Consider the following 56753-nt stretch of genomic DNA (forward strand, 5'->3'; position numbering starts at 1 on the left):
AAGAGGTTTCGGCCAAGCTGATCGAATGGCGGCGACGCCGGTTCGGATGAGGTCGAAGGTGTATCGCGGCGACATCCGCTGCGATCGATGCGCGTCACTGCGAGGCAGCCGGAAGGGCGGAGCCCCGCATCCAACCCCGGGGGTACATCGGGGACAATCTGAGAGAGCAGGCCAGCAACAGAAGCCTGTGCTGAGGAATTCCGAGTTCGCGCGGCGCGCTTGGAATGACACGAGGTGAGGGACCGAAAGCGACAATGCCGTCCAGCAACAGACTGAGCCCGATTCCGCAGCCGCCGGCCAGGCCCGTGGTCGGCAACATGCTTTCGCTCGATGCGAACGCTCCGGTGCAGCATCTGACCCGGCTCGCGAAGGAGTACGGGCCGATCTTCTGGCTCGACATGATGGGTTCGCCGATCGTGATCGCCTCCGGCTATGATCTCGTCGACGAACTCTCCGACGAGAAGCGTTTCGACAAGGTGGTCCGCGGCGCGCTGCGACGGGTGCGCGCCATCGGCGGCGACGGCCTGTTCACGGCCGACACCAGGGAGCCGAACTGGACCAAGGCGCACAACATCCTTCTGCAGCCGTTCGGCAACCGCGCGATGCAGTCCTATCACGCGAGCATGGTCGACATCGCCGAGCAGCTCGTCAAGAAATGGGAGCGCCTCAACGCCGACGAGGAGATCGACGTCGTCCACGACATGACGGCCCTGACGCTCGACACCATCGGCCTGTGCGGCTTCGACTACCGCTTCAACTCGTTCTACCGGCGCGACTACCATCCGTTTGTGGAAGGTTTGGTCCGCTCGCTCGAGACCATCATGATGACGCGCGGCCTGCCGCTGGAGCATCTCTGGATGGGCCGGCGGCGAACCGTCCTCGCCGAGGACGTCGCGTTCATGAACAAGATGGTCGACGAGATCGTCGCCGAGCGCCGCAAGAGCGCGGAATCCGGCGCGGCGTCCGCGGACGACAAGAAGGACATGCTCAACGCGATGATGAGCGGCGTCGACCGCGCGACCGGCGAGCAGCTCGATGACGTCAACATCCGGTACCAGATCAACACGTTCCTGATCGCGGGCCACGAGACCACCAGCGGCCTGTTGTCCTACACGATCTATGCCCTGCTGAAACATCCCGAGATCCTGAAGAAGGCCTATGACGAGGTCGATCGCGTCTTCGGCCCCGATGTCGATGCCAAGCCGACCTACCAGCAGGTCACGCAGCTCACCTACATCACCCAGATCCTGAAGGAGTCGCTGCGGCTGTGGCCGCCTGCCCCGGCCTACGGCATCGCGCCGCTGCAGGACGAGACCATCGGCGGCAAGTACAAGCTGAAGAAGAACACGTTCGTCACCATCCTCGTCACCGCGCTGCATCGCGATCCCAAGGTCTGGGGACCCAACCCCGATGCCTTCGATCCCGAGAATTTCAGCCCGGAGGCGGAGGCCAAGCGTCCGGTCAATGCGTGGAAGCCGTTCGGCAACGGCCAGCGCGCCTGCATCGGCCGCGGCTTCGCCATGCACGAGGCGGCGCTGGCGCTCGGCATGATCCTGCAGCGCTTCAAGCTGATCGACCATCAGCGCTACCAGCTGCATCTCAAGGAGACGCTGACGATGAAGCCGGAGGGCTTCAAGATCAAGGTGCGACCGCGCAACGACCGTGATCGCAGCGCCCCTCCTTCAAGCCGCCCGGGGACCGCCGCGCAAGGCCCGTCGGTGCAGAGCGCGCGTACGCGGCCGGGGCACAACACGCCGCTCCTGGTGCTCTATGGCTCCAACCTCGGCACCGCCGAGGACATGGCGACACGCGTGGCCGACCTCGCCGAGGTCAACGGCTTCTCGACGCGGCTTGCCCCGCTCGACGACTTCGCCGGGCAGCTGCCGAAAGATGGCGGCGTGCTGATCTTCTGCGCCTCCTACAACGGCGCGCCGCCCGACAATGCCGGAAAGTTCGTGAGCTGGCTGCACGGCGAGCTGGCGCCGGATGCGTTCAAGGGGCTGCGCTACGCCGTGTTCGGCTGCGGCAACCGCGACTGGGCCGCGACCTATCAGTCGGTGCCGCGCTTCATCGACGACGCGCTGGCGGCGCACGGGGCCAAGCGCGTCCATGAACGCGGCGAAGGCGACGCGCGCAGCGACCTCGACGGCCAGTTCGAGACCTGGTTCGCGGCGCTGGGCGCCGCGGCCGTCAAGGAGTTCGGCCTCGACAGCGGCTTCAGCCGCAGCGCGGAGGATGCGCCGCTCTATTCCGTGGAGCCGCTGGCGCCGACGGCGGCAGGCGCGGTGGCGGCGCTCGGCGGCGCCGCGCCGATGACGATCCTGGTCAACCGCGAACTCCAGAACAAGTCGGGCGCCCATCCGTCGGAGCGTTCGACGCGGCACATCGAGGTGCAGTTGCCGGCGGGTGCCAGCTATCGCGTCGGCGACCATCTCAGCGTGGTGCCGCGCAACGATCCCGAACTGGTCGACCGGGTGGCGCGCCGCTTCGGCTTTTCGCCGGCCGACCAGATCCGCCTGCGGGTCGCCGAGGGCCGTCGCGCGCAGCTGCCGGTCGGAGAAGCGGTCTCGGTCGGTCGGCTGCTGACCGATTTCGTCGAGTTGCAGCAGGTCGCGACACGCAAGCAGATCCAGATCATGTCGGAGCATACGCGTTGCCCGGTGACCCGGCCGAAGCTCGCCGCCTATCTCGGCGACGATGCCGACTCCGGCGAACGCTATCGCGCCGAGATCCTCGCCAAACGCAAATCGGTGTACGATCTGCTGGAGGATTTCCCCGCCTGCGAGCTGCCGTTCCATTCCTATCTCGAAATGCTCACCTTGCTGGCGCCGCGCTACTACTCGATCTCGTCCTCGCCGTCCGGCGATCCGGCGCGCTGCAGCGTCACGGTCGGCGTGGTCGCGGGACCGGCGTTGTCGGGCCGCGGCCTCTACAAGGGCGTCTGCTCCAACTATCTCGCCTCGCGCCGCGAGGGCGAGAGCGTGTTTGCCACGGTGCGCGAAACCAAGGCCGGCTTCCATCTGCCGGAGGATTCGCGGCGGCCGATCATCATGATCGGACCGGGCACCGGGCTCGCGCCCTTCCGCGGCTTTCTGCAGGAGCGCGCCGCGCAAAAGGCGGCCGGGAGGTCGCTGGGTCCCGCGATGCTGTTCTTCGGCTGCCGCCATCCCGAGCAGGACTATCTCTACGCCGACGAGCTCAAGGCCTTCGCCGACAGCGGCATCTGCGAGCTGTTCACCGCCTTCTCGCGTGGCGATGGACCGAAGACCTATGTGCAGCACCTGCTCGCCGCCCAGAGGGCACGAGTTTGGGAGTTGCTCGAGCAAAGCGCGGTCATCTTCGTCTGCGGCGACGGCTCGAAGATGGAACCGGACGTCAAGGCGACGCTGATGCAGATCCATCGCGACTGCACCGGATCCGATGCAGAGGCGGCAGCGAACTGGATCGCCGACCTCGGCGCGACGAACCGCTACGTACTCGACGTCTGGGCCGGGGGCTGACGCGGCCACCGGGCCTGTCGGTGCGGCAGGCCGCGAGCAGGCAGAGGCTATTTTGCGGAGGAAGTGATGGCCGACAAAGGCAACGATCCCTGGGCCATGTGGCAGACGATGCTCGGCGAGATGGAGAAGAGCTTCAACACCTTCGCGGGCAAGACCATGTCCTCGCCCGAATTCAGCAAGGCCATGAACCAGGCCGGCGGGGCTTCGGCGGGCGCCCAGAAGCAGATGTCGGAGATGATGGAAAAATATCTCGGCGGACTGAACATGCCGAGCCGGGCTCAGATGGTCGACATGGCGGCGCGCCTGCAGTCGATCGAGGCGCAGCTCGCCGAGATCAAGTCGCTGCTGATGATGCAGTCGGGCGCGGCGGCCGGCGCCCCAGGCGCGGCCCAGCCGCCGTCGCCACGTCCGCCACGCACGAAGCAGCCGCCCAGAGAGCAGCAGAAATGAACGCCTCCGCCCCCTTCGACCAGCTGGCCTCGATTCCGGAGCGCATCCAGGCCGAGGTGCAGCGCGCGATCCAGCGCAGCATCAAGGGCGTGGAGTATCTCACGACCTCGGGCCCATCGCTGGGCTCGACGCCCAAGGATGTCCTGAGCGTGCGCGGGACGATGAGTCTCTATCACTATCGCCCGCTGGCCGACGAGATCTACCGGGTGCCGATCCTGATCGTGATGGCGACCACCAATCGCGGCTACATCCTCGACATGGTGCCGGGCCAGAGCTTCATCGAGTTTCTGCTCAAGCGCGGCTATGACGTCTACATGCTGGACTGGACCGCGCCGAAGCCCGAGGAGAAGGGCTTGCGGATGGAGGACTATGTCCTCGACTTCATTCCCTATTGCGTCCGCCGCGTGCAGGAGGATTCCGGCGAGCCTGATGTGACGGTCATCGGCTATTGCTTCGGCGGCGTGCTGTCGCTGCTCTATGCCTCGATCTTCCACGACGGGCCGATGAAGAATCTGATCTGCTTCACCACGCCGATCGACTTCCGCGAGATGACGCTGTTCCAGAATTTCTCGGATCGCCGTTACTTCGACGTCGATCATCTGGTCGATTCCATCGGCAACGTGCCTCCGGAGATGATCTTCTCCTCGTTCGAGATGCTGCGGCCGGCCTCCCGCGCGATCAGCCAGGTGCAATTGTGGGAGAACATCTGGAACGACGACTACGTCAAGTCCTACCGCATGTTCGACCGCTGGGCGACCGACACCCTGCCCCTTGCCGGCGAGTATTTCCGCGCGATCACCAAGGACCTGATGTGGGACAACAAGCTCTACAACGGCACGATGTCGGTCGGCGGGCATCGCTGCGATCTCGCCGAGATCAAGGTGCCGGTCCTGCACGCGGTGGCCGAGCACGACCATATCGTGCCGTATGATGCGGCACGGCATCTCATTCCCAAGGTCGGGTCGACCGACAAGGAAGAGGTGATCCTGAAGGGCGGCCACGTCTCCCTCGTCGCCGGCGCCAATGCGATCCGGCGGCTGTGGCCCAAACTGGACTCCTGGCTGGGTGGACGATCCACATGAGCGAAGCGCGATCCTATCCCCGTATCGTCGCGACGGATGTCGGCGACATCGAATTTCGCCTGATGTCGCGCGCCGACGAGGCCGCGGTGCTCGCTTTCGCCCGGGCGCTGCCGAGCCATGACCTTTTGTTCCTGCCGCGCAACATCAGCGAGCCCAAGGTGCTGTCGGCCTGGATCGCAGAGATCGAGCGCGGGCAGATCACGAGCCTGCTCGCGATCAAGGGGGGCGAGGTGGTCGGCTGCAGCGCCGTGGTTCGCGATCCGCATTCCTGGTCGCCCCATGTCGGCGAGATCCGGATGGTGGTGTCGCCCGGTGTCCGAGGACAGGGAGTTGGACGTGCCCTGTCGCAGGAGACCTTCGCTCTTGCCCTCGCGGCCGGCCTGGAGAAGCTCACGGTTCAGATGACGGTGGACCAGCGCGGCGCGATCGCGCTGTTCGAGAGCCTCGGCTTTCGTGCCGAGGGGCTCTTGCGCGACCAGGTTCGCGATGTCGACGGCAAGACGCACGACATCGTCGTCTTCGGGCATGACGTCGCCCGGGTTCGGGCCCAGTTGGAAGCCTATGGCGTTCCAGGAGCGGTGGGGGACTGACCCTGCGGCGACGGCAGCTTTGCCTTTTCGTTGCCCACCCCCAATGACCGCCGTCGCCCGAACTCACGAATTCGTGATATCGCACTGCAGCATCGATATTGCACTGCACCATATGCTGTGGCATGAAGACTGTGCCCCGGGCCAATACGGACGGGGTGAGCCCCATAGCTCTGAAGAGGATGGAGAGACGCCATGACCACCGAGACCAGCAATCTGCGTGACAGTGTCAAGGAAGCCTTCGCTCCCGTGACCGACGCATTCAAGAGCCTCCAGAACCTGGAGGTCCCCCAGGCCGCCCGCGAGTTCGTCAAGAAGTCCGCCAGCACCGCCAAGGAACGCGCCGCCGAGGCCTATGCCGGCTCCGAGAAGGTGACGGCTGCGATCGAGACGGCGGTGTCCGACTCCGTCAGCGAGATGGCCAAGGTCAGCCGCAACATCCAGCAGGCGCTGTACCAGGACGCCGAGGCCCTGTTCGCCGGCATCGACAAGCTGGCGTCCGCCAAATCGTTCGGCGAAGCGGTGCAGATCCAGTCCGATCTGGCGCGCGCGCACGGCGAAGTGCTCGTCAATCGCGCGAAGTCGACCACCGAGTACCTCGGCAAGCTGGTCGCCAATGGTGCGAAGGCCGCGCAGGACAACGTCTCGAAGGTCTATCGCAAGACCGCCTGATCGGTCCTGACCATCACGCGTCCAAGGCTCGCATTCTGCGGGCCTTCTTTTTTACGGCACGGCCGCATAGTTCTGGGTTGATGAAGACCGGCTCTCTCTCACTCGACACCCCCGGCGACGCCGCCCGCGCCGCCGAGCTTCGGCGTGTCAAGATGCAAGCGACGCTGGTGCTGGTCGGCGCGCTGGCGCTGTTTGCGGTGTCGAAGTCTCTGGTCGGTACGCATCCGGCGTTCGGCTTCGTCGCCGCCTTTGCCGAGGCCGCAACGATCGGCGGCCTCGCCGACTGGTACGCGGTGGTGGCGCTGTTTCGCCATCCCCTGGGATTGCCGATCCCGCACACCGCGATCATCCAGAGCAATCAGCACCGCATCGCCGACAAGCTCGGCGAGTTCATCGAAGTGCATTTCCTCGAGCAGGCCCCCGTCGAGGCGAAGTTGCGCGAGATCGATTTCGGCTCCTTCATCGCCGACTGGCTGCGCGATCGCAAACGCAGCGACGATCTGGCGCGCTTCACCCTGCGCCTGCTGCCCGAGGCGGTCCAGGCGACGGAAACATCGGGGCTGAAGACCTTCATCATCCGTCGCCTGAACAGCCAGTTGCAGGCGATCGATCTGGCGCCGCTCGCCGCCGGCACCTTGCGCGCCTTCGTCGAGGCGCGACGGCATCAAGTGCTGTTCGACGACGTCCTGCGCATCATCGGCGAGACGCTGGCCCAGCCCGAGACCGTGGCGATGATCCGCGCCAAGATCCGGGCCGAACTACCAACTCTGCTGCGGCTCTATCGCGCCGACAAGTTCCTGATGGACAAGATCATGGCGTCCGCCAGCGCCTTCTTCGACGAGGTTCGCGGCGACCCCAATCATCCGTTCCGCGGCGAGTTCGATCGCATGGTGCTGTCCTTCGTGGAGCGGCTCGGCACCGACCCCGCCTATGCCGGGCGCATCGACGCGCTGAAGCGCGACCTCCTGGCGCGGCCTGAGCTCAGCGAACTCGCCGAGAGCGTCTGGTCCAACACCCGCTCCTTCATCGAGCGCAGCGCGAACGGCGAGACTCCCGTGCTGCGGCATCATCTCGCCGGGATGTTCGTGAGCGCGGGCGAGGCGCTGGCCGGCGATGCCGAGCTGCGCGGTGAGATCAATCGCGGACTGGTCACCGTGCTCAAGAGCTTCATCTCCGATCAGAAGCGCGGCGTATCGACCTTCATCTCCGACCAGGTGAAGTCGTGGAATATGGACCAGCTGATTTCGGTGATCGAGCTGAACGTCGGCAAGGACCTGCAATACATCCGCTTCAACGGTTCAATGATCGGCGGCCTGGCCGGACTTGCGCTTTATACCGCCGAATTCGTGCTGCGCTTGTTGTGACTCTTTCACTACAGAGGCCTGCGATCCCGATCCGCCCTATTGTGTGGCCGGGCAATCGGAGCTTGAATAAGCGAGTCGGCCTTCCTAGCTGATTATTAGATTTTGCTGCATTGCGGAACAATCGTGCCGGCTGGCGCATTTTTCGGGCACTGCATGAGAGAGGGAAAAGGCATGTCCGCATCCGCCCACGCGTCCGGTCCTCCGTCGAAGCTCCTGATGCTGTTGGAAGGACGTGCCCTGCATGAGTTGGGCGCATTCGCTGCGGCCCTGCCGATGCTCAGCATGACGCCGCGCGGCGACGGTCATCCCGTGCTGGTACTGCCGGGCCTCGTTGCCTCGGACGTTTCCACCCGGCCGCTGCGGAGCTTCCTCAAGAGCAAGGGCTACGCCGTGAGCGGCTGGCGGCAGGGCCGAAATCTCGGCCTGCGCCCGGGCGTCCAGCAATCGATGGTCGACCTCGTGGAGGAGATGAACGACAGCCACGGCCGCAAGATCTCGCTCGTCGGCTGGAGCCTCGGCGGACTCTATGCCCGTCAGCTCGCCAAGATGATGCCGGACCGCGTGCGCAGCGTGATCACGCTCGGCAGTCCGTTTGCGGGTTCGCCGAAATCCACCAACGCCTGGCGCGTCTACGAGATGGCCAGCGGACGTCGCGCCGACGAGGAGGAGCAGAACTTCGGCGGAGCCTTGTCGGAGCCGCCGCCGGTGCCGACGACGGCGATCTTCAGCCGGACGGATGGCATCTGTGCCTGGCAGGGCTGCAAGGAGAAAACCTCGAGCTTCTCGGAAAGCATCGAGGTCGAAAGCAGCCATTGCGGAATGGGCCATCATCCGGCGGCGGTCTACGCGGTCGCAGACCGTTTGGCTCAGCCGGAAGGGCAATGGCAGCCATTCGACCGCTCCGGCTGGCGCAGCTTCGTCTTCCCCGATCCGCACCGGTAGCACGCGGCCCGCATTGTCCGCTGGATCTGGACCGGGCCGCGGCCGAGGGTTCGTCGCCTCCAGGGTGAGATCCCTGGAAGCTACGATCTGATTTGCCTCGGCGCGACCTGCCAGATCGTTATCGACGTTCAACCGCTTCGACGTTCAGCCACGATCGCGCTGCCCCGCCCGCTTCAGGCAAACGCGCGCGACGGTCGACGCTACGGCTTCAGCAATACTTTGCCGGCCTTGCCCGGTGTCAGCGAAGCCTTCACGGCATCGGCGACACGCTCGAGTCCGAAGATCCCTTCGGTCGGCAGCTTCAGTTCGCCACTCGCGACGAGCTTCAGCAACTCGCCGAGCAGACGGCTCTTGGTGGTCGCCGGCATTGCAGCGCTGACCTTCGCGCCCCAGAATCCCTTTACGACGGCCTGCTTGAAGATCAGCTCGCCCGACGAAAGCTCCATGGGCTCGCCTGCGGCGGTGCCGAACGAGACCAGCAGCCCGTCCTCGCCGAGCAGGCCCAAGAGCTCGCCGCTCGCCTTGCCGCCGATCGAATCCACCGCCGCGCGGATGGGCGCGCCGCCGGTGATGGCACGGACCTGTTTCTGCCAGCCCGAAGTCGCGGTCGAGACGCTGTTGCCGATCCCGAGCGCACTCAGCTCGCCGACCCCCGCGTCGCGACGGACGAGATTGACGACATGCACGCCGCGGGCGGCCGCCAGCATGGCGAGCGTCTTGCCCACCGCGCCATTGGCGGTGTTCTGGATCACCCAGTCACCGCTCTTCACCTCCAGGAATTCCAGCAGCGAGATGGCGCTGAACGGCATGGCAATCAGTTGCGCCGCCGCCTCGTCGGAAATCACGTCGGGCACCGGGACGAGTCCGGCCGCGGGGGCGACGAAGTACTCGGCCCAGGTGCCTTGGACCGAAGCGACCGCGACGCGCTGCCCGATCGTCACGCCGGTGACGCCGTCGCCGACGGCGTCGATCGTGCCGACCGCTTCCGAGCCGCCGATAGCGGGCAGCTTCGGCTTGTAGCCATAGCTGCCGCGCACCGTCCACAGATCATGATTGTGAATGGGCGACAGGATCGTCTTGATGCGGACCTCGTTGGAGCGCGGTTGTGGAACGGGGCTGTCCCCGGCGACGAGGACGTCCGCGGGTTCGCCGAACGATTCGTGGATGGCACTGCGCATGAAAAGATCCCTGAGGTTACGTTCGATCTAACAACGACTCGTCGAGCTCTGGCCGAAGCGAGCAAGAGCCATCGCCCGTGCAGCCGCAGCCCAGGTCGGCTCAGGCCGGGTTGGCTCAGGCCGGGTTGGCGCGCTTGCGCTGCTCCTCGTCATACAGCTCCTTTTTCGACAGCTTGCCGACGGCGGTCTTTGGCAACTCGGGACGGATTTCGAGCGCCTGCACCATCTCGTGCTTGCCGAGCTTGTCTTTGAGGAAGCTCTGCAGCTCGCCGAGTGACGGTGCTGCCGCTCCAGCCTTCAGCTTGATGAAGGCCTTGGGGGATTGGCCGCGATACGCGTCGTGAACGCCGATCACCGCGACCTCCTCGACGGAGGGATGCTTGTAGATCGCCTCCTCCAGCACCCGGGGATAGACGTTATAGCCGCTGCACAGCAGCATGTCCTTGGTCCGATCGACGATGAAGATGAAGCCATCGTCGTCCATGTAGCCGACGTCGCAGGTGCGCATGAAGCCATCGGCGGTGAACACGTCGGCGGTCGCCTGGGGGTTGTTCCAGTAGCCCTTCATGACGTTGGCGCCTTTGATGCAGATCTCGCCGCGCTGGCCGAGCGGGACGTACTGCGTGGGGTCGTCGACACTGAGGAACCTGATCGTGATGCCTGGCGAGGGCATGCCGCAGGAGCCCGCCTTGCGCATCGCACCCGGCTGAGCCGGCGTGAAGGTGCCGCTCGGGGAGGTCTCGGTCATGCCCCAGCCCTCGGTCAGCTGACATCCCGTGATCGCCGCAAATTGCTGCGCGACCTCGAGCGGCAGCGGCGCTCCTCCCGAGCCGCAATATTTGAGCGAACGCAGGCTGTGATTTGGCGTCTCCGGATGGTTGATCAATGCGGTGAACATCGTCGGCACGCCGCAGAACACGCTCACCTGCTTCTGCGCGATTTCGGCCAGCGCCGCCTGCGGATCGAACCGGACATGCTGGACGATTTCCGCGCCGTACAGGATGGCGAACAGCACGTTCACGGTTAGCGCATAGATGTGGAAGGGCGGCAGCACCGCCAGCAACCGCTCCTGCCCTTCGACGAGCACGGGCGGATGTCCGTGCGTGGTCTCTCGGTATTGCTGGCATGCGGCCGACAGATTGCCATGTGTCAGCATCGCGCCCTTGGGCAGGCCGGTCGTGCCGCCCGTATACTGCAGCACGGCGATCGTCTCGCGCGGATCGGCGATCGGATGGCTTTCGAATGAGCCGTCATTGTCGAGGAGATCGGCGAAGCTGAGATGGTTCTCATCCCAGCTGACGTCGCTCACCTGCTTGCTAGCCTTCATCTGGGCGGCGATCGCATCCGGCGCCGTGGTCATCTCGGCAAGGCTCCCGACGACGAGCTTCCGGAGCCTCGTCTTGCCGAGCATCCCGGCCATTTGCGGATAGAGCGTGACGTGGTCGAGCGTGATCAGGACGTCGGTCCTGCTGTCCTCGATCTTGTGCTCCAGCACCTTCGCCGCATCGAGCGGCGAGTAGTTGACGACCGTGCCGCCGGCCTTGAGCACCCCGAAGAACGAGATGATGTAGTGCGGCGTATTGTGCAGAAACAGGCCGACATGCACGCCGGGCTTCACCCCAAGCTGTTGCAGCCCGCGCGCCGCCCGGTTCACATGATCGCCGAGCTCGCGATAGCTCAAGCGCTTGCCCATGAAATCGACCGCGGGACGATCCGGCCATCTCGCGATGGTGTCGTCGAGAATCTGCTGCACCGTCATGGGAACGATCGCGGTGTCCCAGTGGACGCCTGCGGGATAGGACTTGATCCAGGGCATATCGTTCATGGCCATCGTCTCCTGAGATTGAGAGGCCACCGCTGCGAGGACGCGGGGGTCATCTCTCTCGACTGCTGCGCTGCGGATCTGGATAGAGCAGCCCACGCTGGGCCGCTGCGATCGAACGGCCGCCATGCGCCTTCAGGCCATGCAAGCCGGTCAGCCACAGCGTCGCGCACGAGCGGCTCGTGCCCAGGCCCGCAGTGACTGCTTTCGATCTCAATCGTCTCAGGGGTCGCGACGGCGAAGAAGGGCTGCAACTCGCGGATGCCGCGCATGTGCGCCGGCAACAGCCGCGATGGCGGCATTACAGGCTCGCTCGCCCGTCCCATCCCAACGTCCTTCCCCATCGGGCGCGCTTGGCGCCGTTCGCATCAAGTCTTTCGCTTGATCCAAATCGGAGCGCTGCGGGTCGATCCCCCCATGCACCCTGATCTGGGCATCGAGGCTATCGGGAAGCCGATGCCTCGGAAAGGTGCAAATGAACCGGGCGGCCGGTGAATTTTGGACATGCTCCTGACGCGTGAGGGCGACGAAGCGCGCAGCACCGCCCGATACCGCCGCGCAGGTCGCCAATGCTGGCGCGGCTCAGGGGGTAGAGTGCGCGCGGCGCGCTGGGTGGTCCGGGACTGGATGCACCGCGGCCACGACGTCCCCCTTCGTCCGATGCCCGGGACCCTTCATTAACCTCTGCTCATTGCGAATCGGCGAGAACGGAACAACCATTCCGGGCAATGGACCGCTCTTGTGGAGGACGGCACGTGCAAAGCAGCGTCGGCTCGCGGGCCTTTCAGAACGCACGGCAGCAGAAGCGGGCCAAGAAGCAGGCAGACGTGCTGCTGCCGGCCGCGGTGAAAGCCTATCGCGAGGGCCGGCATCAAGAGGCCCAGGCCTTGTGCCAGCAGATCCTGCAGGACCTGCCGCAGCATTTCGCGGCCCTGCATCTGCTCGGGGTCTCCGAACGCGATTGCGGCCGTTGCGACCAGGCCATGCTGCTGCTCACGCGGGCCGTCGAGGTCGAGCCGCGCTCGGCCGAGGCCCAGTGCAATCTCGGCCTGGCACTGTCGCGGCTCGGCCGCCATGAGGAGGCTCGCGCCCGCTTCGAACGGGCCATCGCGCTGCAGCCGAACTTCCCGACCGCGCTCACTCATCTCGGCAACGCCTTGATGAGCCTCTTCCGTTTCGATGAGGCGATCTCGGCGCATGACCGCGCCATTGCTCTGAAGCCCGACTATGCCGAGGCCTACGCCAATCGCGGCATGGCCCTGATGTTCACAAGCCGCAACGACGAGGCCGGCCAGAACTTCGACCGCGCGCTGTCCTTGCAGCCGCGGCTGCTGACGGCCCTGTTCGGCAAGGGCGTGGCCAGCATGAATCTGAGGGATTTCGACACTGCGCTTGCGGCGCTGAATACGGCGCTGGCGATCAATCCGCAGGCGGCCGCAGTGCTCGCCCAACGCGGGCGGTTGTATCAGGAGCTAGGCAAGTTCGACGAGGCGGAGGTCGATTTTGACGCGGCGCTCGCCCTCGAACCGCTGATGGAAGCGGCCCTTTGCGGCAAGGCCGCGGTGACGCTCGCCAAAGGAAACATCGCGCTCGCGATCTCCGTCATCAACAAGGTGCTGGCACAGAACCCGAAGTCGGAAATCGCCTGGACCCTGCTCGGCGTCTGCGCTGCCGCCCAGGGCGATACCGCAACGGCGATCGAACATTATGATCGGGCGCTGGCGATCAGACCGAACCATGAGGACGCGATCACCAAGAAGATCTTCGCGCTGGATTTCCTGCCTGACACCGGAGTGGAGCGTCTCCAGGCCGTTCGGAGGGACTGGTGGGAGGCGATCGGATCCCGATTGGAACGTCGCTCGCTCGGTGTGCGGAATATCGACCCCGACCGGCGGCTGGTCGTGGGCTACGTCTCGTCCGATTTCCGCGACCATTCGGCGGCGTTTGCGTTCCTCCCCATTCTGCGCCACCACGACCGCGCCAGGTTCGACATTCTTGCGTATTCCTGCTCGCCGACGAAGGACGCCAAGACCGACCTCTGCCGTTCGCTGGTGGATCGCTTTGTCGACGCCTCGCTGTGGAGCGACGACAAGCTTGCCGATCAGATCCAGGCCGACAAGGTGGACATCCTCGTCGACCTTTCAGGACATTCCGCTGGCCACCGGCTTACGATGTTTGCGCGTAAGCCAGCCCCGGTCCAAGTCTCGGCCGTCGGCAGCGTCACCGGAACGGGGCTGGCCGTCATGGACTATCTGCTGGCCGATCCGGTGACGATTCCCCCCGCGGTCCGGCATCTGTTCGCCGAAAAGATCTACGACCTGCCGTCGCTCATCACGATCGAGCCGCCGCCCCCGATCGCGCCATCGTCGCTACCGATGCTTCGCAACGGCCACGTCACGTTCGGCGCGTTCAACCGCATCGACAAATTGTCCGAGCCTTGCGTCGCGCTCTGGTCGCGGCTGATGGCGGCGACGCCCGGCTCGATCATCGTCGTCAAGAACCACTCGATGGGCGATTCCCTGCTGCGCGACAGGTTGATTGCCCGCTTCGTCGCTCACGGCATTGCCGCGGACCGCGTGATCTGTGCGGGAAAGACGTCGCGCGAGCAGCACCTGGCGATGTTCGCCGAGATCGACATCTCGCTCGATCCGTTTCCGCAAAACGGCGGCATCTCGACCTGGGAGTCGCTGCAGATGGGGGTGCCCGTCGTGACCAAGCTCGGCAGCGGCCCGGCCGCCCGCGCCGGCGGCGCGATCGTCAAGGCGGTCGGCCTCGACGCGTGGGTCGCCGAAGACGACGAAGGCTATCTCGCGAACGCGCTGAACTTCTGTTCACGCCCCGCGGAGCTCGCCGCGCTCCGCGCCCAGCTGCCGGCCATGGTCGCGCATTCAGCCGCTGGAAACAACGCGCTCTACACGCAGCATGTCGAGACGGCGTACCGGACCTTCTGGCAGGACTATTGTCGGCACGCGCCGATCCGCTAGCGGTCGGCGTTGCCGTTCGCAGGAAGCCCGGATGAGAGGCGCGGGCAGCCCGCGTCGGACACCGCGACCACCGGCTTTCGCGAGCGCGTGCCCTGGTCTATGCCGCGACAGGCCGCGGATGTCAGGTTGGGTAGAGCCTACGTGTTGTCTGCTACACTCCAGCGGACACGTAGTCCAACATGCTGTAACCGACAGCAACTCATCTAACGACAAATTCGCCACATCAACCCGTTTCCTTGCGGGACCTGCCGCGAGTCGCTGGCGGCCGCCGGCCGAGGTGCAACTCCGAAGGCGTTGGAATTTAGCGAGGATTGTCGGTGCTGCGTCGGCTGGCTTGGCTCGGGATGTATGGCCTGCTTGTCTTGGGGGTGGTCGGCCTCATCGGGCTGGCGGCGAGCCGAGAGGACGAGCAGCCGCCGTGCGGCCGAGGATCGATCGCTGCCGCGATGACGGGATGCCGACCGGCCGCACGCGCCTTGTCCGCAGAGGACGTGATGACGTTCCAGCGACCCGGCTCACCGCCGCCGCCCGCGATCGCCTCCAATCAGGACGCTCTGCCACTCCCTGCTTCGAAATAGCGCCTGTGGCGCCGCCAGATCAGCGGCCGCACAGCTTCGCGCCCGTCCGCCGTTCGACCCACGTCAGGTAGCCGTCTGAGCGGGCCATGACCTGCGCAGCCGATAGTCCGAACTGCTCGAGCGTATAGACGTGCTTGAACCGGCTTCTGGAGCTCTCCGCCTCCAGCCGCCGCAGCAGCCGGCTCTCGAACTCCGGTGCGAGATCGTCGCCGAACGTCGCATAGATCCGGCGGATGGTCGCCAGCGGATCATGAATGAGATCGTCGAAGACGACGTCGACGAACCGCATCGGGCTCACCGCATCGTCGGCCCGCATCATTCTCTCCGTGGACTGCTCGAACAGCTCCAGCGTCCGTCGGCCGAGATCATGGGCACCGATGCATGGCGTGAAGAAGATCTGCAGTTGCGCGATCAGGCTCGCGAGCGCCGGAATGACCTGGCAGGGGTCGCGGTGCAGCCGGACGATCCGTGCATTGGGGAAGCTGTTGGCCAGCACCGGGAGAAAGTGGGCGTGAGCCAGCGACTTGCTGAGCCAATGGCCGCCGCGATGAAACAGCTGCAGGTGCTGAACCTGACGCTTGTAGCCGGCACAGAGCACGTCGAGCTGCGACGGACCGAGATTGCGGAACCACTGCCAATAATCCGGCGACCGGAGGCCGAGGATCATGTGCTGCGGACCGTGCCACATCATCAGCTGGCACTCCTCCGGAGCCTCGACGTCGTACTCGTGGATCTTGTGAAGATCCGGCAGGACTGCGGAACGAAACTCGGATTGCGCGCGCAGCCGGCCGATGCGCGGATCGCTCTCATACGTCTCCGATCGCGGCGGTGGCGACGGCTCCTGCAACTCCCAGAGCCGCGGCGCGCGGGCCTGGGAATCCAGCGCCAGCAGATGATGCAGGAACGTGCTGCCGGTGCGGCCGAAGCCGATGAGGAACAGTGGCCTTGCGACCGGAACGTCGACGATCGCCGGCTGCTCGGCCAGATCCTGCGCGAGCTGAATGTACCGCTCGATCCAGCCATAGATGTAGTAGCCGGCCAAGTAACGGCCGAGATCGTCATAGCCGGGGTCGCGCGCGATCGACCCGGCGAGGCAGCGGATGCCCTCGACGTGCAGCGCGTCGTCGGCGCCGAACGACGCCGCACCGAGGCGGCCCTGCGCGAGGCCGAGCAGTTGATCGACGTCCAGCACCCTTCTCGCGCAGAATTCGCGATCCTGCGACAGCATCCTGGTCAGCAGTTGCGCCGCCTTGGGCGAGCGCTGCCGGGGCGCAACGACGATGGAGTCGTCCGCATCGGCTGGCTCGCGACGCATGGAGAGGCTTCCTCGGTTTCGGCTGATGCGCGGATGCTAGCGAACGCGGCGGTCGGCGACAACGTCGCGCCCCGTCCGTTCCCCAGCTTGCTCCGCCCGCCTCCGGGCGTGAGCAACATCACGACATTAATCCGCCATTCACCACGATCGCCGCCCGGCCGGAACGATGCAATTTGCTTCAACTTGTCCGGATGAGGGAGACGGGACATGACCACGCTGACGGATCTCGAAGACCAGATTGAACGCGCCGAACGGCTCGAGCGGAGCATCACGGACTCCGTGACGATCGAGCGCCTGCGACAGTTCGCGGCGGAGTGCCGGCGCCAGCGCGAGCAGCTGTCGCAGCAGCGGCGCCGCGCGGCCTGAAAGGCGACGCAGGGAACCACGCGCAGCCTGGCGAGCAGCCGAGCAATCTTGCGCATGATCCATGCGAGCCGTCCTGACCGGGCCCGAATGGGTCGACGCCGCCGCGCCGAAGTTCGACCGCACTTGACGCGCTGCTCCGAATGGAGAGTGATGACCGGATGCGCGCCCGTCCATCCTCCCGCCTGCTGGTCGTCGATCCCGCCGACAGGCTCCTGCTGTTCAAGTTCGTTCACATCGCCGGAGAGCTGCAGGGTCAGCAGTTCTGGGCGACGCCCGGCGGCGGGCTCGATCCGGGCGAGAGCTACGAGGCGGCCGCGTGCCGGGAGATGTTCGAAGAGACGGGCATCCGCATCGCGCATCCCGGGCCGCAGGTCGCGCAGAGATCAGTGACCTTCACGATGGTCGATGGCGAACAGGTCAGCTCGGACGAGCGCTTTTTTCTCGTCAGGGTCGACAGCGCCGCAATTTCCTGCAGCCATTGGACCGATCTTGAGCGGACCTGCATCGCCGCGCAACGCTGGTGGCCGCAGGCCGAGCTCGCCGCCACCACAGACCAGGTCTATCCCGAGGACATCACCGCCTTGCTGCAGCGTGTGGGCGTCTGGTGAGACGCTGCGCTCCGCTACAGCCGCCCGCCCGCCAGCGCAGCGGCGCGCGGCCGGCCGATGTCGTCGAGCGCGACCGGCATCGGCGTCACCGGGAATACCGCGTTGATCTGGCCCGTGCCGGAGGATGGGAAGAACGGCGTGACCACTTCGACGCCGCCGTCGTAATGGTTCCAACCGAGCGCGCCGAGCAGCATCGCGGTGTCGTGCATGAAGCCCTCGCCATGACCCTTGCTGGCGTATTCCGGCAGCATGTCGCAGAAGTCGGGCCACTCGCCCTGCTCCCACATCTGGATCACCTCGTGGTCGAGCCGCTCTAGGAACGGGCTGAACATCTTGTCGCGATATTCGTCGGCGGTGCCGTTCTGCGCAAAGCGGTGGCTCAGCGAGCCCGAGGCGAAGAATGCAACCGTGCCGTCGTAATGGTCCTCGACGGCGCGGCGGAACGCCCAGCCGAGCTTGGCGCTGTCGGCCAGATAATGCGAGGTGCACAGCGCCGAGACCGACACCACCTTGAAGTGGCGGTCGGCGTTCATGTAGCGCATCGGCACCAGCGTGCCGTACTCCAGCGCCAGCGAGGTGGCGTCATGGGCCATCGTGGCAATCCCATGGGTATTGGCGCCCTTGGCCAGGATGTGGCCGAGCTCCGGATTGCCGTCGTATTCGTAGGTCATGTTGGCGATGAAATGCGGCAGCTCATTCGAGGTGTAGAGCCCCTGGAAGTGCGGCGCGCAGTTGATGTGGTAGCCGGCATTGACCAGCCAATGGGTGTCGAACACGACGATGGTGTCGACCCCGGCCTCGCGGCAGCGCCGGCCGATCTCGATGTGGCCGTCGATCGCCGACTGCCGCTTGCCCTTGGCCGGACCGTCGAGCTCGCTGAGATACATCGACGGCACATGCGTGATCTTGGCCGCCAGTGCGAGCTTGCCCATCGCCTCGTCTCCCTTCCCGTCGGACCGCGTCACGGACCGGTTTGCTTGTGATGCAGATTAGCCGGCCACGCCGGCGAAAAAAAGGGCCGCGACAGCGGCCCTTTGCGGCATCGAAGGCGGCCCTGTCCCATGATCATGGGACAGGAATCGCGATGCAACGGTCGAACGATCACGCCGCCTTGATGTCGATGGTCTTGGCGGCCTTCTGCACCTCGGCCTTCTTCGGCAGGGTCACCTTCAGCACGCCCTGCTTGAACACCGCCTCGATCTTGTCGGTGTCGACGCCGTCCGGGATCTGGAAGGAGCGCTCGAACGCGCCGAAGCTGCGCTCGCGGACGTAATAGTCCTTCTTCTTCTCCTCCTTGTCTTCCTGCTTCTCGCCCTTGATCGACAGCACTCCGCTCGCGACCTTCACCTCGACGTTCTTCTCGTCGAGGCCGGGCAGTTCCGCGGTGAGCTCATAGGCCTTGTCATGCTCGGCGACGTCGACCGCCGGCGCCACCGCGAACGATCTCGCGCGTGCAAGACCCGGCAGCTGGTCGAACAGCGACGGCGTCCGCCAGAGTCCGCCGTGGAAGTCCTCGAACACGCGATCGATCTCACGGCGCAAATTGTCGAATGGCCGCCATCCCTGCATGGATGGCGCATTGGCCTTCTCGGTGTTGACGGGCAGCTTGGTGGGTTCAGCCATGACTTCATCCTCCTTGCTTCACGCGAGGATCGGCTCTTCGACAGAGCCGTCGCGCTCGGCGGAATCGGCCGACGTCCGCTCCCTCGCGCTTACGGCACAAATGTAGCGACCCGGCGCACGTTCCAGATTGATCGCGATCAAATCCCCGCGCGGTCGCCCGGCGCGAGAGAATCGGCGGCCCGAAGACCCTCCGTTCGGCGCGTCGGCCGCGCCGGCGCGGCCGGCCGAACAAGCCCATCGAATGGTAAACCGAACGTAAACCCTCGCGGTTGCTGCAACGGTTTAGCACAGGGTACAGAAAGCCTTATCACGCAATGCGTTAGGTGGTTTTGAGAAAGCCCGTCCGCAACCTCGCGGGTCGGGCTCTGAGCGCACCGGCGGGCGGCCTGGCGGCCACAAATGTCACCCGCTTAACAAATTCTCCAGTCCCTCGGGCGAAGGTGTCGGCTCAACAATTCACCACAGGTTTCATGACCGTGACATCCTTCGGACGTGTGATCTCGGTTCGAGGCTCTCAGGCCCGCGTCGGCATTCTACTGCAGGCGAAGCAGATGAGCGTGTCCGAGCTCCGCGCGACAGTGGGCCGCTTCATCAGCATCCGCTGCCCCGGCGCCACGATCATTGCGATCATCACCGAGGTCACCAGCGAAGACCTGTCGCATGCGGACGAATTTGTCGCGACGGCGTCGGTCGACCTGCTCGGCGAGATCCTGGGCCCGGCCGAGAAGCCCAAGTTCCAGCGCGGCGTCACCCACTACCCGACCATCGGCGACGCCGTCGACATGATCACCAGCCAGGAGCTGCGCACGATCTACACGCCGACCGCCGGCGACCACATCGACATCGGCGCGCTGCAGCAGGATCCCTCGGTGCGCGCCTGCGTCAATGTCGAGGAGATGCTGTCGAAGCATTTCGCGGTGCTCGGCTCGACCGGCGTCGGTAAGTCCACCGGCGTGTCGCTGCTGCTCAACGAGATCCTCAAGGCGCGCCCGAACCTGCGCATCTTCCTGCTCGACGTGCACAACGAATATGGCCGCTGCTTCGGCGAGAAGGCGCTGGTGCTGAACCCGCGCAATCTGAAGCTGCCGTTCTGGCTGTTCAATTTCGAGGAGATCGTCGACGTCCTGTTCGGCGGCCGTCCGGGCGTGCCGGAGGAGCTCGACATCCTCGCCGAGGTGATCCCGCTGGCGAAGGGCATCTACACCCAGTACCAGAACTCCGATCGCATCGGCCTCAAGCGCATCGACCCGAAGACGATCGGCTACACCGTCGATACGCCCGTTCCCTATCGCCTCGTCGACCTGATCAACCTGATCGACGAGCGCATGGGCAAGCTCGAGAACCGTTCCTCGCGCATCATCTATCACAAGCTGATCTCGCGCATCGAGACCGTGCGCAACGATCCGCGCTACGCCTTCATGTTCGACAACGCCAATGTCGGCGGCGACACCATGGCGGAGGTGATCAGCCATCTGTTCCGCCTGCCCGCCAACGGCCGGCCGATGACGGTGATGCAACTCGCCGGCTTCCCGGCCGAGGTGGTCGACTCCGTCGTCTCCGTGGTCTGCCGCATGGCGTTCGATTTCGGCCTGTGGAGCGACGGCGTCTCGCCGCTGCTGTTCGTCTGCGAGGAGGCGCACCGCTACGCCTCCGCCGACCGCTCGATCGGCTTCGGCCCGACCCGCAAGGCGATCTCGCGCATCGCCAAGGAAGGCCGCAAATACGGCGTCTATCTCGGCCTCGTCACGCAGCGGCCGGCCGAGCTCGACGCCACCATCATCTCCCAGTGCAACACGCTGTTCACGATGCGCCTCGCCAACGAGCGTGACCAGTCGCTGCTGCGCTCGGCGGTCTCCGATGCCGCCGCCAACCTGCTCTCCTTCGTCCCCTCGCTCGGCACCCGCGAGGTGCTGGCGTTCGGCGAAGGCGTCGCGCTGCCGACCCGGCTGCGCTTCAAAGAGGTGCCGCTGCATCAGCTGCCGCGCAGCGAGGCGACGATCGCCACCGTGCGCTCGGTCAATGCCGGCCACGACATGCATTTCGTCAGCGCCGTGCTGGAGCGCTGGCGCGGCGCGACCTCGAGCCGGGAGGCCTCGAACGGCGACGGCAGCGCCAGCCTCGGCGACCGCGGCGGCGGGCTCGCGACCGCGCTCGACGCTCCCATGCTGCAGCCGTCCCTGGGTCTCGACCCCGATCGCTTCTCCCTGCTGAAGAAGCCACTGCGTTAGGCCGAGGGGCCGCCCTCAACCGCCGGGCGGCCGGACCGGCCGACTGGCCATGGCAGGCCCCCAATCACGAAGACGTTTGCCGAGATAGATTGTATCCTATCAATTTTGATCCTATCTATCTTGCATGTTGAACTCGACCAGCAACGTCCAGTCGGAGATCGGCTTGCTGATCGCCCGCGTCGCCAGGCTATGGCGCCGCGAGGCTGATCAGGCCTTGGCCGATCACGGCCTGTCGCAGGCGACCGCTCACCCGCTGCGGGCACTGGCGCGGCACGGCAAGGCCGAGCGCGGCATTCGGCAGGGGTTGCTGGCGGAGGAAGTCGGCATCGAAGGCCCGTCGCTGGTCCGTCTGATCGACCTCCTGCAAAGCGAGAAGCTGGTGGAGCGACGGGAGGACCCCACGGATCGCCGTGCCAAGACGCTGCATCTGACCGCCAAGGGCGAGGCCAAGGCCGAGGAGATCGAGACCGTCCTGCGGCGCGTGCGCGGCTTTTTGCTCGAAGACATCTCCCCTGAGGACCTCGCCATCGCGTCCGACGTTTTGCATCGCATCGAGCAGCGCATGACGCGCGCGCATGAAGCCACCCCCTCGGACACCGCCCTCTGATGCGACATACGACCTCATTCCCGGTGCGCAGCGCGGACCTCGCATTTTCGGTCAAGACGTTCGCCGCCGCCATGCTGGCGCTGCTGATCGCGCTCTGGATCGACCTGCCGCGGCCGTATTGGGCGATGGCGACCGTCTACATCACGTCGCAGCCGCTGGCCGGCGCCACCGCCTCCAAGGCGCTGTATCGCGTGCTCGGCACGCTCGCGGGCGCGGCGGCCGCGGTTGCCATCGTGCCGACCTTCGTCAATTCGCCCGAGCTGCTCAGCCTCGTCGTCGCGCTGTGGACCGGCGCCTGCCTCTATGTCTCGCTGCTCGACCGGACTCCGCGCAGCTATCTGTTCATGCTGGCCGGCTACACGCTGGCGCTGATCGGCTTTCCCGCCGTGGCCGATCCGGCCGGCATTTTCGATGTTGCTGTCGCCCGCGCCCAGGAGATCACGCTCGGCATCGTCTGCGCCACGCTGGTCTCGACCATCGTCCTGCCGCGCAGCGTCGCGCCGGCGGTCGCGGCCAAGGTGGAGCACTGGCTCGACGACGCGCGCCGGCTGAGCCGCGACGTGCTGCTCGGCGGCGGGGGCAGCGCCGAGGACCGCGCGCACCGGCTGCGGCTGGCGGCGGAAGCGCTGGAGATCGACACGCTCGCCACGCATCTCGCCTTCGACCGCCAGGCCGACCACCATGCCGTTGAGGGCCTGCGCGCGTTGCGGCTGCACATGCTGCTGCTGTTGCCATTGCTCGGCTCGATCCACGACCGGCTGGCGGCGCTCAATGATCATATCGATCGCGAGCTGAGCCGTCTGCTGCAACGTCTCGCCGATTGGGTCGTCGCGGCCGAGGATCGCGAGCCGGCCGACCGCCTGCGCGCGGCGATCGATGCGCTCCGCCCTTCACTGGAAGGTCACTCCTCCTGGGATCAGATCATGATCGCGAGCCTGCTGATCCGGCTGCGCGAGCTGGTCGACATTGCCGAGGACTGTCGCGCGCTGAATGCGGCGATCGCGGCGGGCGAGGACACCGCCAAGGTACCTCTCGCCTTCCGCAGCGAGCAGGGCATCGCTCCGGCCCGCCATCGCGACCATGCGCTGGCGCTGTGGTCGGCCGCCGGCGTCATCATCGCCATTCTCGCCTGTTGCACATTCTGGGTCGCGACCGGTTGGTCCGACGGCGCCTCGGCCCCGATGATGGCCGCCGTCGCCTGCTCGTTCTTCGCGTCGCAGGATGACCCGGCCCCCAGCATCGTCCGCTTCGCGGCGTGGTCGCTGGTCGCCATCGTCATCGACGCGATCTATCTGTTCGCGATCATCCCGGCGATCTCCGACGTCGAACTGCTGATCGGCGCGCTCGCGCCGGCCTTCCTCCTGTTCGGCGTGCTGATCGCCCGTCCCCAGACCACACCGATCGGAATGGCGCTCGGTGCCAACGGCGCCACGCTGCTGGCGCTGCAATCGACCTACAGTGCCGACTTCCAGAGCTACGCCAACTCGGCGATCGCGTTCATGGTCGGCATGGTCGCGGCCGTGGTGCTGACGCGCCTGGTGCGCTCCGTCCGCGCCGAATGGATCGCGCAACGGCTGCTGCGCACGAGCTGGGAGACCTTGGCCCTGACCGCCGAGCGCCGCGGCCATCACGATCGCGCCGCCTTCGTCGGACTCATGCTCGATCGGCTCGGGCTCCTGGCGCAGCGCTTCGCTGCGATCCCCGAGGACGACCGCCGCGAGCTCGACAGCCTGAGCCAGCTGCGCGTCGGCCTCAACATCATCGATCTCCGCCGCGCCCGTCACGGGCTCACGGCCATGACGCTCGCGGCGATCGACACCATGCTCGACCGCCTGGCCGCCGCCTGCCGCGGCCGCGGCATCGGCGCCAGCGCCATGCCGGCCGATCTGCTCGCGACGATCGACGTCGCGCTGTTGAAGACACTCGCCGAGCCCGCGGCGCCTGCCAAGGAGGACGCGCTGATCGGCCTGGTCGGTATCCGCACCGGCCTGTTCCCGGACGCGCCCGCCTATCACGCCGAGGCAACCGATGCGCGGAGCCGCGTGGCATGAGGCACGACATCGACATCGCCGGCGTGCTGGTGCCTTCGCTGCTGCTGTGGCTGGTCGTGGCCTATGGCTGCGTCGCGCTGCTGCGCGCCCTCCTCCGCCGCCTCGGCGTTTACCGCCTGGTCTGGCACCCCGCCCTGTTCGACTTCGCAATGTACGTCTGCGTTCTCGGCGGCATCGTCTATCTCGCTTCGGAGTGGTCCTCGTGAAAAGCACCTTCGCCCTGCTCGGCCGCGTGGCGGTCACCGCGGCCGCGGTCGCCGCGGCCATTTTCGTCGGCACCTATCTGTGGGGCTACTACATGAAGGCGCCGTGGACGCGCGACGGCCGTGTGCGCGCCGACATCGTCCAGGTCGCGCCCGACGTCTCCGGCTTCGTGACCGAGGTGCTGGTGCGCGACAATCAGCCGGTGCATCAGGGCGACGTCATCTTCCGGATCGATCGCGCCCGCTTCAGGCTCGCGCTGCAGCAGGCTGACGCCGTCGTCGCCGGCCGTCTCGCCACGCTGAACCAGGCCAATGCCGATCTCGACCGCTACCGTTCGCTGACCACCGAGGCGGTGTCGCAGCAAAAGCAGGAGCAGGTGCTCGCCACCCAGCAGCAGGCGCAGGCGTCCTATGACCAGGCGCTGGCCGACCAGGCCGTGGCAAAGCTCAATCTGGAGCGCAGCGAGGTGCACGCGCCGGTCAACGGCGTGATCACCAACATGGACCTGCGCCCCGGCGCCTATGTCAGCGCGGGCAAGGGCGTGATGGCGCTGGTCGACACCGACACGCTGCATGTCGAGGGCTATTTCGAGGAAACCAAGCTGCCGCGCATCCGGGTCGGCGCTGCCGTCCGCATCCGCCTGATGGGCACCGGCGAGGTGCTGACCGGCCATGTCGAGAGCATTGCGGCGGGCATCGAGGACCGCGACCGCGCCGAGGGCGCGAGCCTGCTCGCCAACGTCACTCCCACCTTCAACTGGGTGCGGCTGGCGCAGCGTGTCCCTGTCCGCATCGCGCTCGACGATGCATCGAGGCGCAGTGAGCTGGTTTCCGGGCGCTCCGCCACGGTGGACGTGCTGGACTGAGCGCGGCCGTTGCGCCCTCTCCCCGATCGACTAAGGTTCGGTCACTGCCACGCCTTGCCGGACCCGACGCCATGACCCAGCCCGCCATCAGCCGCTTCCCCGTCCCTGCGATCGATTCGCTGCCGGAGGACATCCGCACCCGCCTGCTCGGCGTGCAGGAGAAGAGCGGCTTCGTGCCGAACGTCTTTCTGACCCTCGCACACCGGCCTGACGAGTTCCGCGCCTTCTTCGCCTATCACGACGCGCTGATGGAGAAGGACGGCGGGCTGACCAAGGCCGAGCGCGAGATGATCGTGGTCGCGACCTCGAGCGCCAACCAGTGCCAGTATTGCGTGATCGCCCATGGCGCGATCCTGCGCATCCGGGCCAAGAATCCCCTGCTCGCCGACCAGATCGCGATCAACTACCGGAAGGCCGACATCACGCCGCGGCAGCGCGCGATGCTCGACTTCGCGATGAAGGTCGCGCTGGAGGCGCAGACCGTCGGCGATGCGGACTTCAGGACGCTCGCGGAGCACGGCTTCGGCGACGACGACATCTGGGACATCGCCGCGATCGCGGCCTTCTTCGCGCTGTCGAACCGGATGGCCAATGTGACGGGCATGCGCCCGAACGACGAGTTCTACCTGATGGGGCGGCTGCCGAAGGCGAAATAGGCGGATCAGTCGTCCGAGGCCGGCCCGCACCAGCCGGGCAGGTAGACCGCGTCATGGCTCTTGGCCAGCGCCAGCGCATGCTCCATCGCGGCTGCGAAATGGCCCTCGACCGTCTTGCGCTTCACCTTGCGGCGCAGGAAATCGGCCCACAGGAACTCGCTGAACGGCGTGGTGTCCTTGGCGAAGCCGCCGGCGCGGCGCAGCTCGCCGGCGAGGCTGCGGAACGGATCGTCCTTCAGATCCGCCACCGTCTTCGGCAGGTCCTTGAAATGCCGCCGCTCGCCTTTGGCGTCATAGGGATAGACCCAGCGCTTGTTGTCCATCACGTTCCAGAAGCCGTCGGGATCGACCATCGACAGATCGCCGATGACGCTGACCAGCACGTCCTTGACGCCCTCGTCGTGCAGCGCGCGCGCGAGGTGATGGTGGTCGACCACGTAGTGCCGCTTGTCCGGTCCGAGCACGACCGGAATCATGTGCTTGCCGATCAGCTCGGCTTTCTTCTTGGCCTTGTGCTCGCGAAAGCGCTCGCGCTTCTCTTTCACCTCGCGCATGCCGACGGTCATCTGCGTCGGCCGCAGCGTCAGGATCGGGATCGGATGCAGCAGCGGCTCGCGGGTATTGGCCATGCATGAGGCTCCAAAGCATTTCATCCAGAAGTCCGGCGAGATCGGCGCGCCGGCGCGCGGTTCCACCGATACACCAAATACAACGGAAACGACACATCCGCAGGGCGACAGGCGCGTGTGATGCATCTCAACGACGACAAAGTTTCTTTGTGAGAGGCTGCACCTGCGTGCTAAGAAGGAGCATCGGAGTCGAGGCATGAAGACCCAGCGCCCCATCGCAGCGGAGGACGAGCATCGCGTGGTGCCGTTTCGGCCGCGCAGTGGTCCTCCGCGGCGGGTCACCGAGGGCGGCAGTCCGCCGATTCAGCTGCGGCGGCCTGAGCCGGTGTCCCTCGACCTCTCCCGCTACGAGCAGCCGCGCGAGGAGCCCGACGATTTCCGTCACCGCATCCTGGCCAACATCGCGGCGATCGCCTTCACCATCGCGCTGACTGCGATCGGCATCTGGCTGGCGATGAGCATCGCCGACCTGCGCAAGACCCAGGACTGCCTGCTCACCGGACGGCGCGACTGCGCCCGCATCATTACCGAGACCTACATGCCCTGACGGGCGCCTCCGGCGTCCCCGACGGAGCATCACAATCCCGCCACAACCGGCGTGGCCGGCTCCATTGAACTCACCGCGGCGCTCCGATATACGGGCACACGACTCCTGGGCGACGGGGGTAAAAGGGCTCGCATCAGACGCCCCGGGGGCGGTGTCCTCTCGTTGCCCTTCTCCGGATTAGCTCCAAAATATCAAAGGCTTAGTGATGTCCTCAACATTCGATCAGGTCGCCACGATCATCGCTGAAACCTGCGACATCCCGCGCGACACGATCACGCCGGATAGCCACGCCATCGACGATCTGGGCATCGACAGCCTCGATTTCCTCGACATCGCCTTCGCGATCGACAAGGCCTTCGGCATCAAGCTGCCGCTCGAGAAGTGGACGCAGGAAGTCAACGACGGCAAGGCCAGCACCGAGCAGTATTTCGTGCTCAAGAACCTGTGCGCCCGCATCGACGAGCTGGTCGCCGCCAAGGGCGCCTGAGCGCCCGCCATGCAGATCGAATACTTCCTGCTGATCGACCGCATTCTCGACCTCAGACTGGACGAGAAAACCATCACCGTCGAAGCCAAGGTTCCGACCGAAAGCACGATCTTCGAAGGGCACTTCCCGGGCTATCCGATCATGCCGGGCGTGCTGCTGATCGAGTCGATGGCGCAGACCTCCGGCTGGCTGCTGCTCGCGCTGATGAAGTTCGAGCGGATGCCGTTCCTTGCCGCCGTGAAGGAAGCCAAGATGCGCGGCTTCGTCCAGCCGGGCGAGGTGCTGACGGTCGAGGCCAACGTGCTGCATGAGGGCTCCGGCTACGCCATGACCGAAGCGCGCGTGAAGGTCGGCGGCAAGCTGCGCTCGAACGCGACGATCACGTTCAGCCACGTCCCCTTCCCCAATCCGGAGCTGCGCGGACACATGGACGCCGTCGCCGAGCGCGTCGGCTTTCCGCAACAGATCCTGCAGCGATGAGTGAGACGCCTTCCGTGACATCAGCCCCCGTCGAAGTCTGGATCACCGGCATCGGCCTTGCGACCTCGCTCGGCGAGGGCCTCGATGCGAACTGGGAGGCTCTCAACGCCGGCCAGATCAATGTCGATGAGAAGGGTTTTGCGCCCTACATCGTGCATCCCTGGGCCAAGGTGAATCTTGAGGCGCAGATTCCGAAGAAGGAACAGCGCCAGATGGAGGCGTGGCAGCGCATCGGCACCTATGCCGCCGGGCTCGCGCTGGATTCGGCCGGCCTGAAAGGCAACAAGGACATCCTGTCCCGGATGGACATGATCGTCGCCGCCGGCGGCGGCGAGCGCGACATCTCGGTCGACACCGCCATCCTCAATGCCGAGGCCGAGGGCAACTGCACCCCGGGCTTCCTTAACGACCGGCTGATGAGCGATCTGCGCCCGACGCTGTTCCTGGCGCAGCTGTCCAACCTGCTCGCCGGCAACATCGCGATCTCGCACGGCGTCTGCGGGACGTCGCGTACCTTCATGGGCGAAGAGGTCGCGGGTGTCGACGCGTTCAAGATCGCGCTGGCGCGCATCGCCGGCGGACAGAGCGACATCGCGCTGGTCGGCGGCTCGCACAATGGCGAGCGCAAGGACCTGCTCGTGCTCTACGAGTTCGGCGACTACAATCTGAAGAACGAGTTCAAGCCGGTGTGGGCGCGCAAGGAGCATCCGGGATTCGCGCTCGGCTCAGCCGGCGCCTTCCTGGTGCTGGAATCCAAGCCGCATGCGGAGGCCCGTGGCGCCAAGCCGCTGGCGCGGCTGAGCAAGGTCGTGGCCGACCGCGCCCGCCGCAAGGAGGCAGGTGCGGTGACCGGCACGCTGGACCGGCTGTGGTCGGCGCTCGACGTGCACGACGCACCGGGCGCGATCATCACCGGCGCCACCGGTGCCGAGCCCGTGACGTCGGAGGAGCGCGCGTTCCTCGATCATCACAAGGCCTTCGCCGTACGCTCGAGCGGCACCCGCTTCGGCCACACGATGGAGGCGCATTTCGCGCTGGATCTGGCGCTCGCCGCGCTGTCGATCTCGCGCGGCGCGCTGTTCGCGCCCGGCGATTCCTCGGGCGTCGAGAGCGAGATGAAGGAGGCCCCGACCCAGATCGTGGTGGTCGGCGCCGGCCATTACCGCGGCGAAGGCATGGCCTTGGTCGAAGCTATCAAGTGAACGCGGCGCGCGGCTGACGACGCGACGGGGGACATCATGAGTGTACGCGACAAGTTTGGACGCCCCGTCGTGGTGGTGACGGGCATGGGCATCGTCACCTCGCTCGGGGCCGGCAAGTCCGACAATTGGACCAAGCTGGTGGCTGGCGAGTCCGGCATCCGCACCATCACGCGCTTCCCGATCGACGGGTTGAAGACGACGATGGCCGGCACGGTGGATTTCGTGCCGGTGGCGCCGTTCACCTCCACCGGCCTGTCCGAGCGGCTCGGCCACATGGCCGTCGAGGAAGCGATCGCGCAGGCCGGCATCGGCTCGAAGGGCGACTTCCCCGGCCCGCTGTTTCTGGCGGTCGCGCCGGTCGAGATCGAGTGGCCGCAACGGCTCGAGCTCGCGCATGAGGTCGGCGGCACCCACTTCACCTATGACGACCTCCTGAAGGTCTGCGGCGGCGGCAAGTTCGTCAACTACCACCACCGTTTCCTGTTCGGCTCGGTGGCGGATTCGCTGTCGGATACGTTCGGCACCAAGGGCTCGCCGATCTCGCTGTCGACCGCCTGCGCCTCCGGCGCCACCGCGATCCAGCTCGGCGTCGAGGCCATCCGGCGCGGCGAGACCGACGTGGCGCTGTGCGCGGCGACCGAAGGCTCGGTCAACCCGGAAGGCCTGGTGCGCTTCTCGCTGCTGTCGGCGCTGTCGACGCAGAACGATCCGCCACAGGCGGCCTCCAAGCCGTTCTCCAAGAACCGCGACGGTTTCGTCATGGCCGAAGGCGCCGGCGCACTCGTACTGGAGAGCTACGATGCGGCCGTGGCGCGCGGCGCAAAGATCCTCGGCGTCGTCGCCGGCTGCGGCGAGCTGACCGACTCGTTCCATCGCACCCGCTCCTCGCCGGACGGCAAGCCGATCATCGGCTGCATCCGCAAGGCGCTGGCGGACGCCGGCATGGCGCCGGAGCAGATCGACCATATCAACGCCCACGGCACCGCGACGCCCGAGAACGACAAGATGGAATATGTCGGCGTCTCCGCCGTGTTCGGCGAGCACACCGGCAAGATTCCAGTCTCGTCCAACAAGTCGATGGTCGGCCACACCATCTCCGCGGCCGGCGCGGTCGAGGCGATCATCTCGCTGCTGACGCTCGAGCATCAGCTGATCCCGCCGACCATCAACTACGACATTCCGGATCCTGCGATCCTGTTCGATGTCGTCGGTAACAAGGCCCGCGAGGCCCGCGTCACCGCCGTGATGTCGAACTCGTTCGGCTTCGGCGGCCAGAACGCCTCGCTGATCCTGACCCGCGAACCGGCCTGATCGACCTGTCGCATCGATGAGTCTCATTCCGCTCCGGACCAAGCTCGTCATCCGCCAGGCCGTGAAGTCGTTCGGGTCCTCGGCGGTCGGCGCGCTGACGGTCGGCATGCTCAAGACGACGCGCTATTTCGATCCGATCAAGACCGCCGACTTGTTCGCGCGCATCACTCAGCGCATCGGACCGCGGCTGCGCGAGCACCGCATTGCGCGGGACAATCTGACAGCGGCGTTTCCCGAGAAGTCGCCCGAGGAGATCGAGACCATCCTCGCGGGGGTGTGGGACAATGTCGGCCGCCTCGGCGCCGAGTTCGCCCATCTCGACAAGATCTGGGACTACGACGAGGCGCATCCGGAACGCAGCCGCATCGAGCTGCCCGCCCGCACCTACGAGCTGTTTCACCAGCTCCGTCTCGACGGCAAGCCGGCGCTGATCTTCGCCAGCCACCTCGCCAATTGGGAGATGCCGGCGCTGGCGGCTGTCGCCCATGGGCTCGATACCGCCATCCTCTATCGCAAGCCGAACATCGCGGCCGCCGACCGCATCATCCGGGAGATGCGACAGGACAAAATGGGCACGCTTGTCCCGGCCGGGCGCGGCGCGCCGATCAAGCTCGCCGAGGCGCTGAAGAGCGGGCAGCACGTCGCGATGCTGGTCGATCAGTACCTGACCGGCGGCGTCGAGGTGACTTTCTTTGGCCGCAAGACCCGCGCCAACCCGATGCTCGCCCGCCTGCTGCGGCAGGTCGAATGTCCCGTGCATGGCGTGCGCATCGTCCGGCTCCCGGGCCATCGCTTCCGGGCCGAAGTGTCCGAGGCCGTCGAGCCTGTTCGCGATGCCGGTGGACAGATCGATGTGCAAGGGACGACGCAGGCCATTACCTCCGTCGTCGAGGGCTGGATCCGCGAACATCCCGAGCAATGGCTCTGGCTGCACCGGCGCTGGCGGTAATCGGTCCGTTCAATCTAATTCCACCACGAGGAAGGCGATCGGCAGCATTGTATTCTGTTAGACCGCCATTCGAAGAAAACCCTTACCTCTTCCGCCGACGCTCGCTACCTTGGCGGCCGATCCGACAAGCTGTTCGGAAGCTCCAGGGAGGACAGACGCGAATGTTTTCGCATGTGATGATCGGCACCAACGACCTCGACAAGGCGAAGGCCTTCTACGACAAGCTGCTGGGCACGCTCGGCGTGCGCCCGGCCAGGGTCGACGGCCACCGCATCTTCTACATCACGCCGACTGGCATCTTCTCGGTCTCGAAGCCGATCAATGGCCAGCCCGCAACGCCAGCCAATGGCGGCACCATCGGCTTCGCCTGCACCTCCCCCGAGCAGGCCGACGCCTGGCATGCGGCCGGCCTCGAAGCCGGCGGCACCACCTGCGAGGATCCGCCCGGAGTTCGCCAGGGCTCGGCCGGTAAGCTGTATCTCGCCTATTTGCGCGATCTCGACGGCAACAAGCTCTGCGCGATGCATCGATTGGCGTGATCTCTCCGCGGCGTCATTGCGAGGAGCAACGCGACGAAGCAATCCAGAGCCGCGGTCTCCGCTCTGGATTGCTTCGCTTCGCTCGCAATGACGGTGACGACGACACGCAGGATCTTACACCCCGTGGGACCGCAGCGCGGCCACGTGTCGCCCGGATGAGCGAAGCGATATCCGGGTTCTCAAGGCTTTCAATATGAACCCGGGTGTCGCTTCGCTCATCCGGGCCACAAGACCGATGCTTCGGTCGCAATGAAGGCCAACGGCGACTACCGCCCCGTCTTCACCTTGGTCCAGAGCCGGTTGATGATCCGCTGCGTCGCTGGCTCGCGGGCGGTGATGACGAACAGCTTCTTCAGGGTCGCCTCGTCCGGATAGATGTTCTTGTCGCCGAGGATCTTCAGGTCGATCAGCTTCTGGCTCGCCAGATTCCCGTTGGCGTAGGACAGGAAGTCGGAGTTCTTGGCCGCGACCTCGGGCCGATAGAGATAGTTGATCAGCGCATAGGCCTCGGCGACGTGCGGCGCGTCGGCGGGGATCGCGAGGTTGTCGAAGAACATCTGCGCGCCCTCTTTCGGGATCGCGTAGCCGATCTCGATGCCGTTCTTGGCCTCCTCGGCGCGGCTGCGCGCCTGCATAATGTCGCCGGACCAGCCGACGACCAGGCAGATCTCGCCAGTGGCGAGCGCGCTGAGATATTCGGACGAATGGAATTTGCGTACGGAGGGCGCGACCTTGCCGACCACCTCGGCCGCCTTCTCCAGGTCCGCCTGCTTGGTCGAGTTCGGATCGAGGCCGAGATAGTTCAGCGCCGCCGGGAAGATGTCGTCGGCGGAATCCAGCATGTGGACGCCGCAATCCTTGAACCTGGCGAGGTTCTCCGGCTTGAACACGATATCCCAGCTGTCGATCCGCGCGCCCGGACCTAGGATCTTCTCGATTGCCTTCACATTGTAGCCGATGCCGGTCGTGCCCCACATGTAGTTGGCAGCGAACTGGTTGCCGGGATCGTAGGTGGCGAGACGCGCGGTGACGACCGGCCAGGCATTGGCGAGGTTCGGCAGCTTCGCCTTGTCGAGCGGCTGGAAGATCTTGGCCTTGATCTGGCGCTGCAGGAAATACGCCGTGGGCACCACGACGTCGTAGCCGGACTTGCCGGCGAGCAGCCGCGTCTCCAGGGTCTCGTTGGCATCGAACGTGTCGTAGACGACCTTGATCCCCGTCTCCTTGGTGAAGTCGTCGAGGACCCCCGGCGCCATGTAGTTCGACCAGTTGTAGAAGTTCACGACGCGCTCTTCGGCTGTCACGGCCGAGGCCGAGAGCGTCAGCACTGCGGCGGCCAGCGCCAGAGCCGAACGAATGCAGCCGCGCGTCATGAAGCTGGTCTCCTAGCGTCGGTGGATGGCGTCGGACAGGCGCTCCAGCGCCGTATCGAGCGTGGCGTCCTTCTTGGCGAAGCAGAAGCGGACGACCGAGGTCACCGCATCCTTCTCGTAGAATGCCGACACCGGGATCGCCGCCACCTTGTAATCGTGGACGATGCGCCGGCAGAACTGCTCGTCGGTCTCGTTGAGGCCGAGCGGCGACAGGTCGACCGTGAGGAAGTACGTCCCCTGCGCCTTCAGCACGGGGAAGCCGAGGCGTTCGAGCCCCGCTGTGAGCCGGTCGCGGCTGCGCGCGAGCTCGGCGCGCATGTTGATGAAGTAGTCGTCGGATTTGCCGAGGCCGTAGGCCACGGCCGTCTGCAGGTTCGGCGCGGTCGTGAAGGTCAGGAACTGGTGGACCTTGGCGGCGACACGCAAGAGCTGCGGCGCGGCGCAGACGAAGCCGATCTTCCAACCGGTGAGCGAGAAGATCTTGCCGGCCGAGCCGACCTTGATGGTGCGGTCGCGCATCCCGGGAATGGTGATCAGCGGAATGTGCTCGCGGCCGTCGAACACCACGTGCTCCCAGACCTCGTCGCAGATCGCGACCGCGTCGAACTCCTGGCAGAACCGCGCCAGCAGCTCGAGATCCTCGCGAGGATAGACTACCGCGGCCGGGTTGAGCGGGTTGTTGAACAGCACCGCCTTGGTCTTCGGCGTGAATGCCGAGCGCAGCATCTCCTCCGAGAGCCGCCAATGCGGCGGCTCCAGCCGCAGCAGCTTCGGAATTCCGCCGGCCTGGCGGATGATCGGCAGGTAGGAATCGTAGACCGGCTGGAAGCAGATCACTTCGTCGCCCGGCTCGACCACGGACAGGATCGCCGAGGTCAGCGCCTCGGTGCCGCCGGAGGTGACCATCACCTCGCTCATCGGGTCGAGATCGAGCTTGTGCCAGTGCTTGTAATGGGCAGCGATGGCCTGGCGCAGCTCCGGCAGGCCCATCATCGAGGGATACTGGTTGTAGCCGTTCAGGACCGCATCGGCAGCGGCGCGGCGGATGTCCTCCGGACCGGGATCGTCGGGAAAACCCTGCCCGAGATTGATGGCATTGTTGTCGCGCGCGAGCTGCGACATCTGCTCGAAGATGGTGACGGGCAGATCGGCGAAGACCTTGTTCTGCGAGATCATGATGGCGCGTCAGCCGCCGGACTTGACCGGCAGGCCGGCCGCCTTCCAGCCGAGCATCCCGCCTTGCAGATGCTTGTCATACGGCAAGCCCGCCGCCTGCGCGGCCATCGAGGCGGTGACCGAACGCTTGCCGGAGCGGCAGGCGAACACGACGTCCTTGCCTTGCGGATCCGGAATCAGCTTCGGGTCGAAGGCCGACAGGGGAACAACGATACCGTCCGGATAGGCTTCGACGGCAACTTCGTTCGGCTCGCGCACGTCGACCAGAAGAATTTTCCCCTCGGCAATCCCCTTGGCCACGTCCTGCGGGGTCAAATCGTGCACAACAGACACGCCCATCCTCCAAGCGTTCAGCGGAGCCGGCAAGGCCCCGAACCGGCGCCAAACTCGCCCCAGACGCGCGGAAAATCAAGCGCTTCGGCGAGCTCTCGACGGCTGTCGGCGCGCTCAGATCGTGACCTGCGTTCCAACCTCGACCACGCGCCCGCTCGGGATCTGGAAATAGTCGGTGGCGTCGTTGGCCGAGCGGCTCATGGTGATGAACAGGTGATCCTGCCAGCGCGGCATGCCGGAATGCGCCGCCGGCTTGAGCGCGCGGCGCGACAGGAAGAACGAGGTCGACATGATATCGAACTGCCAGCCGAGCTTGCGCGCGATCGCCAGCGCCTTGGGCACGTTCGGCGACTCCATGAAGCCGAAGCGCAAGGTGACCTTGGAGAAGGTCGGGCTGATCTGCTCCAGGCGTACCCGCTCCGAAGGATCGATGCGCGGCGTCGGCGCGGTCTCGATCGTCAGGATCACATTCTTCTCGTGCAGCACCTTGTAGTGCTTGAGGCTGTGCATCAGCGCCGTCGGCGCGCTCAGGGGGTCCGAGGTCAGGAACACCGCCGTGCCCGCCACCCGCTGTGGCGGCCGCTTCTCCAGCATCGTGACGAGATCGGCGAGCGGGAATTCGAGCTTGCGCGACTTGTCGAACAAGAGCCGGCTGCCGCGCCGCCACGTGTACATGAGCGTCATCACGAAGCCGCCGAGTGCCAGCGGCACCCAGCCGCCTTCCAGCACCTTCAGGAGGTTCGCCGACAGGAAGGTCAGGTCCAGGAAGAGGAACGGAGCGATCAGGGCGCCGGCCGCGATCGGCGACCACCGCCAGACCTTCCAGATCACGACGAAGCCCATCATCGCCGTCACCACCATCGTGCCGGTGACCGAGATGCCATAGGCGGAGGCCAGCGCGCTGGAGGATTTGAACAGCAGCACCAGCAGCACCACCGAGACCAGCAGCAGCTTGTTGATGCGCGGGATGTAGATCTGGCCGGAATGCGCCTCGGAGGTGTGGCGGATCTCGAAGCGCGGCAGGAGGCCGAGCTGGATCGCCTGCCGGGTCAGCGAATAGGCGCCGGTGATCACGGCCTGGCTGGCGATGACGGTCGCGACCGTGGCCAGCGCCACCATCGGAATCAGCGCCCAATCCGGAAACATCAGGAAGAACGGGTTCTCGATCGCCTTGGCATCGGCGATGACCAGGGCGCCCTGCCCCAGATAGTTCAGCGCCAAGGACGGCAGCACGACGAACAGCCAGGCGGTCTGGATCGGCCGCTTGCCGAAATGGCCGAGGTCGGCATAGAGCGCCTCGGCGCCGGTCACCGCCAGGAACACGGCACCGAGCGTGACGAAGCCGATGATCCCGTGATGCAGCATGAACGAGACGGCATTGAGCGGGTTGATCGCCCACAGCACCTCGGGGTGATGCAAAATGGGCGGGAACGCCGCGATGCCGATCACCAGGAACCAGATCAGCATGATGGGGCCGAAGAAGGCCGCGACCTTGGCCGTGCCGCGCACCTGCACCGCGAACAGCATGACCAGGATGACGATGGTCAGCGGCACGACGTAGGGATCGAACGCGGCCGTCACCAGCTTGATGCCCTCGATCGCGGACAGCACGGACAAGGCCGGCGTGATCACCGCATCTCCATAGAACAGCGCGCCCGAGATGATGCCGAGCAGGACGATGATGCTGGCGCCGCGCGCCACGCCGCGCTGGGCGAGCGCCATCAGTGCCAGCGTGCCGCCCTCGCCATGGTTGTCGGCCCGCAGCAGGATCACGACGTATTTCAGCGTGACGACGACGATCAGGGCCCACAGGATCAGCGAGACCACGCCCATCACGGCATGCGGCGCGGCCTCTCCGCCACTGCTGGCGGCCATTACAGCCTCCCGGAGCGCGTAGAGCGGGCTGGTGCCGATGTCGCCGTAGACGACGCCGATGCTCCCCAATGTCAGCGCGGTGAAGCTGGCCGTTGAGTGGGCATCGCCATGCCCGTTGGTCGCCGGCGTTTCCGCGGGCGAGGCTGCGATGTCGGCTGTCATTTGGGGTAGCCCCCTCGAGGACTGGTTAATGCTTCACTGCACAAGATGGCAGAGCGCGCGGCTTATAGCTGCAGCCGTTCCGCCACGACCTGCAGATATTGCAGGTCTGCGAACCGAATTTAACATATCTCTCCGCATTCGAGGATCTCGCGACCTCAAATCGTTACCTGAGTACCAACTTCCACCACCCGTCCCGTCGGAATCTGGAAATAATCGGTCGCGTCATTGGCCGATCGGCTCAGCCCGATGAACAGATGGTCCTGCCAGGTCGGCATGCCCGATTGCGACGATGGCTTCAGCGACCGGCGCGACACGAAGAAGGACGTCGACATGATGTCGAACTGCCAGCCGAGCTTGCGGGCCACCGCCAACGCCCGCGGCACGTTCGGCGATTCCATGAAGCCGAAGCGCAGCCGGACCTTGGAGAATTTTTCGCTGATCTTCTCCATGCGAACGCGTTCGGACACGTCGACACGCGGCGTCTGCGCGGTCTCGATGGTCAGGATGACGTTGTGCTCGTGCAGCACCTTGTTGTGCTTGAGATTGTGCAGCAGCGCCGTCGGCACCGAGGTCGGGTCGCTGGTGAGGAACACCGCGGTGCCCTTGACGATATGGGGCGGCCGCTTCTCCAGGCTGGCGACGAGATCGTCGAGCGGCACCTCGATCTTCCGCGTCTTGAGCATCAGGATCGCCGAACCGCGCCGCCAGGTCCAGATCGTCACCACCATGGCGGCCCCGAACAGCAGCGGCACCCAGGCGCCTTCGAGGAGCTTGAGCAAATTGGCGCTGAAGAAGGTCAGGTCGACGATCACGAACGGGGCGATCACCGCCGCGGCCACCGCGACGCGCAGGTTCCACAGCTTCCAGATCACCACGAAGCCCATGATGCCGTCGGCGACCATGGTGGTGGACACCGCGATGCCGTAGGCGGAGGCCAGGTTGCTGGACGTGCGGAACATCAGCACCAGCAGCATGACGCCGATCAGCAGCAGGCGGTTGACGCGCGGCAGATAGATCTGGCCGGCATGGCTCTCCGAGGTGTAGCGGACCTCGAAGCGCGGCAGCAGCCCGAGCTGCACCGCCTGGCTGACCAGCGAATAGGCCCCGGTGATCACGGCCTGGCTCGCGATCACGGTCGCGGCGGTGGCCAGCACGACGAGCGGCAGCAGCAGCAGCTCGGGGACCATGCGATAGAACGAGTTCTCGATCGCAGCCGGGTCGGACAGCACCAGAGCGCCCTGCCCGAAATAATTGATCAGTAGCGCAGGCAGCACGAAGAACAGCCACGCCGACTGGATCGGCTTGCGGCCGAAATGCCCGAGATCGGCATACAGCGCCTCGCCGCCGGTGACCGCGAGGAAGACCGCGCCGAGCGTGACCAGGCCGACCGTGCCGTGCGACAGCAGGAAGTGGACGGCATAATAGGGATTGATCGCCGCCAGCACCGACGGGTCGTCGCTGATATGCACGATTCCCATCACGGCGAGGCTCGCGAACCAGGTCACCATCACCGGACCGAACGCCGTCGCCACCCGCGCCGTGCCCTTGCTCTGCACCGCGAACAGCACGACCAGGATGAACACCGTGAGCGGCACGACATAGTGCTCAAGCGCCGGCGCCGCGAGCTTCAGACCTTCGACCGCCGACAGCACCGAGATCGCCGGCGTGATCATGGAGTCGCCGATGAACATCGAGGCTCCGACCACGCCCAGCGCCATCAGGAACATGCTGCGGCGGCCGAGCGCGCGCTGACCGAGCGCCATCAGCGAAAGCGTTCCGCCCTCGCCGTTGTTATCGGCCCGCAGCAGCAGCAGGACATATTTGGCGGTCACCACGATGAAGAGCGACCACAGGATCAGGGAGAGCACGCCGAGCACGATCACGCGCGACACCGGCTGGCCGTGAGCGGCGCCGATGGCGGCCTCGCGGAACGCATAGAGCGGCGACGTGCCGATGTCGCCGAACACGACGCCGATGCTGCCCAGCGTCAGCCCCCAGAACCCCGACGTACTCGCGGTCTCCTGGCCTTCGGTCGATGTGGCGCTGGCCGTCATGTCGCTCGAAACGCATCTTCCCTGATTGGCCCGCCACGCGTGGGCGCGGCCCGGCCGCGGGTCAAGTCTCTACCGTAACAGAGCCGGGCCTGTCGCCTGCAACGAAAGACGCAGAGCCGTGCGTTGCACAGCTCTCTCATTCCGCCCGACGGCATGAGCCGTTCTCGCACCATCCGGCGCGAGAGGTCGATAGACGAGAGTCGGAGGCGGCACCCTGCCTGGCGGCAATATGGTGTGGTGAAGCGACGAAGACTAGGGCTTGAGGTCCGGCGGCAACGGCGGATCCTCACGCATCAGGGTGATCGTGACGCGGCGATTGGCCGCCAGCGAGGGATCATCCGGGAACAGCGGCTGGGTGTCGGCCTTGCCCGAGACGGCGAAGATGTGGCTCGGCGGCAGCCCTTCCCGCTCGAGGATCTGGCGCACGGCATTGGCGCGGTCCGCCGACAGGTCGAAGGCGCCATAGTCGCTGCGGGCTGGAACGAAGCCGGCCGCGGTGTGGCCGGTGATCTGCACGCGCAGCGGGGTCGCCTTGAGCGGCGCAGCGAGCTTTTCGATCAGGCGCCGGGTCCGGTCATAGGGAGTCTTCGAGCCGTCGGCGAACATCGAGCGCCCGTCCTGGTCGACGATCTCCAGGTTCAGGCCCTGCTTGGTCTCCTCGAACATGATGTGCTTGGAGATCTCGGTCATCTCCGGCATGTCCTGCAGCGCTTGGCGCAGCGACGCCGAGGCCAGCGCGAACTGCCGGTCGATCTTCAGCTTGGCGCCGTTGGTGTGCTGGCGCTCCTCCTGCTCCGGGCTCGGATCGCGCGCAGTCTCCTCGGGGGAAACATGGGCGGCGTTCTTGAGCTTCGGCCGGGTCGGCAGGCCATCGGATTCGACAATGCCCGAATAGCGCGACTCCGACTGCACGCCGAAGGCCTCGCGCATCGAGCCGGCGACGACCTTCAGCTTGTTGTTGTCCATGGTGGAGAACGCGACGAGCATGACGAAGAAGCTCATCATGAGACCCATCAGGTCGGCGAAGGTCACGAACCAGCCGTGCCCGCCGCCATGCGCGTCGCCCCGTTTCTTCTTGGCCATCCCCTAGCTCCGGTGCACGCCCCCCGACGACGGCCTAGGCCGGCACCGGCTCCCCTTCGGCATGGCGATGTTTCTCCGGCAGGTAGGCCAGCAGCATCTCCCGGACCAGCGCCGGGCTCTTGGAGTCGCGGATCATCAGGATGCCGTCGATGATCAGCGTGCGATTGGTCTCCTCGTCGAGCAGCTTGCCGTGCAGCTTGTCGGCGATCGGGAGGCAGAACAGGTTCGCGACCAGCGCGCCGTACAGCGTTGCGAGCAGCGCGGTCGCCATGAACGGGCCGAGCTTGGACGGGTCGGTCATGTTGGCGAACATCTGCACCATGCCGATCAGGGTGCCGATCATGCCGAACGCCGGCGCGCAATCGCCGATCGCGCGATAGATCTTGCTGCCCTCGTCGAGATGCATCAGGAAATTGTCGCGGTCGCGCTCGAGATTGTCGCGAATGAATTCGAGGTCGTAGCCGTCGGCCACGTAACGGATCCCCTTGGCCAGGAACGGCTCGTCCGTCTCGACCTTCTCGAGGCCGACCGGCCCCTGCTTGCGGGCGATCTCGGCGATGCGGGCGAGCTCGTCGACCAGGTCGCGCGCCGACAGCCGGCTCATCGTGAACGCGAATTTGGCACCGAGCGGCAGGCCGTGCAGCATCGCACCGAGCGGAAAGCGGATCATGGTGGCCGCGATGGAGCCGCCGAAGATGATGATCACGGCGTGCTCGCTGATGAACATCTCGACGTCGCCGCCCAGCAGCATCATCGTCGCGATCACGATGCCACCGGCGACCAGCCCCACACTCGTCATGATATCCATGAGCTTACTCCACCCGCATACGCGAACTACCGGCCATCCTGGACGGGCGCGACGGCCCTGCCCCACGCGCGGTCGAGATTAGATGCGCGCCATTAAGGACGAGTTACCGAATTTGGTAGGCATAATGAGAGGTAAACGAGACGCGGCGAGCCGATGCACGCCGGCCCCGGCAGACGGGTTCAGGCCGCCATGCCGCGCTTGAGCAGGTTCGTCTCGGCGAAGATCACCGCCTGCTCGAACGACTGCTGCATCTTGTGGACCATCTCCAGCATCTGGGCCGGCTCCATCGTCGCCGAACCGAGCTCGAGCTCGCGTGACAGCCGGGACAGCGCCGCGAAGCCGAAGGTCGCCGACGAGCTCTTGATCGAATGCGCCTCGCGCTTCAGTTCGAGACGGTCCTCGAATTTGGAGGCGAGCTTCCCGAACTTGCCGGACGTGTCGTCCAGGAACGTCCTGAGCACCTCCAGCGCATCCTCCTCGCCGAGCTCCGATATCAGGATCTGGTAGACGGATTCATCGAATTGCACCAGGTCGGTCATGCGACAAGCCTTTCCTTGTTCGTGGCAGCGGCCGCGCGAAGCAGAGCGGCGTTCAGTCGATCGCGCGTGACCGGCTTGGTCACGAAATCGTTCATGCCGGCATCCGTGCACGCCAGATGGTCCTGGCTGGTCGCGTTGGCCGTCAGCGCGATGATGTAGATGTCCTGCGCGGGAGGCGGCAGCGAGCGAATCATGCGCGTGGCAGTGAGCCCGTCCATCTCCGGCATCATCATGTCCATGAGGATGAGATCGTAGGTCTGTTTCTGCACGGCCGCCACCGCCTGGGTGCCGTTCTCGACGAGCTCGTAGTTGTGGCCGAGCTTGTCCAGGAGCTTCTTGATCACGAACTGATTGGTGAGATTGTCCTCGGCGACGAGGATCTTGAGCGGCTCGACGCTGGCGGGGCGCTCCTCGGCGGCGGTCTCGCCGACCGGGACGATGGTGGCCTCGGGTGCGCTCACCTGCTCCAGGTCGGGCTGCGGCTGCGGCTGAACCTGGATCGAGAAGGTGAAGGTGCTGCCCTCGCCGACCTTGCTCTGCACCTTGATGTCACCGCCCATGCAGGTGACGAGACGCTTGCAGATCGCAAGACCGAGCCCCGTGCCGCCGAAGCGGCGCGAGATCGAGTTGTCGACCTGCGAGAACTGCTTGAACAGGCGTCCGACCGCTTCCGCCGGAATGCCGACACCGGTATCGGCCACCGAGAAGACGAGCGTCAGGTTCGGCCCCGGCAGGTCCTCGGTCCGGACGTCGATGCGGACGCTACCGGCCTCGGTGAATTTCAGCGCGTTGCCGACCAGGTTGAACAGAACCTGTCGCAGCCGCGCGGGATCGCCGACCACGTAGTTCGGCACATCCGGCGCGATCGAGGTCGTCAATTGCAGGCCCTTCTCCTTGGCCCGGGAGACCAGGAGTTCGGCGGTTGCCGTCACCGACCGGTGCAGGTCGAACTCGATGTGCTCGATCTCGAGCCGGTCGGCATCGAGCTTCGAGAAATCCAGAACGTCGTTGAGAAGCTGCAGCAGATAATCGGCCGATTCGCGCAGCGTGGTCGCGATCTTGCGCTGCTCCGGCGCGAGATCGGCCGACAGCAGCAGGTCGGCGAGCCCGATGACGCCGTTCATCGGCGTGCGGATCTCGTGGCTCATCATCGCCAGGAATTCCGAGCGCGCCCGCGTGCCCGCCTCGGCGGCATCGCGCGACGCGGCGAGGCCGGCCTGATAGCGCGCGATGAGGATCGTGATGATTCCGATGACAACCGTCAGCAGTGCGCCGACCAGCAGATCGCGATCGCGGTTGCTCTTGAAGGCAGCGAAGACCTCGTCGGAGGCCTGGCCCACGATGACCACCAGCGGCTGCTCCTTGATGCGCTGGAACGAATAGATGCGCGGAATGCCGTCGATCAGGCTCTTGGCCGTATAGGAGCCGCTGCTCCTCTGCTGAATAGCCGTCATCACCGGGCTGCCGGAAAGCGACGTGCCGACGCCTGCGGGACCTGCCGAGGCCCGCGCGCGAACGATCCCGTCGAGGCCCACGAGCGTGACGTTTCCGTTCTTGCCGAGATCGACCGAATTGTAGAAGCTCGAGAGATACTCAGGATCGAGCGAGACCACCACGACACCGCCGAACGAGCCGTCCGGCATGATGATCCGCCGCGTCAGCTGGATCGACCATTTGTTGGAGACTCGGCCGAAGATCGGCTTGCTGATGAAGAGAAAGTCGTCCTTGCCGTCGGCATGGACCCGGAAGTGCTCGCGATCGCGCAGATCCAGACCACGCATCTTGGGGTCGATGTTGCTGGACAGCATGATGCCGTCCTTGCCGATCACCACCACCTGGAACGAGAAGTCGGACAGGAACTGGCTGTTCTTCGACCACAACGACATGTCGAAGTTCTGCGGGTCCTTGGCGTAGGAGTCGCGAACATAAAGCAGCGTCTGGTCCGCAGCGCGGATCGAGCGGATGATCTGCTCCTCGAAGGCGCGCGCGAGATTGGCGCCGTTCTTGAGCGCCGACTGCTCGGTGCGGGAGTGCTCTTCGGTAATCGTGTAGAAGATGCCGGCCCACACCAGCGCGATCGCCGACAGGCCGATCACGGCGCTGCCGAAATGCCCGATCATCCGCACCATCGTGTCGACGGCCCGGTCGAGCCGGCCGAAGAACGGCATCGATTTCGATATCAGCCTGCGCATGTCACTCGTCCTCGGAGGACATGCCTAGCGACGCAGGCTCGCCATCAGGTAAAGCTTGATGGATAAAATCTTCTCAACGAGCGAGAGTCGTTTAACCTTCGGCCCTCGGGCCGCCCGATACGGGTAATTAGTCACCGCGCCGGCCGCGCCCCCGTATTGATCCGGATACGATCTGCAACGGACACTCGCTGCATTCGGCCGGCAACCGGCCTTGGCGGAAGAGCCACGCCGCGGTCGCGGCGCGACTTCGTGGCGGCCGGGAGCGCCTCTCTCGACGACCCGGCTTGAAGACCCGGCCTGAAAACTGCGCTCAATGGATCTCGGCGGAGCGCTTCAGCGCGGCCTTGAGCTTCTCGAGCGAGAAATCCGCCGAACGCGCGATCTCCAGGATCGGCGTCTCGCGGCGGCCGCAGAGTTCGGCGGCTTCCGGCAATTGGGCAGCGATATCGTGCGGGATCACGATGGCACCGTGCCTATCGGCGTGAATGAGATCGTCCGAGCGCACGGTCATGCCGGCGACGCGAACCTCGCCGCCGAAGCTCTCCGCATGAACCCAGGCATGCGACGGCCCGATTGAGCCGGCCAGCGCCTGGAAGCCATCGGCCCATTGCGGGATGTCGCGGATCGAACCGTCGGTGATCACGCCGCGGCAGCCGAGCGCCTTGTGCACGGCGCTCTGCACCTCGCCCCAGAACGCGCCATAGCCGATATCGGGCCCGTCGATGTCCTGGATGACGACGATCCGCGGCCCATGACCGGTGCCGACATATTCATAATAGTCGGTGCGCCGCTTCGCCTGCTCCTCGACCGGAAGGCCGGATTTGACGACCGAACGGATGATCGCGGTCCGCGCGTAGCCCACCATCGGTGGCAGATCGGGAAACGGGCAGACCAGCGGCTTGGTCGTGTAGCCGATCAGGCGGCGCTCGGGCGCCACGAGCTCCATGGCGTTGCAGATGGTCGGCGTATCATAGCGCGCGAGCGCCTCGAGAACGGCGGGAGCGAGGGGCGCGGCGGCGGACGTTGTCACGGGCGTTTCTCCGGATGGCTTGGACGGACGTCATCGCCGCCCTTGCATCCCGGTATAGCCGACGCTCTCAACGCGGCAAAGCTTCAGACCAGACTGCCCGCCTTGCGTTCAGTGCAGCCGCTCCGGCGGCCGCTGCTCCTGCTCGGCGGGCGGCGCGCCAGCCGGCGCGAAGGTCGGCGCCGAAGATGACGGTGACTGCGGAGTAGCGGCGGCACCAGCGAGCGTCGCGGCGTGCTTTGCCGCCTGCTGCCGGTATAGCCTCCAGCCGAACGGCAGGCTCAGCATGTACAGGATCGAGACGGCCGACAGGATGTGCCAGGGATAGACCACGATCAGGGCGACGAAGAACACCACCGCGGCAAACACCGGCAGCACCAATTCCGGCGAGACCCGCATCCGCGTGGTCTTGCCGGAAAACACCGGCAGCCGCGAGACCATCAGGAAGGCGATCAGCAGCGTGTAGAAGGCGGTAACGAGCGCCGGCGGCTTCGGCAGGTCGAGAAAGGCGAGATAGACCGGCAGCAGCACGGTGATCGCGCCGAGCGGCGCCGGCACGCCGGTGAAGAAGTTGGCTGCGAAGGGCGGCTTGGTCGGGTCGTCGATGCTGGCATTGAAGCGCGCCAGCCGCAGCCCGCCGCTGATCGCGTACATCATCGCGGCGATCCAGCCGCCGTCGTGCAGCTCGTGCAGCTGCCAGAAATACAGCATCAGGCCCGGCGCGACGCCGAAATTCACGAAGTCGGCAAGGCTGTCGAGCTCGGCGCCGAATTTCGACTGGCCCTTGATCATGCGGGCGATACGGCCGTCGATGCCGTCGAGGAAGGCGGCGAGGACAATGGCCGCGACCGCGAGCTCCATCCGGCCCTCGGTGGACAGCCGGATCGCGGTCAGGCCGGCGCAGATCGCCAGCAGGGTGATCATGTTCGGCACCAGCAGCCGCACCGGGATCGGGCGAAAGCGGCGACGGCGAAGGTCGGGAGAGGTCGGATCGAAGCTCATGATCACACCACGGGGGTTGCACTGGACCTTGTGCCGGATCTTGACCCAAAGTCCCGTTAATGGGTCATTCCGGGCCGGCGGCGGTTCACTGGCTCCGGAACGACAGGCCGGGCACGGCGACGTCGAAATCGGCCAGGATGGTCTCGCCGGCGATGGCCGTCTGTCCCTCGGAGACCAGAACCTCGGTGCCGTCAGGAAAATAGACGTCGAGCCGGGAGCCGAAGCGGATCAGCCCGAAGCGCTCGCCTGCCCCGACGGTCTGCCCCTCGCGCACGAACGACACGATCCGGCGGGCCACCAGTCCGGCGATCTGGACCACCCCGATCTTGCCGTGAGGGGTCGAGATCGCGAGCGAGTTGCGCTCGTTGTCCTCGCTGGCCTTGTCGAGTTCGGCGTTGATGAAGGCGCCCGGACGGTAGGCGATCTTCTCGATCCGGCCGGCCACCGGGCTGCGGTTCACGTGGACGTTGAACACGCTCATGAAGATCGAGACCCGCAGCAGCGGCCGGTCGCCCAGGCCGAGTTCGGCGGGCGGCAGGGCGCGGGTGATCATGGAGATGCGGCCATCGGCCGGCGCCACCACGAGCCCTTCCCGCTGCGGCGTCACCCGGATCGGATCGCGGAAGAACAGCGCGCACCAGACGGTCAGCAAGGTGCCGACCCAGCCGAGCGGCGCGAAGATCCAGAACAGGATCAGGCTGACCAGGGCGAAGGCGCCGATGAACGGATAGCCCTCGGGATGGATCGGCGGGATCTGGGCACGGATGGAATTGCTGATCGACATGGCCTGCTTCGTTGAGATGTCGTCGCTCTGACCTCAGAGCGGACCGCCGCCTTGACTAGGTCGCTGCGCGGCGAAGGTCAAAATGAATCCTTAACGAGTCCTTGCGTCCGGATCACGGCGATCGCCTCGGGAATCACTCCGCAGCACTGGCGACCGGCCCGGACAGCTCCGGTCCGGCCACGTCTGGCTCGCTCCGGGCGGGCGGATTGCGATTCGGCGCGGCCGCGTCGTCGCCGATCTGCGCCAGCTTCTCGCGCGCTTCCTCGGCCTCGCGCTGCCGGTTCCACATGCCGGCATAGAGCCCGCCTTTCGCCAGCAGGTCGGCGTGCGTGCCCCGCTCCGCGATGCGGCCGCGGTCGAGCACGATGATCTCGTCAGCCGCAACGATGGTCGAGAGCCGGTGCGCGATCACCAGCGAGGTGCGATTGCGCGACACGCCGTCCAGCGCGTCCTGGATCTCGTGCTCGGTATGGCTGTCGAGCGCCGAGGTGGCCTCGTCGAGCACCAGGATGGGCGGCCCCTTCAGGATGGTGCGGGCGATCGCGACGCGCTGCTTCTCGCCGCCCGACAGCTTGAGGCCGCGTTCGCCGACCTGAGTCTCGTAGCCCTTCGGCGCCATCCGGATCAGGCCGTCGATCTGTGCCAGCCGCGCCGCTTCCTCGACCGCGGCATCGCCGGCGTCCCAGCGGCCGTATCGGATGTTGTAGCGAATGGTGTCGTTGAACAGCACCGTGTCCTGCGGCACCATCCCGATCTGCGCCCGCAGCGACACCTGGGTGACGTCGCGGATGTCCTGCCCGTCGATCAGGATGCGGCCGCCGGAAACGTCATAGAGCCGGAACAGCAGCCGGGAGATGGTCGACTTGCCGGCGCCGGACGGACCGACGATCGCGACCGTCTTGCCGGCCGGCACCTCGAAGCTCAGCCCCTGCAGGATCGGCCGCTCCGGCTCGTAGGCGAAGCGGACGTCCTCGAAGCGGACATGGCCTGATGTCACGACCAGCGGCCTGGCGCCGGGCGCATCCTTCACCTCGGCATCCCGGGTGAGCACGCCGAACATCTTCTCGATGTCGATGATCGCCTGCTTGATCTCGCGATACACCATGCCCATGAAGTTCAGCGGCTGGTAGAGCTGGATCATCATGCTGTTGATCATGACGAAGTCGCCGACGGTGTTGCGCCCCTCGCGCACCCCATGGGCGCACATCAGCATCGCGACCGTCAGGCCGATGGTGAAGATCACCGCCTGCCCGGCGTTCAGCACCGCCAGCGAGGTGTAGGTCTTGACGCTGGCGCGCTCATAGCGCTCCATCGACCGGTCATACCGCTCGGCCTCGCGCGCCTCGGCGCCGAAATACTTCACCGTCTCGTAGTTGAGCAGCGAATCGATCGCCTTGGTGTTGGCGTCGGTGTCGGAATCGTTCATCCGGCGCCGGATCTCGATCCGCCACTCGGTCGCGATGTAGGTGTAATAGAGATAGGCCGCGACCATGGTCAGCGTCACCACCACGTAGCGCCAGTCGAACTGCCACAGCAGCACGGCGGTCAGCAGCGACACCTCGACGATGGTCGGGATCAGCTGCAGGATCACCATGCGCACGATCGTCTCGATGGCGTTACGGCCGCGCTCGAGCACGCGCGTCAGTCCGCCGGTCTTGCGTTCCAGATGAAAGCGCAGCGACAGCTCGTGCATGTGGACGAAGGTGATGGTCGCGAGCTTGCGCACCGCATGCATGGCGACGCGCGCAAAGATACCGTCGCGCCACTGCGTCAGCACCGCCATCAGCACGCGCATCGCGCCGTAGCTCGCCGTCATCACGATCGGGGAGGCCACCAGCCAGAACGCCCAGTCGTCAGGCTTGATCGGCGCGGTGTTGGCGCCGGTCAGGGCGTCGGTGGCCCATTTGAAGGTGAACGGCAGCACCAGGGTCGCGACCTTGGCCGCGAGCAGCAGAACCACCGACCACAGCACCCGCATCTTCAGATCGGCGCGGTCGCTCGGCCAGATGAAGGGCCAGAGATGCCGAAGCGTCCCGGCGAGCGTTCCCTGCTCCAGGGACGCGGGTGTCTCGGGGGCACCATGATGGGGGGATGAATCGGGGGGCATCAAGCGATCTGGAACAGGGGGGATCTTGGCATGTTATGAGGCGGGGTCACCTGCCCCATATAGAGTGTTCGACCGCCATGTGCACCCGCGCGTCAACGAATTCCGATGCGGCGGCGCAGTAATTGCATAACTTGGTTCAGATCGTTTGGACCACCCGTAAAATCCCGCGAACCACCCTATCCGCCCTCGTCTTGACGCCTTTCAGTTGCAGTGTCACACCCATCCCATGACTGAAATCCGCACCGTCTGTGTCTATTGCGGCTCCGGCCCGGGCACCAATCCCAGCTTCATTCAATCGGCGAAAACCCTCGGCAAGGCGCTCGCCGAGAACGGCGTCAGGCTCGTCTACGGCGGCGGCTCCATCGGCATGATGGGCGCGGTCGCCAAGGCCGTGCTGGAGCATGGCGGCGACGTCACCGGCATCATTCCGGACTTCCTGGTGAAGAAGGAAGTGATGATGCCGCTGAAGGACCTCATCGTCACGCCCGACATGCACGAGCGCAAGCGGCTGATGTTCGAGCACTCCGACGCCTTCGTCGCCCTGCCCGGCGGCATCGGCACGCTCGAGGAGCTGGTCGAGCAATTGACCTGGAAGCAGCTCGGCCGCCACGCCAAGCCGGTGCTGATGGCCAATATCGACGGCTTCTGGGAGCCGCTGTTCGCCCTGCTCGCCCACATGCGCGAGACCGAATTCATCCGCCCGGGCTTCCAGATCGAGCTGCTCAAGGCCGACCGCGCCGAGGACATCCTGCCGCGGCTGCGCGAGGCCGCCGCCCGCGTCGCCAAGGAAGAGACCGAGATGGCGCCGGAGATCGCCAAGCGGCTCTGATCCCTACTCGCTCGGAAACGTCACAGCCTCGATCCGGTTGCCATCCGGATCGAGCACGAACGCCGCATAGTAGCGCACACGGTCGTGCGGCCGCAGACCCGGCGCGCCATCCGAGACTCCGCCGGCTTCCACCGCCGCGGCGTGAAAGGCGTCGACCTCCGCGGTGCTCCTGGCGCGGAAGCAGAGATGCGAGCCGGTGTCGGCCGGCACGCGGGCCATGCCGGCGCGGAGATTGATCCAGAACTCCGGATAGGCCTTGCCGAAGCCCACATTGGCGGGCCGTTCGATGAGCCTGGTGAGACCGAGCGGCGCAAGCGCCAGCTCGTAGAACCGCGTGCTCCGCGCGAGATCGCTGACGCCGACGGAGATGTGGTCGATCATGGTGAGCCTCCCCTGCCCGCCGAAATCGTGGACATCGTAGCCCGGATGAGCGCAGCGACATCCGGGGTCTCACGGGCCGTCTCGGTGAACCCGGATGTCGCTACGCTCATCCGGGCTACACGCTGCCCTCTCCTCCGTCATTGCGAGGAGCGGAGCGACGAAGCAATCCAGTGTCGTGGGCGGGACTCTGGATTGCTTCGTCGCTTCGCTCACAATGACGAAAGTAATTTCACCCCTTCGCGCCCGACTTCACCAGCTTGTAGAACACCGAATCCATCAGCGCCTGGAACGAGGCATCGATGATGTTGGGCGAGACGCCGACCGTGGTCCAGCGCTCGCCGGTCTCGTCCTCGCTCTCGATCAGCACGCGCGTCACCGCCTCGGTGCCCCCGTTGAGGATGCGGACGCGGTAGTCGATCAGCTTGAGGCCGTCGATGAAGCCCTGGTACTTGCCGAGATCCTTGCGCAACGCGACGTCGAGCGCATTCACCGGGCCGTTGCCTTCGGCGGCCGAGATCAGCCGCTCGCCGGCGACGTCGACCTTCACCACCGCCAGCGCCACCGTGACACGTTCGCCGAGCGCGTTGTAGCGCTGCTCGACATTGACGTCGAACTGCTCGACCCGAAAATACTCCGGCACCGAGCCGAGCGTGCGCCGCGCCAGCAGCTCGAACGAGGCGTTGGCGGACTCGTAGGCGTATCCCAGCGCCTCGCGTTCCTTCAGCTCCTCGACGAGCCGCGTCAGCTTCGGATCGCTCTTGCTGAACGGAATGCCGCCGCGCTCGAGCGCCGCGATGACGTTCGAGCGGCCGGCCTGGTCGGAGACCAGCACCTTGCGATGATTGCCGACGCTCTCCGGCAGGACATGCTCGTAGGTCTGCGGATCCTTCAGCACGGCCGAGGCATGAATGCCGGTCTTGGTGACGAAGGCGCTTTCGCCGACGTAAGGCGCATGGCGGTTCGGCGCGCGATTGAGCATGTCGTCCAGCGTGCGCGACACCTTCATCAGGCCGCCGAGCTGCTGGTCGGAGACGCCGATCTCGAAGCGATCCGAGAACTCGGCCTTCAGCTTCAAGGTCGGGATCAGCGAGCACAGATTGGCATTGCCGCAGCGCTCGCCGAGGCCGTTCAACGTTCCCTGGATCTGGCGCACGCCGGCGCGCACCGCAGCCAGCGAGTTCGCCACCGCCTGCTCGGTGTCATTATGCGCATGAATGCCGAGATGATCGCCGGGCACATGCTTCACGACCTCGCTGACAACAGCTTCGATCTCGTGCGGCATGGTGCCGCCATTGGTGTCGCACAGCACGACCCAGCGTGCGCCGGCCTCATAGGCGGTGCGGGCGCAGGCCAGCGCGAACGCCGCATTCTCCTTGTAGCCGTCGAAGAAATGCTCGCAGTCGAGCATCACCTCGCGCCCGGCCGCCTTGGCCGCGGTGACGCTGTCTCTGATCGAGGCGAGGTTCTCCTCGTTTGTGGTCTCGAGCGCGACGCGCACCTGGTAGGCCGATGACTTGGCCACGAAGCAGATGGCGTCCGCCTTGGCCTCCAGCAGCGCCGCGACGCCCGGATCGTTGGAGACCGAGCGCCCTGCACGCCGGGTCATGCCGAACGCCGTGAAGCGGGCATGGCCGAGCTTGGGCTTGTCGGCGAAGAACTCGGTGTCGAGCGGGTTGGCGCCGGGATATCCGCCTTCGACATAGTCGATGCCGAGATCGTCGAGAAGACGCGCGATGACCTGCTTGTCGGCCAGCGTGAAATCGACGCCGTTGGTCTGTGCGCCGTCGCGCAGGGTGGTGTCGAACAGATAGAGGCGTTCTCTGCTCATGACTGCGCCCCTGCCCCGAGCGGCTTCTTCATCGTGGTGTTGGCGAGCCATTCGCCATTGATCGAGACGCTGTTGCGCTGCTGCGCGACGTAGCCGCGCTTGCGGAAGAAGTCGACCGCGGTGTCGCTAGCGTCCACCAGGAGCCCCGTGCTGCCGCGCGCGCCGGCGAGCTTCTCCAGCGCATCGCACAGCATCGCGCCGACGCCCTGCCCGGCCACGCTCGGATGCACATAGAGCATATCGATATGGTCATTGCCCTTCAGCGAGGCGAAGCCGACCGGCGAGCCCTGCAAGGTCGCGATCAGGGTCAGTGTCGACGCCAGCTTCTTGCCGAAGCTCGCCTCGTCATCGGCAGCGGCGGCCCACGCCTCCTGCTGCTCCTCGCTGTAGTCGTCACCGGTGAGCTGCTGAATGCTGGCGGCGAAGATCGCGGCAAGCACCGGCGTATCGGCCGGGAGAAACGGCCGCAGCGCGGCTTTCGGAAGTGCCTGTCCCATATCTCTCACCAGATCCCGTAGAGCTTCGTCACCAGCGCCACCGCGGCGGCAATCACCGCGAGCTTGAGCACGATGTAGTACAGCCAGTGCCGCGGAAACGGCGTGTCGGGCTTTGTCATCGCGCGATCTCCCAGGTCGTCACCGGCTTGCCGTCGGCGCCCTTGCCGTCCTTCAGCACGACGCCCATCGCGGCGAGCTCGTCGCGGACGCGATCGGACTCCTTGAAGTCCTTGCGCGCTCGGGCAGCGGCGCGCTCGGCGATCAGCCCCTCGACCCTGGCGGCGTCGACGCCCTTGGCCTGCTGCTTGCGAGCCTCCCACTGAGCCGACGTCTCGGACAGGAAGCCGAAATAGCGGAGCGAGCCGGCAAAGGCGGCGCGATCGGCCGCGCTCCCGGCCGCCGCCCGGGCGCGAAGTGCGTGCAACTCAGCAATCATCAGCGGCGTGTTGATATCGTCCAGAAGCGCGGCAACGATCGCAGGCTCTGGCTGCTCGCCCGGCGCATCGGCGGCGACGCGGTACCAGTCGTCGAGCGTCTTCGCGCTCTCCTCCAGGCCCTTGACCGTCCAGTCGGCGGGCGAGCGATAGTGCATCTTGAGCATGTTGAGACGCAGCACCTCGCCCGGCCAGTCGGCCAGGAGATCGCGGATGGTGACGAAGTTGCCGAGGCTCTTAGACATCTTGGCGCCCTCGACCTGCACGAACTCGTTGTGCAGCCAGTAGTTCGCCATCACCGAGGTGCCATGGGCGCAGCGCGACTGCGCGATCTCGTTCTCATGGTGGGGGAAGATCAGGTCGAGTCCGCCGCCATGGATGTCGAAGACCTCGCCGAGATAGGCCGCGCTCATCGCCGAGCACTCGATGTGCCAGCCCGGGCGGCCGCGGCCCCAGGGGCTGTCCCAGCCCGGCTCGTCCGGCGAGGATTGCTTCCACAGCACGAAGTCCGCCGGGTTCTTCTTGTGCGCATCGACGGCGACGCGGGCGCCGGCAAGCTGATCTTCGAGCTTGCGGCCCGACAGCGCGCCATAATCCGGCATCGACTGCGTGTCGAACAGCACCTCGCCGCCGGCCTGATAGGCATGACCGCGCGCAATCAGTTGCTCGATCAGCGTGACCATGTCGGCCTTGCCGTCGGGACGCGGCAGCACGAATTCGGTGGCGCGCGGCTCGAAGGTCGGCCGCAGGCTGCCGAGCGAGGCGGCATCGCTGTGGAACTGATTGGCCGTCACCTCGGTGACCTTGCGGATCGCCTCGTTCAGCGGCAAGCCGGGGAAGTCGCGCGCGGCGCGCGCGTTGATCTTGTCGTCGACGTCCGTGATGTTGCGGACATAGGTCACGTGCCCGGCGCCATAGATGTGGCGCAGCAGCCGGAACAGCACGTCGAACACGATCACGGGCCGCGCGTTGCCGATATGGGCGAAGTCGTAGACCGTCGGTCCGCAGACATACATGCGGACATTGTTCGGATCGAGCGGCACGAAGGGGCGCTTCTCCCGCGACGCGGTGTCGTAAAGACGCAAGTCCATGGTCAGTCCCCGAATGCCTCAGTCCCCGAATGCCTGTGCCACGCCTCGCCGGGCGAGACGCAATGGGTGTCCTGCGCCAGATGACGGCCCGGATGCGGGCGGCCACGGCCAATAGCGCGCTCCCGACCTGCCGGCCGGGCGTCCTGATCATCTCTGTTGAGAAAAGACGGCCTCAGCCAGCGAATCGCTAGCGCGTAATCTCGCGGCAAATGCAGCAGATGGCGAGGAAACCGTTCATGGATCTCACCATGATGCAGCGGGATGTTGCCGTCAAGAGCCGCAAATCGGCCGTTTTCGCCGCCCAAATCGACGCGCCCTGCCTCATGGTTAATCATTTTTAACCTTTTTGGCCTAACCATGGGTTGTCTCCTACATCCACCGGTGCACCATGCGATTCTCATCGGCGCTGCTCGCCTGCTGTGTCCTCCTCTCCGCCGCGACCACCGCTTCGGCCGAGAGCCGAATCTTCATCATCGCCAACGAGGCCGACGGCTATGGCGTCGACCAGTGCCTGGCCAAGGGCGACAAATGCGGCGCCTCGGCGGCCCGCTCCTACTGCCAATCACGCGATTTTGCGCAGGCCTCCTCCTATCGCCGGGTCGACCCCGATGAAATCACCGGATCGGTGCCGAAAGCCGGTGCAAACTGCGTCCATGGCGGCTGCAGCGAGTATGTCGCGATCACCTGCCAGCGCTGAGACGCCCCGGAACTGCTGTTCCCGCCACTGCGGCGCCCCGGATTGGACGTGACGCTGCCCGACAAAGCGGCTATGGGATGCCGGCCGCTGCCGCGATTTTTCCGAATTCTGTGCTAGCTCCGCGGCAGCACCCATGGACCGGAATACCGCATCTTGATCGCATCCCTGTCTCCGCGCCTGCTGGCCTGTACCGCGCTGCTCGGACTGTCCCTGACCGGCTCGCACGCCCTCGCGCAATCCAGCTCCGATTCCTACGCGCAGATGGCGCCCGGCCAGCCGGGACAACAGGCGGGCGTGAACCCGATCTGCCCGCGGCTCGAGGCGCAACTCGCCACGATCGACCGTGGCGGCGGCGGCGATCCCGCGCGCGAGGACCAGATCCGGCGCTACCAGGACGCGGCGGCCAAGCAGCAGGCCGAGCTCGATCGCGTCAGCATGCAGGCCAAGCGCACGGGCTGCGACAGCCCCGGCTTCTTCTCGATCTTCAACGGCCGCGCGGCCGAATGCCAGCCGATCAACAACCAGATCCAGCAGATGCGCTCGAATCTGGACCAGATCACCGGCAGCCTCGAGCGGCTGCGCGGCGGCGGATTCGGCGGCGAGCGCGACAATCAGCGCCGCTCGGTGCTGGCTGCGCTCGGCCAGAACAATTGCGGTCCGCAATATCAGCAATATGCCAATGCCAACCGCGGCGGCGGTGGCGGCGGCAACTTCCTGACCAGCCTGTTCGGCGGCGGTCCCGACAACAACCCGGCGGCCTCGCTGCCGCCGCCGAGCGCCGATCTCGCCGCGCCGCAAGGCACCTATCGCACCGTCTGCGTGCGCACCTGCGACGGCGCCTATTTCCCGATCTCGTTCGCCACGGTGCCCGGCCGCTTCGCCGACGACGAGCGCGCCTGCAAGGCACAGTGCCCCGCCGCCGAGGCGACGCTGTTCACCTATCGCAATCCCGGTGAGGACATGAACCAGGCGGTCTCGGTCAACGGCCAGCCCTACACCGCGTTGCCGAACGCTTTCAAATATCGCACCGAGTTCAACCCGAGTTGCTCCTGCAAAGCGCCAGGCCAGACCTGGGCGGAGGCGCTGAAGTCGATCGACGAGCGGGCCTCGGCCGCCGAACAGGGCGACATCATCGTCACCGAGGAGAGCGCCAAGCGGATGCAGCAGCGTCAGACCGGCAAGCCGCCGGCCACCGCTGCGAAGAAGGGCGCCGCGCCGGCCGATGCCACGGCGCCGACGACGGCTGCGGCCGACGGCGCCGGCGGCGACAAGCAGATCCGCACGGTCGGCCCCACCTTCATCCCGGCGCGCTGAACGAGTTCGCCGGGCCATCGCGCTTATCCTTCGTCCGCATCGCGCGACGCGCGGTCGATGAAATCGGGCGGGATCACCTCGCCCGAGACTCCCAACGCGTCGACCGGCTGCCAGCGGTTGCGCAACGCTGCGAGGCGAATAAGGTGTGCCGGCGGGATGTCGTCGGCCAGCAGGACGTTGCGGCCGACTTCATCGCCGTGCCAGTTCGATTCCCGCCGCGGGGCAAGAGCGAGACCGCCAGACAGACTGGCCAGCGCCCTCAACAACGTCGCGCGCACGCTTGCCAGCAGATCGCGATGGGCGTCGTGCGACAGCTTTTCGGCCAGGATGCTTTCGAAGCCTGCGACCGCAGCCGCGATCGGCACCACCTCGGCGGCGACACCGAGCCGCGCGGCGGCCGCGATCGCCGCGTCCTGAGCGACACTGTCCGGCCCGGACAGCACCACACCGCGCACCCGCGCGGGCCCGAGCGCATCGACCGCCAGCGCGAGAGACAGCGCGGACCGGGCGTCCGCGGTGAGGCCGAGTACGACGCCATTGAAGCCGGCCTTGGCGACTCGGTCACGCAGGCCGAGCACAAGCGCCGCGTAGTCGGCCTCGTCGCCGTCGATCAAGGAGCTGACCGGCCCACCACGACATTGCCAGCCGTCGCTGCCCCTGCTCCACGCCAGCGTGGTGAGATCGTCGACGAAGGCCGGCAGCTGCACGGCCATCGAGAGATCAGCGTTAAGCGCGAAGGATGCGCCATCGAAGACGTCGCCGCCCTGCCCGCCGGTTTGGTTGAGCCAGATCAGCGGCAGGTCGCTTTCGGTGACACGGGCCACTGCGGCCGACAGGCGCCGGTCACCATCGCCACGGACATAGCGCGCCGCAGCCGGAACGACGATCAGCTCGGCGCCGGTCTCCGCCAGGGTCTCGACGACGTTCTCGTGGCCCGGCTGTTCCGGCCAGATGTCCTCGCCGATCGCGATGCCGACACGCACGCCGCGCACGCTGAGCGGGCCGGCGGCCGGGCCGCGCGTGAACAGGCGCTTCTGGTCGCCCGACAGATTGATCTTGAACCGCGTAGCGGCGACGCGGCCGCCGTCGAGCAGTACACAGGCATTGTAGAGCTTGCCGTCCTCGGACCAGGGCGTGCCGATCAGCAGCGCGGGCCCGCCATCGCTGGTCTCGCGCGCCAGCGTCTCGATAGCCGCGCGGCAAGCAGGCGGGACTTCGGCCTGTTGCTGCGCCAGGCCGCCGGTCAGGAACAGCTCGGGCAACACCACGAGTTCGGCGCCGTCGGCCGTGGCCTTCGCCCGCGCCGCGCGCGCCTTCGCGGCGTTGCCGGCGATGTCGCCG

The 56753-nt window shown here is 66.0% G+C and carries 50 protein-coding genes (1 of these 50 running past the window's edge); 26 read left to right on the forward strand and 24 right to left on the reverse strand.

The window, feature by feature from the left end; translation table 11 throughout:
• Positions 1–254 precede the first annotated feature (254 nt).
• From BRAS3809_RS14075 to BRAS3809_RS14105, 7 genes are all read left to right on the forward strand, one after another.
• Positions 255–3500, forward strand: a complete 3246-nt coding sequence (locus BRAS3809_RS14075; RefSeq protein WP_008962771.1) for a bifunctional cytochrome P450/NADPH--P450 reductase — start codon at positions 255–257, stop codon at positions 3498–3500.
• A 66-nt stretch (positions 3501–3566) separates the two neighbouring features.
• The gene (locus BRAS3809_RS14080; protein WP_008962772.1) at positions 3567–3950 is read left to right on the forward strand and encodes a poly(R)-hydroxyalkanoic acid synthase subunit PhaE; all 384 of its coding nucleotides are present in this window, start codon (positions 3567–3569) and stop codon (positions 3948–3950) included.
• On the forward strand, positions 3947–5032 hold the full coding sequence (locus tag BRAS3809_RS14085; protein ID WP_008962773.1) for a PHA/PHB synthase family protein: 1086 nt from the start codon (positions 3947–3949) through the stop codon (positions 5030–5032). Before BRAS3809_RS14080 ends, BRAS3809_RS14085 begins: the two co-directional genes overlap by 4 nt.
• Positions 5029–5622, forward strand: coding sequence for a GNAT family N-acetyltransferase (locus BRAS3809_RS14090; RefSeq protein WP_008962774.1), 594 nt, complete (start codon positions 5029–5031; stop codon positions 5620–5622). The genes BRAS3809_RS14085 and BRAS3809_RS14090 overlap by 4 nt, the downstream gene beginning before the upstream one ends.
• Positions 5623–5814: 192 nt before the next feature.
• A complete protein-coding gene (locus BRAS3809_RS14095; protein WP_008962775.1) occupies positions 5815–6291 on the forward strand; it encodes a phasin in 477 nt (158 codons plus the stop codon).
• An 80-nt stretch (positions 6292–6371) separates the two neighbouring features.
• A complete protein-coding gene (locus BRAS3809_RS14100; protein ID WP_008962776.1) occupies positions 6372–7655 on the forward strand; it encodes a DUF445 domain-containing protein in 1284 nt (427 codons plus the stop codon).
• Between the two features lie 171 nt (positions 7656–7826).
• A complete protein-coding gene (locus BRAS3809_RS14105; RefSeq protein WP_008962777.1) occupies positions 7827–8597 on the forward strand; it encodes an esterase/lipase family protein in 771 nt (256 codons plus the stop codon).
• A gap of 200 nt (positions 8598–8797) precedes the next feature.
• Here BRAS3809_RS14105 and BRAS3809_RS14110 read toward each other — a convergent pair whose 3' ends face one another.
• Positions 8798–9775: a zinc-binding dehydrogenase gene (locus BRAS3809_RS14110; protein WP_008962778.1), complete on the reverse strand. Its 978-nt coding sequence runs from the start codon at positions 9773–9775 to the stop codon at positions 8798–8800.
• Positions 9776–9890: 115 nt separating this feature from the next.
• On the reverse strand, positions 9891–11600 hold the full coding sequence (locus BRAS3809_RS14115) for a long-chain-fatty-acid--CoA ligase (protein ID WP_035656288.1): 1710 nt from the start codon (positions 11598–11600) through the stop codon (positions 9891–9893).
• A gap of 752 nt (positions 11601–12352) precedes the next feature.
• On the opposite strand from BRAS3809_RS14115, the gene BRAS3809_RS14120 reads away from it, so the two are divergent.
• Positions 12353–14581, forward strand: a complete 2229-nt coding sequence (locus BRAS3809_RS14120; RefSeq protein WP_008962780.1) for an O-linked N-acetylglucosamine transferase, SPINDLY family protein — start codon at positions 12353–12355, stop codon at positions 14579–14581.
• A gap of 597 nt (positions 14582–15178) precedes the next feature.
• Here the strand turns inward: BRAS3809_RS14120 and BRAS3809_RS14130 are convergent.
• Positions 15179–16474 carry a sulfotransferase family protein gene (locus BRAS3809_RS14130; protein ID WP_240535675.1) on the reverse strand — a complete coding sequence of 432 codons (1296 nt, stop codon included), beginning with the start codon at positions 16472–16474 and terminating at the stop codon, positions 15179–15181.
• Positions 16475–16681: 207 nt separating this feature from the next.
• On the opposite strand from BRAS3809_RS14130, the gene BRAS3809_RS36590 reads away from it, so the two are divergent.
• Both BRAS3809_RS36590 and BRAS3809_RS14135 read left to right on the forward strand, forming a co-directional pair.
• Positions 16682–16840: a hypothetical protein gene (locus BRAS3809_RS36590; RefSeq protein ID WP_170323284.1), complete on the forward strand. Its 159-nt coding sequence runs from the start codon at positions 16682–16684 to the stop codon at positions 16838–16840.
• Positions 16841–16998: 158 nt separating this feature from the next.
• Complete coding sequence (locus tag BRAS3809_RS14135) at positions 16999–17448, forward strand: NUDIX hydrolase (RefSeq protein WP_008962782.1); 450 nt, start codon at positions 16999–17001, stop codon at positions 17446–17448.
• A gap of 14 nt (positions 17449–17462) precedes the next feature.
• Here the strand turns inward: BRAS3809_RS14135 and hpaD are convergent, their stop codons facing one another.
• Entirely contained in the window at positions 17463–18380 is a 918-nt protein-coding gene (hpaD, locus tag BRAS3809_RS14140; RefSeq protein ID WP_008962783.1) for a 3,4-dihydroxyphenylacetate 2,3-dioxygenase, read from the reverse strand.
• Positions 18381–18549: 169 nt separating this feature from the next.
• Complete coding sequence (locus BRAS3809_RS14145) at positions 18550–19071, reverse strand: Hsp20/alpha crystallin family protein (RefSeq protein ID WP_008962784.1); 522 nt, start codon at positions 19069–19071, stop codon at positions 18550–18552.
• Positions 19072–19541: 470 nt separating this feature from the next.
• On the opposite strand from BRAS3809_RS14145, the gene BRAS3809_RS14150 reads away from it, so the two are divergent.
• The 6 genes from BRAS3809_RS14150 to BRAS3809_RS14175 all read left to right on the forward strand — a co-directional run bounded on the left by BRAS3809_RS14150 (position 19542) and on the right by BRAS3809_RS14175 (position 25682).
• Positions 19542–21299 carry an ATP-binding protein gene (locus BRAS3809_RS14150; RefSeq protein WP_035656291.1) on the forward strand — a complete coding sequence of 586 codons (1758 nt, stop codon included), beginning with the start codon at positions 19542–19544 and terminating at the stop codon, positions 21297–21299.
• A gap of 124 nt (positions 21300–21423) precedes the next feature.
• Complete coding sequence (locus tag BRAS3809_RS14155; RefSeq protein WP_008962786.1) at positions 21424–21906, forward strand: MarR family winged helix-turn-helix transcriptional regulator; 483 nt, start codon at positions 21424–21426, stop codon at positions 21904–21906.
• The gene (locus BRAS3809_RS14160) at positions 21906–23957 is read left to right on the forward strand and encodes an FUSC family protein (RefSeq protein ID WP_008962787.1); all 2052 of its coding nucleotides are present in this window, start codon (positions 21906–21908) and stop codon (positions 23955–23957) included. The genes BRAS3809_RS14155 and BRAS3809_RS14160 overlap by 1 nt, the downstream gene beginning before the upstream one ends.
• Positions 23954–24163 (forward strand): DUF1656 domain-containing protein, encoded by a 210-nt coding sequence (locus BRAS3809_RS14165; RefSeq protein ID WP_008962788.1) that lies wholly within the window; start codon positions 23954–23956, stop codon positions 24161–24163. Before BRAS3809_RS14160 ends, BRAS3809_RS14165 begins: the two co-directional genes overlap by 4 nt.
• Positions 24160–25026: an efflux RND transporter periplasmic adaptor subunit gene (locus BRAS3809_RS14170; protein ID WP_008962789.1), complete on the forward strand. Its 867-nt coding sequence runs from the start codon at positions 24160–24162 to the stop codon at positions 25024–25026. Before BRAS3809_RS14165 ends, BRAS3809_RS14170 begins: the two co-directional genes overlap by 4 nt.
• 71 nt (positions 25027–25097) lie before the next feature.
• On the forward strand, positions 25098–25682 hold the full coding sequence (locus tag BRAS3809_RS14175) for a peroxidase-related enzyme (protein WP_008962790.1): 585 nt from the start codon (positions 25098–25100) through the stop codon (positions 25680–25682).
• Positions 25683–25687: 5 nt separating this feature from the next.
• Here the strand turns inward: BRAS3809_RS14175 and BRAS3809_RS14180 are convergent, their stop codons facing one another.
• Complete coding sequence (locus BRAS3809_RS14180; RefSeq protein WP_008962791.1) at positions 25688–26311, reverse strand: ParB-like protein; 624 nt, start codon at positions 26309–26311, stop codon at positions 25688–25690.
• 196 nt (positions 26312–26507) lie between these two features.
• Between BRAS3809_RS14180 and BRAS3809_RS14185 the strand changes: the two genes are divergently transcribed.
• From BRAS3809_RS14185 to BRAS3809_RS14215, 7 genes are all read left to right on the forward strand, one after another.
• Positions 26508–26858 (forward strand): hypothetical protein, encoded by a 351-nt coding sequence (locus tag BRAS3809_RS14185; protein ID WP_008962792.1) that lies wholly within the window; start codon positions 26508–26510, stop codon positions 26856–26858.
• Between the two features lie 205 nt (positions 26859–27063).
• Positions 27064–27345 carry an acyl carrier protein gene (locus BRAS3809_RS14190; protein WP_006609130.1) on the forward strand — a complete coding sequence of 94 codons (282 nt, stop codon included), beginning with the start codon at positions 27064–27066 and terminating at the stop codon, positions 27343–27345.
• 9 nt (positions 27346–27354) lie between these two features.
• Positions 27355–27825, forward strand: a complete 471-nt coding sequence (locus BRAS3809_RS14195; RefSeq protein WP_008962794.1) for a 3-hydroxyacyl-ACP dehydratase FabZ family protein — start codon at positions 27355–27357, stop codon at positions 27823–27825.
• Positions 27822–29027 carry a beta-ketoacyl-ACP synthase gene (locus BRAS3809_RS14200; RefSeq protein ID WP_008962795.1) on the forward strand — a complete coding sequence of 402 codons (1206 nt, stop codon included), beginning with the start codon at positions 27822–27824 and terminating at the stop codon, positions 29025–29027. Before BRAS3809_RS14195 ends, BRAS3809_RS14200 begins: the two co-directional genes overlap by 4 nt.
• Before the next feature lie 36 nt (positions 29028–29063).
• Positions 29064–30338 carry a beta-ketoacyl-ACP synthase gene (locus BRAS3809_RS14205; protein ID WP_008962796.1) on the forward strand — a complete coding sequence of 425 codons (1275 nt, stop codon included), beginning with the start codon at positions 29064–29066 and terminating at the stop codon, positions 30336–30338.
• Positions 30339–30354: 16 nt separating this feature from the next.
• Positions 30355–31287 carry a lipid A biosynthesis lauroyl acyltransferase gene (locus BRAS3809_RS14210; protein WP_008962797.1) on the forward strand — a complete coding sequence of 311 codons (933 nt, stop codon included), beginning with the start codon at positions 30355–30357 and terminating at the stop codon, positions 31285–31287.
• 161 nt (positions 31288–31448) lie between these two features.
• Complete coding sequence (locus BRAS3809_RS14215) at positions 31449–31826, forward strand: VOC family protein (protein WP_008962798.1); 378 nt, start codon at positions 31449–31451, stop codon at positions 31824–31826.
• Between the two features lie 266 nt (positions 31827–32092).
• Here BRAS3809_RS14215 and BRAS3809_RS14220 read toward each other — a convergent pair whose 3' ends face one another.
• From BRAS3809_RS14220 to BRAS3809_RS14280, 13 genes are all read right to left on the reverse strand, one after another.
• On the reverse strand, positions 32093–33199 hold the full coding sequence (locus tag BRAS3809_RS14220; RefSeq protein ID WP_008962799.1) for a polyamine ABC transporter substrate-binding protein: 1107 nt from the start codon (positions 33197–33199) through the stop codon (positions 32093–32095).
• Positions 33200–33211: 12 nt separating this feature from the next.
• The gene (locus BRAS3809_RS14225; RefSeq protein WP_008962800.1) at positions 33212–34375 is read right to left on the reverse strand and encodes an aminotransferase; all 1164 of its coding nucleotides are present in this window, start codon (positions 34373–34375) and stop codon (positions 33212–33214) included.
• Between the two features lie 9 nt (positions 34376–34384).
• A complete protein-coding gene (locus tag BRAS3809_RS14230) occupies positions 34385–34714 on the reverse strand; it encodes a rhodanese-like domain-containing protein (RefSeq protein ID WP_035656292.1) in 330 nt (109 codons plus the stop codon).
• A 108-nt stretch (positions 34715–34822) separates the two neighbouring features.
• On the reverse strand, positions 34823–36745 hold the full coding sequence (locus BRAS3809_RS14235; protein ID WP_008962802.1) for a potassium transporter Kup: 1923 nt from the start codon (positions 36743–36745) through the stop codon (positions 34823–34825).
• Between the two features lie 155 nt (positions 36746–36900).
• Positions 36901–38799 carry a potassium transporter Kup gene (locus tag BRAS3809_RS14240; RefSeq protein ID WP_008962803.1) on the reverse strand — a complete coding sequence of 633 codons (1899 nt, stop codon included), beginning with the start codon at positions 38797–38799 and terminating at the stop codon, positions 36901–36903.
• Between the two features lie 252 nt (positions 38800–39051).
• Complete coding sequence (locus tag BRAS3809_RS14245; RefSeq protein WP_008962804.1) at positions 39052–39882, reverse strand: OmpA/MotB family protein; 831 nt, start codon at positions 39880–39882, stop codon at positions 39052–39054.
• A gap of 34 nt (positions 39883–39916) precedes the next feature.
• Complete coding sequence (locus BRAS3809_RS14250) at positions 39917–40690, reverse strand: motility protein A (protein ID WP_008962805.1); 774 nt, start codon at positions 40688–40690, stop codon at positions 39917–39919.
• Between the two features lie 179 nt (positions 40691–40869).
• Positions 40870–41229, reverse strand: coding sequence for an Hpt domain-containing protein (locus BRAS3809_RS14255; protein ID WP_008962806.1), 360 nt, complete (start codon positions 41227–41229; stop codon positions 40870–40872).
• Entirely contained in the window at positions 41226–43421 is a 2196-nt protein-coding gene (locus BRAS3809_RS14260) for a hybrid sensor histidine kinase/response regulator (RefSeq protein WP_008962807.1), read from the reverse strand. Before BRAS3809_RS14260 ends, BRAS3809_RS14255 begins: the two co-directional genes overlap by 4 nt.
• 310 nt (positions 43422–43731) lie before the next feature.
• Positions 43732–44451 carry an RraA family protein gene (locus BRAS3809_RS14265; protein WP_008962808.1) on the reverse strand — a complete coding sequence of 240 codons (720 nt, stop codon included), beginning with the start codon at positions 44449–44451 and terminating at the stop codon, positions 43732–43734.
• 108 nt (positions 44452–44559) lie between these two features.
• On the reverse strand, positions 44560–45450 hold the full coding sequence (gene pssA, locus BRAS3809_RS14270; RefSeq protein ID WP_008962809.1) for a CDP-diacylglycerol--serine O-phosphatidyltransferase: 891 nt from the start codon (positions 45448–45450) through the stop codon (positions 44560–44562).
• A gap of 85 nt (positions 45451–45535) precedes the next feature.
• Positions 45536–46234, reverse strand: coding sequence for a phosphatidylserine decarboxylase (locus tag BRAS3809_RS14275; RefSeq protein WP_008962810.1), 699 nt, complete (start codon positions 46232–46234; stop codon positions 45536–45538).
• A 133-nt stretch (positions 46235–46367) separates the two neighbouring features.
• Entirely contained in the window at positions 46368–48341 is a 1974-nt protein-coding gene (locus BRAS3809_RS14280; RefSeq protein ID WP_008962811.1) for an ABCB family ABC transporter ATP-binding protein/permease, read from the reverse strand.
• Positions 48342–48567: 226 nt separating this feature from the next.
• Here BRAS3809_RS14280 and BRAS3809_RS14285 point away from each other — a divergent pair, with 226 nt between their 5' ends.
• Positions 48568–49170 carry an LOG family protein gene (locus BRAS3809_RS14285; RefSeq protein ID WP_008962812.1) on the forward strand — a complete coding sequence of 201 codons (603 nt, stop codon included), beginning with the start codon at positions 48568–48570 and terminating at the stop codon, positions 49168–49170.
• 3 nt (positions 49171–49173) lie between these two features.
• On the opposite strand, the gene BRAS3809_RS14290 is transcribed toward BRAS3809_RS14285, so the two are convergent.
• From BRAS3809_RS14290 to cysS, 4 genes are all read right to left on the reverse strand, one after another.
• A complete protein-coding gene (locus tag BRAS3809_RS14290) occupies positions 49174–49551 on the reverse strand; it encodes a VOC family protein (protein ID WP_008962813.1) in 378 nt (125 codons plus the stop codon).
• A gap of 229 nt (positions 49552–49780) precedes the next feature.
• On the reverse strand, positions 49781–51379 hold the full coding sequence (cimA, locus tag BRAS3809_RS14295; RefSeq protein WP_008962814.1) for a citramalate synthase: 1599 nt from the start codon (positions 51377–51379) through the stop codon (positions 49781–49783).
• Positions 51376–51876, reverse strand: coding sequence for a GNAT family N-acetyltransferase (locus BRAS3809_RS14300; RefSeq protein ID WP_008962815.1), 501 nt, complete (start codon positions 51874–51876; stop codon positions 51376–51378). Before BRAS3809_RS14300 ends, cimA begins: the two co-directional genes overlap by 4 nt.
• 115 nt (positions 51877–51991) lie before the next feature.
• The gene (gene cysS / locus BRAS3809_RS14305) at positions 51992–53401 is read right to left on the reverse strand and encodes a cysteine--tRNA ligase (protein ID WP_008962817.1); all 1410 of its coding nucleotides are present in this window, start codon (positions 53399–53401) and stop codon (positions 51992–51994) included.
• A 388-nt stretch (positions 53402–53789) separates the two neighbouring features.
• Between cysS and BRAS3809_RS14310 the strand changes: the two genes are divergently transcribed.
• Together BRAS3809_RS14310 and BRAS3809_RS14315 are read left to right on the forward strand one after the other, a co-directional pair.
• Complete coding sequence (locus BRAS3809_RS14310; protein ID WP_008962818.1) at positions 53790–54098, forward strand: hypothetical protein; 309 nt, start codon at positions 53790–53792, stop codon at positions 54096–54098.
• A 153-nt stretch (positions 54099–54251) separates the two neighbouring features.
• Positions 54252–55412 (forward strand): DUF2865 domain-containing protein, encoded by a 1161-nt coding sequence (locus BRAS3809_RS14315; protein WP_008962819.1) that lies wholly within the window; start codon positions 54252–54254, stop codon positions 55410–55412.
• A gap of 23 nt (positions 55413–55435) precedes the next feature.
• On the opposite strand, the gene BRAS3809_RS14320 is transcribed toward BRAS3809_RS14315, so the two are convergent.
• A protein-coding gene (locus tag BRAS3809_RS14320) for a nitrilase-related carbon-nitrogen hydrolase (RefSeq protein ID WP_008962820.1) crosses the window boundary here: on the reverse strand, positions 55436–56753 show its 3' portion. The gene runs 50 nt beyond the window's last position; only the last 1318 of its 1368 coding nucleotides appear in the window; its start codon lies off the right edge, out of view; it ends in the stop codon at positions 55436–55438.

Origin of the sequence: Bradyrhizobium sp. STM 3809, from assembly GCF_000239795.1 — a bacterium.
Taxonomy (GTDB): Bacteria; Pseudomonadota; Alphaproteobacteria; order Rhizobiales; family Xanthobacteraceae; genus Bradyrhizobium.

Coding starts and splice junctions, on each gene's coding strand:
- BRAS3809_RS14135 (WP_008962782.1), top strand. CDS start 16,999: ATGCGCGCCCGTCCATCCTCCCGCCTGCTGGTCGTCGATCCCGCCGAC.
- BRAS3809_RS14260 (WP_008962807.1), bottom strand. CDS start 43,421: ATGCGCAGGCTGATATCGAAATCGATGCCGTTCTTCGGCCGGCTCGAC.
- BRAS3809_RS14075 (WP_008962771.1), top strand. CDS start 255: ATGCCGTCCAGCAACAGACTGAGCCCGATTCCGCAGCCGCCGGCCAGG.
- BRAS3809_RS14290 (WP_008962813.1), bottom strand. CDS start 49,551: ATGATCGACCACATCTCCGTCGGCGTCAGCGATCTCGCGCGGAGCACG.
- BRAS3809_RS14150 (WP_035656291.1), top strand. CDS start 19,542: ATGACCGTGACATCCTTCGGACGTGTGATCTCGGTTCGAGGCTCTCAG.
- BRAS3809_RS14190 (WP_006609130.1), top strand. CDS start 27,064: ATGTCCTCAACATTCGATCAGGTCGCCACGATCATCGCTGAAACCTGC.
- BRAS3809_RS14175 (WP_008962790.1), top strand. CDS start 25,098: ATGACCCAGCCCGCCATCAGCCGCTTCCCCGTCCCTGCGATCGATTCG.
- BRAS3809_RS14195 (WP_008962794.1), top strand. CDS start 27,355: ATGCAGATCGAATACTTCCTGCTGATCGACCGCATTCTCGACCTCAGA.
- BRAS3809_RS14285 (WP_008962812.1), top strand. CDS start 48,568: ATGACTGAAATCCGCACCGTCTGTGTCTATTGCGGCTCCGGCCCGGGC.
- BRAS3809_RS14245 (WP_008962804.1), bottom strand. CDS start 39,882: ATGGCCAAGAAGAAACGGGGCGACGCGCATGGCGGCGGGCACGGCTGG.
- BRAS3809_RS14205 (WP_008962796.1), top strand. CDS start 29,064: ATGAGTGTACGCGACAAGTTTGGACGCCCCGTCGTGGTGGTGACGGGC.
- BRAS3809_RS14155 (WP_008962786.1), top strand. CDS start 21,424: ATGTTGAACTCGACCAGCAACGTCCAGTCGGAGATCGGCTTGCTGATC.
- BRAS3809_RS14100 (WP_008962776.1), top strand. CDS start 6,372: ATGAAGACCGGCTCTCTCTCACTCGACACCCCCGGCGACGCCGCCCGC.
- BRAS3809_RS14275 (WP_008962810.1), bottom strand. CDS start 46,234: ATGTCGATCAGCAATTCCATCCGTGCCCAGATCCCGCCGATCCATCCC.
- BRAS3809_RS14185 (WP_008962792.1), top strand. CDS start 26,508: ATGAAGACCCAGCGCCCCATCGCAGCGGAGGACGAGCATCGCGTGGTG.
- BRAS3809_RS14090 (WP_008962774.1), top strand. CDS start 5,029: ATGAGCGAAGCGCGATCCTATCCCCGTATCGTCGCGACGGATGTCGGC.
- BRAS3809_RS14300 (WP_008962815.1), bottom strand. CDS start 51,876: ATGGGACAGGCACTTCCGAAAGCCGCGCTGCGGCCGTTTCTCCCGGCC.
- BRAS3809_RS14310 (WP_008962818.1), top strand. CDS start 53,790: ATGCGATTCTCATCGGCGCTGCTCGCCTGCTGTGTCCTCCTCTCCGCC.
- BRAS3809_RS14080 (WP_008962772.1), top strand. CDS start 3,567: ATGGCCGACAAAGGCAACGATCCCTGGGCCATGTGGCAGACGATGCTC.
- BRAS3809_RS36590 (WP_170323284.1), top strand. CDS start 16,682: ATGACCACGCTGACGGATCTCGAAGACCAGATTGAACGCGCCGAACGG.
- BRAS3809_RS14145 (WP_008962784.1), bottom strand. CDS start 19,071: ATGGCTGAACCCACCAAGCTGCCCGTCAACACCGAGAAGGCCAATGCG.
- BRAS3809_RS14220 (WP_008962799.1), bottom strand. CDS start 33,199: ATGACGCGCGGCTGCATTCGTTCGGCTCTGGCGCTGGCCGCCGCAGTG.
- cimA (WP_008962814.1), bottom strand. CDS start 51,379: ATGAGCAGAGAACGCCTCTATCTGTTCGACACCACCCTGCGCGACGGC.
- BRAS3809_RS14230 (WP_035656292.1), bottom strand. CDS start 34,714: ATGGGCGTGTCTGTTGTGCACGATTTGACCCCGCAGGACGTGGCCAAG.
- BRAS3809_RS14095 (WP_008962775.1), top strand. CDS start 5,815: ATGACCACCGAGACCAGCAATCTGCGTGACAGTGTCAAGGAAGCCTTC.
- BRAS3809_RS14085 (WP_008962773.1), top strand. CDS start 3,947: ATGAACGCCTCCGCCCCCTTCGACCAGCTGGCCTCGATTCCGGAGCGC.
- BRAS3809_RS14240 (WP_008962803.1), bottom strand. CDS start 38,799: ATGACGGCCAGCGCCACATCGACCGAAGGCCAGGAGACCGCGAGTACG.
- BRAS3809_RS14115 (WP_035656288.1), bottom strand. CDS start 11,600: ATGAACGATATGCCCTGGATCAAGTCCTATCCCGCAGGCGTCCACTGG.
- BRAS3809_RS14160 (WP_008962787.1), top strand. CDS start 21,906: ATGCGACATACGACCTCATTCCCGGTGCGCAGCGCGGACCTCGCATTT.
- BRAS3809_RS14255 (WP_008962806.1), bottom strand. CDS start 41,229: ATGACCGACCTGGTGCAATTCGATGAATCCGTCTACCAGATCCTGATA.
- BRAS3809_RS14235 (WP_008962802.1), bottom strand. CDS start 36,745: ATGACAGCCGACATCGCAGCCTCGCCCGCGGAAACGCCGGCGACCAAC.
- BRAS3809_RS14250 (WP_008962805.1), bottom strand. CDS start 40,690: ATGGATATCATGACGAGTGTGGGGCTGGTCGCCGGTGGCATCGTGATC.
- BRAS3809_RS14215 (WP_008962798.1), top strand. CDS start 31,449: ATGTTTTCGCATGTGATGATCGGCACCAACGACCTCGACAAGGCGAAG.
- pssA (WP_008962809.1), bottom strand. CDS start 45,450: ATGAGCTTCGATCCGACCTCTCCCGACCTTCGCCGTCGCCGCTTTCGC.
- BRAS3809_RS14105 (WP_008962777.1), top strand. CDS start 7,827: ATGTCCGCATCCGCCCACGCGTCCGGTCCTCCGTCGAAGCTCCTGATG.
- BRAS3809_RS14225 (WP_008962800.1), bottom strand. CDS start 34,375: ATGATCTCGCAGAACAAGGTCTTCGCCGATCTGCCCGTCACCATCTTC.
- BRAS3809_RS14130 (WP_240535675.1), bottom strand. CDS start 16,474: ATGCGTCGCGAGCCAGCCGATGCGGACGACTCCATCGTCGTTGCGCCC.
- BRAS3809_RS14210 (WP_008962797.1), top strand. CDS start 30,355: ATGAGTCTCATTCCGCTCCGGACCAAGCTCGTCATCCGCCAGGCCGTG.
- hpaD (WP_008962783.1), bottom strand. CDS start 18,380: ATGGGCAAGCTCGCACTGGCGGCCAAGATCACGCATGTGCCGTCGATG.
- BRAS3809_RS14110 (WP_008962778.1), bottom strand. CDS start 9,775: ATGCGCAGTGCCATCCACGAATCGTTCGGCGAACCCGCGGACGTCCTC.
- BRAS3809_RS14200 (WP_008962795.1), top strand. CDS start 27,822: ATGAGTGAGACGCCTTCCGTGACATCAGCCCCCGTCGAAGTCTGGATC.
- BRAS3809_RS14180 (WP_008962791.1), bottom strand. CDS start 26,311: ATGGCCAATACCCGCGAGCCGCTGCTGCATCCGATCCCGATCCTGACG.
- BRAS3809_RS14280 (WP_008962811.1), bottom strand. CDS start 48,341: ATGCCCCCCGATTCATCCCCCCATCATGGTGCCCCCGAGACACCCGCG.
- BRAS3809_RS14165 (WP_008962788.1), top strand. CDS start 23,954: ATGAGGCACGACATCGACATCGCCGGCGTGCTGGTGCCTTCGCTGCTG.
- cysS (WP_008962817.1), bottom strand. CDS start 53,401: ATGGACTTGCGTCTTTACGACACCGCGTCGCGGGAGAAGCGCCCCTTC.